Here is a 57,671-nt window from a genome sequence, read left to right as displayed (position 1 = left end):
ATCCAATAGCTTCTCCAACTCCGGGGTTGAATACAGCCGCACACAGCTGCTTGAGAAGAGCGGCTTCCCTGCTGACTTTAAATACAGCACAGACCCCACCAAGCAATATCTTCCTAAAGGCTCATTGCCCACAGAAATTGACGTAATCAGCAAGAACTTCAAGTTCCCGCAAGTATTCAAAGCTAATCTTGCTTTCGACGCCAATCTCCCCGGAGGCATCAAGGCTACATTGGAAGGGATGTTCTCCAAGAGCTTCAACAATGTTTACTACAAAAATCTGGTAAACAAATACAGTGGCAAACAACTCAATCTCTTCGGAGATGACAGACCCATGTATGAGTCACGTCCTAACACTGATGAGTACAACGCAGGTATTATCTACCTTGAAAATACCAACAAAGGATATTCTTACAACCTTACTGCTAAGTTGAACAAGGATTTCAACTTCGGTCTCAGCGCTATGATTGCTTATACCTACGGCGAGTCCATGGGCGTCAACGACGGTACCAGCAGCCAGGCACAGTCCAACTGGAAATACAATGAGGTATATGGTGGAGACCAGTTCCCCGACCTCTCTTTTACAGACTTTGATATACGTCACCGTATTGTAGGTTCGTTGAACTATCGAGTGGAGTATGCCAAGCATTTTGCCACCACTTTCAGCTTGCTCTACAATGGACAGAGTGGCTCACCCTACACTATGACCTACAAAGGTGATGTGAATGGTGACGGACAGTACAATGACCTCATGTATATCCCTACAAGAGACGAAATACAGAAAATGAATTTTGTACCCATCCTTGCCAAAGACAAAAAGACAGTGATAGCAACTCCCGACCAACAGCGTGAGGATCTCAATAAGTTTATCGATGGCGATGACTATCTCAAATTCAACAGAGGCACTTATTCACGTCGCAATGCTTTGAGAAGCATGTTCGAACACCACTTCGACCTGCACTTGGCTCAGGACTTCTACTTCAATGTAGGTGGTCAGAGACACACTCTCCAAATCACGGGTGATATCCTCAATGTGGGCAACCTACTCAATAGAGCTTGGGGCAAGTACTACACACCGGGCTATGGATTCAACAACATGGTCTACATGAAGGGTGACAAATTCCAATTCAATGCTCCGGAAGGTGACTTGGTAGGATATAGTGACTTCCTCTCTCGTTGGAGAGCACAGATCGGTGTAAAATACATCTTCTAACGCTCCTCCCGCCTAAGAATACAATAGCACGCCTTCAAGGCATTACCCCGGCACTTCTATATCGACTAGAATTGCCGGGGTATTTTTTGTAGAGAAATGATGTTATTTTCAACAGATGATGAGACTGTTTCAAAAGTCAACAGTCTCATGGATTTTGGAGGCAAAGTCGACAAAAGACACTTTGACCGGGCAGAGAGGGTAAAGTGCAAGGCGCTAAGAGTGAGTGCACAGGGAGTTTACTTCAGGTTAATGACCAAGCGCGAATCTCGCAAGCAACGAAGCAATTGGCCTGCTATGCAACGGTCTCATTCATGGTAAGATTTATGGTGTAACATATGAATTTACAAACTCACCTCACACACTTTTTACAACCTATCATGTCATCAACAAAAAACTATCATATACGGACAGTCGTTTTATCGTACACGGACAATCATTTTATCATAATAGGTCAGAGATCCTATCATAATAGAATTTCTGACTATACCCCAAGCCGCAGCAATACCTGTTTTTACAGAATGGTTACCTTTGTAAAAAACTAATTGTCTTTATAATAATAAATACCTTCTTGATGAGAGACTGTTTCACCAGATCCTTCAAGCGACCTACATGGTGGGGACTTACCCCTCTCGCTGTATTTCTGATTGTATATTTCATTACCGGGCTCTTGTTTCTCGATTTTTACAAGATGCCCATCACCGTAGCTTTTCTTATCTCATCGGCATACGCTGTCGCTATCACTCCGGATATGAAGCTAGAGCAACGCATCATGCGTTTTTCACAAGGAGCTTCAGACAAAAATATCTTGCTCATGATTTGGATATTCATATTAGCAGGGGCTTTTGCAGAAGGAGCCAAGAGTATGGGAGCCATCAATGCAGGAGTGCATGCGGCATTGAGCATATTACCCCCCGATATGGTACTACCGGGATTGTTTCTGGCTGCATGCTTCATTTCCGTATCGATAGGCACAAGTGTAGGGACTATTGTAGCCCTTATGCCGGTGGCATTAGGACTCGCACAACCGTTGGCTCTGGATGTTGCGTATATAGCGGGCATTGTAGCAGGCGGAGCTTTCTTCGGAGACAATCTTTCTTTTATATCCGACACCACGATTGCTACCACCCGTACCCAAGGCTGCGACATGAAAGATAAATTCAAGGTCAACTTACGCATCGTATTGCCAGCCGCTTTGGTGGTACTCGTAATATACATCGTACAAGGAAGCCACCTTTCATCACATATCCAACATGAAGACTTCTCTCTCATACTCATCATCCCATACCTTATTGTACTCGGATGTGCCATCTATGGCATGAATGTGGTAGCTGTATTGAGTCTTGGGATAGTATCATGCGGCATAGTAGGGACTATTACCGGTTCTGTTTCATTCTTCGATTGGATAGGCTCTCTGGGAAAAGGCATAGGCAATATGGGTGAACTCATTATAGTGACGATGCTTGCGGGAGGGATGCTGGAGTTAATTAAATACAATGGAGGTATAGACTTCGTAATCAAGAAGCTTACTCAGAATATAAAAAGCAAGAGAGGAGCAGAACTTGCAATAGCAGCATTAGTATCAATCGCCAATCTCTGCACAGCTAACAACACCATAGCTATACTTACTACGGGACCAATAGCCCGTGAAATTTCTGAGAAATACGCTTTGGATGCTCGCAAGTCCGCCAGTATCTTGGATACTTTTTCATGTTTCATTCAAGGGATCATTCCATACGGAGCCCAACTTCTAATAGCTTCAGGATTGGCAGCATTATCTCCGGTAAGTATCATAGGATATCTTTACTATCCGCTCATCATGGGCATCACAGCTTTGCTCTCGATCATATTAAGATACCCTCGTAAATATTCCTGACTTGGCTGATCTGAGATAGGAAAGAGAAAAATACAGCTATCATGCGGCATGACTTATCACGAGTCTTCATTAGGTTGGTAGCGTTTATATTTTGGCAAATCATAACTTTCTCTATCTTTGCACGAAATAAATAAAGAGATCTATCAGATGAAGCAGAAATATTTGACAAGAAAAATACTCCTTTCTCTCTCAATTCTCCTGTATGTATCATCCGCCATTGGGGCTCAGTCGATCAGAAAAATTACAGGCGTTGTAACAGACAATGCAGACCTGCCCTTAGAACACATTACAATAACCCTACGTGAAAATAACCAAAAGGCCGTAACAGACAAGCATGGAAAGTTCGAGTTGAATGTTTCTCACCATAGACAGTGCACGCTACAAGCTACGTCTCTTTACACTCTACCATATACCCTTACCATTCCGGCAGGAACAGAGCCCTATAATATACAAATCAGCCTCACTGAGAAAACTTTTGGGCTGCCCGAAGTAGATATCACCGCATACAAAAGTTCATCACCACTGGTAGATGTAGCGTACAGTGCCACCCGCATGGGTATACCTATGATAGAACTACCTGCTTCCATAGATGTAGTAACGAAGAAAAAACTCGAAGAGCAACAAGCTGTCAGTTTTACAGATGCTATCCGCAATATCAGCGGTATATCCACAGCATCGCCAGGTGAGGCCAATAATGTAAGCGAAGTATTTGTATCTCGAGGCTTCTCCATGACAAACTCCCGCAATTATTTCAAAGACGGAATGCGCTATCGTAAAGTGACAAACACTCCCATAGCAGCCATAGAGCGTATCGAGTTTTTGCGTGGACCGGCTTCTGTACTATATGGGTCAGTTGAGCCGGGAGGAATAGCCAATATAATTACCAAACCTACATTATATATACCTCGATACAGCACTACACTACGGGTAGGGAGTTATAATTTTAAGCAAGCATCTATAGATCTTACCGGACCTCTCAATAAGAATAAAAGTATCAGATACAGACTCAATGCGCTGTACGAAAATTCAGGCAGCTTCCGTAAACATGTCGATTATACCAAAATCAATATCAATCCTAAAGTGGATTTTGATTTAGGGCCTGCTACTACCCTTAGCCTTACGGCAGATATTTTTTCTGATGACAGGGTGGTAGATCCCGGTGTTGTACATAAAAAAGGGGAAGTTATACCCAATGGTTATAAAATATTCATCGGAGAACCATGGGCCAAAGCTAAGTTCAAAACACTGGATGCCGGATATGCCCTCAAGCATAGCTTCAATGACCGATGGAAACTCAACAGCCAGTTCAGATACACCATACTCTCAGAAGACAGGTTATACTTCCAAATCAAAGATATCCAAGCAAACAACACTATAAACAGACGCTTGGCACACTGGGACGCACATATCTCATATTATACTTTTCAAAATGATATTGTAGGGGACTTTAAAACGGGAAGTATATCCCATAAATTACTCATAGGCATGGAGTACGAGAAGTCACGTAATCGAAGAGAAGTTGACGGAGAGAATTTCTCGCCCATAGACTTAGCCAACCCTGTGTATACTTCCAAACCTGAAAATATCGCATCATTCAAAAAATCCACCGACTTGCTTATAAAGCAAGACAATCTCGCTTTTTACATCCAAGACTTCATATCTCTCAATAAGCAATTCAAGTTACTTCTGGGGTCACGTGCCGATTGGATATCGGATAAGAATGAGAATTATATAAAGAATACAGCTACTAACGAAAAGCCTTTTGCCCTATCGCCTCGCATAGCTTTTACTTATAACCCTTGGACATCTACAGGATTTTACATGAGCTATACTACATCTTACGTTCCTGTATCAGGACAAACCAAAGAAGGTAAAGCATTTGAGCCCATCAGATCAAAACAGTGGGAAATAGGTGCAAAGAACGTTTTCTGGGGAAATAGGATTATGGCTACACTCTCTTTATTCCACTTGAGAAGAACCAATGTACTAACCCCCGATTTAGAGGATCCCAAATTCAAAATACAGCTTGGAGAGCAATACAGCAAAGGCATTGAATTTGCCATGCATGGTCAGGTTACCGGTAACCTCAATATTGATCTCAACTATGCCTATACATTAGGAGAAGTGAGCAAATCAAATGACAAAAAGATACCCGTAGGCTCACAACTCTCCAATGTACCCAAACACAACATCAATATCTGGGGATCATATCACTTACATAGGGGAGCGCTTCAAGGCTTGTCTTTCGGAGGTGGTTATCTCTTCTCCGGAAAGCGTTATGGTAACGCTACTAACAGCATCGTATTGAATAAGTTTAGTACAGCAGATATGTTTGTGTCTTATTCGAGGAGAATCTATAAGTTATCATTGAATGTAAAAAACATCTTTGACAAACATTATTTCCTTGGGGCACAAGCAGACAATTTATTTACTCCGGCTCCCTTGCGCACGATTATGCTGTCGACAACCATTACGTTATAGACGAAGGTGGTATGAATCCAAAGTCTCTTCGCAAATCTCTATCGGTTTTTCACCTTGTCACGGGTATAACGGTAGGGTTTATTATATCACTTATATTTCTCTCCGGTTCTATCATTGTATACAAGCCTTACTTGGAAAAAGTGGCTATCTCTGATATTGCCAAAGTATCGCCCCCCTCTTCAAAGGACAAGATATTGCCTTTGCAAACTCTGCTCAATGAAACATACAAAAGATATCCGGAGTATAAAATCCAGAATTTGGTTCTTTATGGGAGTGACAATGAAGCCTATAGTTTTAGAGCCACACCTCCCCACTCTCATGAAAGAGTACAGATATACGTAGACCAATACAGAGGTACCGTCCTGGGAACTGACAATTACAAAAGCAAGTTTATGCAGTGGGTTTACGACTTCCACGTGCATCTGTTTCTGGGCAAGACAGGGCGTAAAGTAGTAGCCCTATTAGCTATAACGGTCGTATTATTGGCATTTACAGGGCTGGCGTTAGTACCGGCACGGCAATTGAAAAGATTGTGGATAAAGAGTAAGAACAGATTTGTCTTTGCCTTCAACTTACACAATGCTGTAGGTATGATATCTCTGCCATTTATTTTGATTATAGCATTCACCGGCGCTTATTGGGGATTCCCTGTCACTTACCGCACAATGTTCGAATTTATAGCACCGGGAAAAGCGATAGTATCATCTCCCTCTCTAGACAGTCCTTGCCTGACAAAAGATTATTGCTCGTTAGACACTATTCTGAATAATGCACAGAAGTTTTATCCTCACGGCAAACCCACACTCATCTTCTTTCCCAAGAGTAACACCTCCTGCTTTTCTGTGAGAATGAAAAGCAACAATGACTACGCCCGCAGAGGCGACAATCACATTTACCTGCACCCTGTAACCGGTCATGTCATATCAGCTAACTTATGGGATGAAAAACCATTGGCAGAGAAACTGACCCGATCCATGTATTTTATCCATTTTGGAGAGTTTGCCGGAGATGCTTCCCGTATTTTATGGATCATACTGGGATTATCCGTACCTATACTCTATTTTACAGGGTTCTATATGTGGTACAAAAAGAGAATCAAAAGAAAGAAGAAGTACTCCTGAATATTTTTTAGAGAAAAAAAGCAGGAAGTGTCGCCTATGCGACAGTTTGATAGAAGCGTTCGCCTTTTCTTTGTGATATAAAAATCAACATATATCACAATCAAAAGGTAAAATATTATGGACGCTCAAATGTTTTGTTATCAATGCCAAGAGGCAGCCGGCGGTAAAGGCTGTACTATCAAAGGGGTTTGCGGCAAAGACGCACCCACAGCCGGAGCTATGGACTTATTGATGGCAACGGTAAGAGGCATATCTATTATTACAGTTTCTCTACGCCAAGCCGGTATTGCTATACCGGATGATACCCATATAGCACACTTCATACACGATGCCCTGTTCTGCACTATCACCAATGCCAACTTTGATATCCAAAGTATCAATGCTCGCACGGAAAAAGCTGTAGAAATCCGTGAAGCTCTCAAAGAGATCGCCAAGGAGCACGGTATAGAACTTCCGCACACTACAGATCTCGACTGGAAAGGCACACGCGCTCAATACCCCACTCTCGCCAAATTCGTAGGCGTTACACGTGAGAGTAACGAGGATGTACGCTCACTCAAAGAACTCACCGTTTATGGTCTCAAAGGCTTGGCTGCCTATGCCGTGCATGCACAGCACTTGGGCTATGAGGATGTAGATATCAACAACTTTGTACAAGAAGCTCTGCACGACGTCGCCCTCAATGAAAAAGACGTTAATGGTCTGATTGCTCTTGTCCTCAAAACCGGAGAATACGGGGTGAAGGTGATGGCCCTGCTCGACAAAGCTAATACCGAAACCTACGGCAACCCCGAGATCACGGAGGTAAACATAGGAGTAAAGAACAATCCCGGCATTCTCATCAGCGGTCATGACCTCAAGGATATGGAAGAGCTTCTGGAGCAAACGGAAGGTACCGGTGTGGATGTATACACCCACAGCGAGATGCTACCTGCCAATTACTACCCCAAATTCAAGAAATACAAACACTTTGTGGGCAACTACGGCAATGCGTGGTGGAAGCAACGTGAAGAATTCGAGACCTTCAATGGCCCTATCCTCTTTACCACCAACTGTATTGTCCCCCCCAAGTCTGATGCGGGATACAAAGACAAGGTGTTCACTACCGGTGCAGCCGGGTTCCCGGGATTTAAATATGTACCTACCGATGCAAACGGCAAGAAAGACTTCTCCGAAATTATAGCACTTGCCAAGACCTGTCAGGCTCCCGTAGCCATAGAAGAAGGTACTATTCTGGGTGGATTTGCTCACAACCAGGTATTGGCTTTGGCTGACCAGGTCGTAGAAGCAGTAAAATCAGGAGCTATCAAGAAGTTTGTAGTCATGGGCGGTTGCGATGGCAGAGTCAAAGGACGTAGCTACTACACTGATTTTGCGGCTCAACTCCCGCAAGACACCGTTATCCTCACCGCTGGATGTGCCAAATATCGATACAACAAACTCAATCTTGGTAATATCAACGGTATACCCCGTGTACTCGATGCCGGACAATGCAACGATAGCTACTCTCTGGCTGTCATAGCACTTAAACTCAAAGAAGTATTTGAGCTGGACGATATTAATAAACTCCCCATCGTATTCAATATTGCATGGTACGAACAAAAAGCAGTTATAGTGCTGCTGGCTCTACTTAGCCTCGGGGTAAAGAATATTCACTTAGGCCCCACCCTGCCTGCCTTCCTCTCACCCAATGTAGTGAACGTACTCGTAGAAAACTTCGGTATCGGCGGTATCAATACAGTGGAAGAAGATATCAAGGCATGGATTGGATAAAGGCCTCTAAAAAATGAAGAAAATATGGAAAGATTAGGTTTTGATACAATTACCGTAGGAGAAGTCGTTGCACGCGACTTCTCCACGGCAAACATATTGGATGAGTTCGGTATAGACTTCTGCTGCGGAGGATCCAAGCCTCTGGGACAAGCTTGTGCTGAAGCAGGAGTAGAACTCAATGTAGTAGTCAAAAGGTTGGAAGAGCCACAAGTTGCACCCGATAGTACCCCCACCTTTTACAACTGGCCGTTAGATTTACTGGTAGACTATGTCATCAAGATATTCCACAGAGGATGGGACGTGAAGGCCGAGCGTATCAGGGAACTTGCTCACAAGGTAGCACGTGTACATGGCAACAAGCACCCTGAATTACTGGAAGTAAGAGATCAGTTCGATACAGCCATGACAACGCTTGCCGAGCATTTCAACAAAGAAGAGCAGGTACTGTTTCCCTATATTTATGATTTGGTGGCAGCCACTGATGCAGGCATGAAAGCCCCGGCTTTCCACTGTGGAGATGTGAGCTTTCCCATAGCAGTCATGGAAGATGAACATGAGATTGAGGGCGAAAGATTCCGCCATATGCGACGTATCACAGGCGAATTTTCAGTTCCCGCCGACGGGTGTAATAGCTACAGACTACTGATGCAACAGCTATCGGCTTTCGAGCATGAGCTTCATAGACACATTCACTTCGAAAACAATCTTATTTTTCCGAGAGCGATTGCATTGCAAGCCGCTAATCTTTAAACTTCAGAAACGTATTCTACTCGGAAACATTTCCGTAAAGACCCGTGAGGGCATATAAGCGGATATAGAGTCAAGAGAGCCTACCTGACTCTTTATATTTTATAAAACTGTTTATTGATGAAGACCTCAGATGTGTAAACATTCGAGGTCTTCATTTTCATAACATAAAGGGCTTTGACATGGAGAGACTGTTGCAAAAGTCAACAGTCTCATGGATTTTGGAGACAAAGCCGACAAAAGACACTTTGACCGGGCAGAAAGGGTAAAGTGCAAGGCGCTAAGAGTGAGTGCACACGGAGTTTACTTCTGGTAAATGACCAAGCGCGAATCTCGCAAGCAACGAAGCAATTGGCCTGCTATGCAACGGTCTCATGGAAGCATACGCTTCTTAACGACAGGGTCAATCAAACTCTTTGCGCTTTTCTAGAATGAGGATTTGCTCTCTTTACCTATTCTACAATTCCTTTACTAACAACTCTTTTCCCTATCCAATTCATGGCTAAAGATAAGGATCAGACCATAACCACACCTTAGGTAATGGCGAAGGATAAAATTTGACATTTTGTCAAATTCAGCTGGATATAGAAAGAAGAAGATGTATCACACAAGAATTTGTTTAAAAGTATAATAAACAAATTAAGTAAGCCTAATATCTTCAATAAAATTGAAGTATTGCAGTTAAACTAGTGGTATTATTCGGGAAGAAAACCTGTAATTTTTTCTCTTCAGGAGGTATTTTGATTCATAAAACAGGGGGGATAAATAAATCGATCGCCACAATCAAACCTGCATAATAAATATCCGAAGAATATGAGGCTTGCATCTAAAAAATAGTTTACAGTCACTACTCTGCCAAATGGAGTTTACAACAAAATGCCAATCCTTGTATTATAAGACCATCATTTCAATAGGATAAAATGATGGTCCGTGTACGATAAAATCATCGTCCTTATACGATAAGTCAACAGACTTAGTATGATAAGTCGATGATCCGTGTATGATAGGTCCGCAGACTCTATATGAAAAATTTGCAGACTTATTACGATAAATAAGAAGTCGGGATTAGGAGTGCGTAAAGTTTCAGGGTAATTGTGTGAGGTTATATCAGCCCCTATAACAAGCGAGAAACGGTACTGTTACGAATGGGTAATACAAGAGTTGATAGGCTGTTGTAAGCGAGACAACAAATTATTACTTACAAGGCACAACATGCTGCAGAGATATTCATCGCCCAATAAGCACGAGGCCGGACTGGGGTATAAAGTATTTTGTGTCATACTGCTCATTGTAATATATCTCTCGGTGTTAATTCATTTCATTGGGGATGTAATGCCCGTAATTCTGTAAAGAAGGGATTCGCCTTATCACAAAGATACAACATTTGAGACCGCTTGTCAAGCCCTAGCAATGTCCGTGTAAAAGGATATAAAGACACGAAAATCAGAATGTATAAAAAGGCCGAAAAATCTGACAAAATGATAATAAGGTTATTGTATTGTAACTAAAGCGTGACCCCGGGTGTCAATAGCCACCTACCCCATCTACGAGCCCTGCTCCTCCTCCGGGACATAAATGATCTCGCCATTATCAAGCTGGTAAGCGATGCCTACGCGCTTGCCTTTGGTACGAGAGTTGTCCTGATTGTCACTGGGCGTGTATTTATTGATTTTGTTGCCCTCTTTGGTAATGATCTCCATATTGTCCTTACCCGGATTTTTGACCACTGTAAAGTCTTTGTCCCCAAAAAAATCGGTCATGTTCATGTGCATCACCATAGCCACCATGAGAGCTACGGCAAATACCATGGCTACATCAAAGAGGTTGACCACGACACTGAGCGGATCACCATCATCGTGTCGGAATGCCTGTGTGGCTCTGCGTTTGTTTTTCATGATTACAACGGTTTGTTATTACCCCTAAATGTCGAACTCACATACTCCAGCAGGTTGAGCTCCGAGGCATACCAGCGTTGCTTGTATACCAGCGTAACAAGACCGATGGAGCTGATGAGCAGACCCACCACCGTAGTGGCAAACACGACTTGCATATTGTACGCCATGCCACTCACATCACCGGATGACAAACCCACCAAGGCAGGACTCATGGCTATGAGGGTACCTACCAGCCCCAGCACGGGACCTATCTTGGAGAGGATACGACAGGTAGAGAGGTCCTTATCTGCCTTGATTTCAAACTCGGATAAGAGATAGTCTTGCCTATTGCCCGACTGACTCTCGTCGAGCATGCGACGCAGATAGCGTGTAAACAGGGAATTATCGGTAGCCGGTACCACCGATGCCAGAGCTACCAGCTCGCCAGGAGTGTCGCATTGTTCTATACGGCTTTTGAGTAGCGCATCATTGGCACGCTTGGTCATAAACTGATTGAAAAAACTACCCAGTAAGATCAGTGATCGTACAAAGAGGATGAGCAGTAATATGATATCGGGGATGAGTAGGCTGTTGGCAACCCAGAAGAGCAGTTTGGTAATAGAATCCATGAATGATGATAAGTTTTTATTGATGATAGGTTTTCATTAAGATGTGCAACGGTGTCTACCCAGGCGCCACTTGTAACGGTTACACAAAAGCCCCACTAAGAGCAATAGTACAAAAACGCCGATACCTGCCACCCATGCCCACAGGTTACCACTGCCCGCTACAGGAGGGTAAATAATAGAGGTATCCACCGTGGTGATAAGCCCACAGAGGGTCATGAAAAGAGAAGAGATGAGCAAGATTTCCAGTCTGAAATCCGTTAGTGGCACCACCCTCTTCACTCCTATACTCACTACCCATAATACGATAGGTAAGGCAGCGAAGGTGTAGGTAATGGCATCGAACGATACTCCCGGCAGAGCAAATATGGTATATATAAGGAGATAAAACAGCGCCGGAACCACGAGCAAACCGGGGTATACCGCCAGCATTCCCCTACCATAGATGACCCTCGGCCTACGACTCGGGGACATAAGCATCATAGTCACGTAGGCGATGAGCAATATAGCATCTATACTCACAAGAGCTGCCATATCTTGCATCACATGTCTATCGTGGATCCACGCATTGAGCTGTACCTTAGACTGCTCAGTAGCTATAGGGCCTACATATAGCAAGAAGGCACTGAGTAATACATACCACACGAGCGACAACCACCAGGGATTGAGGCTCTGCTTGACAACAGAGACCACGCAGGCAAAAAAGACGAGTAAGAAGATTATACTTTCCATAGCTTCAGAAGTAGCGACCTCATTTTCGTTTCTTGTTTTTGGCTCGTAGCCACAGCAGGAGTAGGACAAAGAGGAGTAGCACGATGGCTACCGGCCATACCCAGGCTATATCAGATGCGCCTGTGGGCCTAGTGCGTAGTTCGTCTTTTTTCATTACCACGCCTTCAGCGTCCGACGCTTTGGCTCCTCCCTTAGCAGACATATTATGTAAGTACTCGGAGGCTTTATCCTCGGTCAGCTGACGCGCTATGAACTGGCGCAGCGATTTGTTGGAGGCGGTAAACTCCGAATGGGCAGTGCCGTAGTCGGCTACCAAGGACGCATTCATTGCTGCTATATCCTTGAGTTGCCCTGGAGTGGCTTTCCAGAGGCCTTTGCGTGCGGTTTCCATCATCACGGCAGTGATCTCCTCCAGAGCTGCGGGATTGGTTTCACGGAAGTAGTGCTCAACATCGAGGTGATGAGTGTCTCGGACATAGACCTCATAAATCTGATCCCAAAACTCATGGTCGATAGCTTGAGGCTTCATCACATTCCAGCCGTAGGCATTGCGTATAGTCTTGGCAAATGTATTGGCAGTGGTGGCACCTCCGTGCATCTTTTCCTTAATATAGTTGGGATTGAACAGCGTGGCTCTTGACTCCACACCGATAGCTTCTTTAAGGTCTTGCATACGCACGCGCGACCGATTGCGATAATCAGCCAGATAGGTCTCGGGATCTTTGCCGTTGACGTTGCGGGACGAGAGGTTGATACCCCCCATAAACTCGTACATATGATCGAGACTTAGGGCTCCCCACGTATTATTCTGGCGGGGTTGTACAATGGCATCGGTGTGCATAAGAGCTACTTTGAAAAGACTTTTATGATAAGCGCCCCACGCCTCTTCGTCGCCGTAGATGGCTCCCATATTTCGTAGATATTCGTCGGCGACTTCCTGCTCGGAAGTCCAGGCATCACCACGCTCCACCAGATGGGTGATACCTGTGCCATAGCGACCATTGACCCCGCCAAAAACACGCATAGTGCTGAGCTCACGGGCTTCGCGGGGCGACACACCATCCTCGACCAAAAGCTTCTCTGCCTCTACGGCATCACCGGCAACATAGTTGTCAAACTTGTCGTCCTTAGCATCGGCAGCCATCTTCACAGCCTTGGTGATCATGAAAAGGCGTGATGCGGCAAGGTCCCTGAGCTGACCCGACACCTGCACCACTACATCGATGCGAGGTCTGCCCAATACGTCGGACGGAATGAGCTTGATATCGACAACTTTGCCCATACGGTCACGTACAGGCTCTACGCCCAGCATGTACAGTGTTTGGGCTACGGTAGCTCCTCCGCTCTGTATGAATTCGCCTGCCCAGTAAGTAAAGCTGACCTTGCGAGGGTATTTGCCATGCTTATCTTTGTAGCTCTTGAGCGTTTGGCGAGCTAATGCCACTCCCGTGCTCCAGGCAGACTCGGTGGGTGTAGCCTCTGTATTGATGGAGTACATATTGCGCCCCGTAGGCAGTGCATTAGGGGCACTGACGGCATCACCGCCCGGCGACGGAGCGATATAGCCGGCATTGAGGGCATTGACCAGTGACTCGAGTTCCCGACGAGGGGAAGTCTCGAGCAACTCCTTATAAGTGAGAGCTGCGGATAGCTCATTGTCCAGCGCTACCAATACTCCACTCATCTCATCTGTATTTTTAGGCATACCCACCATGCCCATAGGATGCCGCATGGTCGTGGATGGCTTAGTCGTATCAGCAGCCGTAGACCTACGCTTCGTCCCCTCTTTGGGCATACCACCTATAGGCGTTGCAGGCTTCATATTGCTATCTGTGGGCTTGGTCTTCATGCCCATTCCACCCATAGGGGCTGGTGCTTTGAGGGAATTAGTTGTAGCCTCGGACGCCCTATTGGGCTTGTCGCGGCCCTTCATTTTCATGCGCATTCCCTTGCGAGCAGAGAGGTCAGCAGTGGCATGGGCATGATCGAACATATCAGGAGTCACCCACGGTACGAGGCGTGAACGCAAGGTAGCCAGTCGGGCATCAGGCGAGGACAGCACAGACTGCAATACGCTCTGCACAGGAACGAGGTAACGCCTATTGAAAGCCATGCCCGGCTCAAGATCTTTGGGCGTAGCCTTGCCCTGCAATTGATCCAGTTTGGCTATATTCATAGCTATGGCATCGGCAGAGATGGCGACTGCCGTACTCACAATCTGATCGGGGCGATAAGGTTGCCCCATGCGATACAAGGCTCCCGTCACCTTCTCATGCGCTACTTCGTCGAGAAAATCCTCGACATGTATGATCTCCTCGGCTGTGAGGGGAGTGTTTTTGTCCTCGGACAACTGTAAATCACGATGTACTCCCAGTGCCACTACCGCTTGCTTGATCTGCAGAGCCAGCGACTTCTGCTGTGCTGGGTCTTGTGCGCCATGATAGCGATCGATAAGAGCGAAGACGCCTTTATACTCGGCACGCAGATTACTCTCACTGAAAGGGGGCGTGAGGTAAGATACGAGGGCTGCATGTGTGCGACGTTTGGCTATGATACCCTCGCCTACATTGGATATACTATAGTAATAGAAATGCGGTAAGGCACCGATGAGGCAATCAGGCCAATCCTCATGCGACAGCGCGGTAGCCTTGCCGGGAGTAAACTCCAGATTGCCATGCGTACCGAAGTGAATGATCGCATCGGCACGGAAACCTCGACGTATCCACATGTAAGCAGCAATATAGCTGTGGGGCGGAGCCACCTTGGCTCCGTGCACGACCTGGAAATCTTCACCATCGAGCGCAGGACGGGGTTGGGGCAAAAGCACTACATTGCCCAGCTGTAACCGTGCCACCGCTATGGAAGGTTTGCCATCGTGCTGCATGGTCATGAAGCTTCCGGGGGCAGCGCCATATTGCCTTACTACATCCGCATATCGGTCGGGCGCGATCTCTTCTTTTGCCCATGATTCATAAGTATCCTTATCAAGCCATAGCGGATGGGCATTTGCCAGAAAATCACGCATCGCATCACGAGACGAAGAGGAGAATATCTTACCTTCGCGAGCCAGCATCTGCCCCAGTTGCTCTGCCGAGGAGGGGAGATTATCGACAGTGTAGCCCTGTTGTTTGAGATAGTGGAGTAGATTGTAGAGTGAGGGTACAACCTCCAGCCCCGTGGCTACAAGCGCATTGCTTCCCGGGCCACGGTAGTATACTATGGCTACCTTTTTGTCTTTGTTTGGAGTATGTTTGAGCTTGAGGTGCCTATCCACCATATCGACAAAGTGGGGCAATCGCTCAGGCTCAGGGTAATAGAGATAGATATCATCCTGCTGCTTGCTCTGTGTCGATACCACCATGGGGCATATACCGCCGTCTATCTCTCCCAGCACTACACGTGCCGTGAGGAATCCGCCGGTAGGGCCTTTGGGATCTTTGAGCCACTCGTCATGACTTTGGGTAAGCGGTAGCGGACAAAACAGCGGAATATTCTGCTCTTTCAGGTACTGTACGGCCTCATCTCCCTGCAAACGTCCCATAGGGAAGTAGATAACAGCATCGGGCGATACCTCACGGATAAGATCGAGTCTACGCTCGGATGCCGAGACGGGATATACATTGTAGCCTTTGTGGCTTAATGAAGTGATGAGGCTATCTATGTAAGACCTGTTACCTTCCAGTGGAGATATACTACCCGATAGCAAGACTATGCGACCTTTGCCCTCGTGATAATACCCCTTGGCACGGAGGTAGGAAGTCATGGCATCAGCCGTCTCGAAAAACACACCTTCATCGAGATAATAATAGATATCATTGGGAATGACTCTTGCGGGTTCGGGTTTGTTACCGCCCCATTTGTGCGGATCAAACTGGCGACGAATGTAGAGCAACATATTACGATAGTTCTGCTTCGAGCGATTGGTGTAATAGTTGTCCAGCCGTTTCTTTTGATCGACAGAGACGTATTTGTTGCGGTATTTCAAGGCTGAAAAGGCAAAGGAATATACCGGAACCTTCTTCTTGTCTGCCCTATCGAGCCATTTGGTATCTAATGAAGTACCTTTGAATGCAGGCCCAAAAATAAGGATCATCTTGTAATCTGCCACATCGAAGCCTTCGGCAGGGTCTACTACATCCAGTTTGATGTGAGATGAGTGGTTGGCAAGCTTGAAATTGGAGGCTTGATAATTAGGGAAGTAGACTAAGGCAATGCGTGTAGGAGATAAGAAGTGTTTGTAACCCCATAGTGCTCCCAAGGCAATTAGCAGCAGTAGCCCCACTACCCATATCCCACGGCGAAGTCCGGGGTTTATCTTGTTAATCATGATTTATCACGTGAGATCAATACTACAATCTATTTATTGCGGGAAATATCCTCCTCCATCCTCCTGAAATAATAAGCAGAGTCAACGACTGAAGGCCACCAATCAGCTCTTATTGTAGCGTTACAATCATCTATCGGAGCAGTATCCCTAACACTACAAAAATATAAAAATAAAGTATATAAACAGATCGCAGGCAACATGCGGCTCCACTATACAGCGTATGAGAAGAAGCTCATGTTGCCTGCGTCGGCAGATATATCACTCCAAAGAAAACTATAAATTATCGCCAATAAGCATCGTCGATATGCCCTTTGACTCCTTCCGAAAGGAACGGGAAGAAGGTGAATCCCGTCTCAGACTCCAGTTCTTTCACTGTAATCCTGTAGTTATTGATATTACCCGAACGCGGGATATCCAGATTGTTTGGCATCTTGAAAGCAATAGCATGATAAACACCCTGATTATCCATCATAGCCAAAGCTTTGTAATGGTAATGTGGCACAGGCATGCGCGCACCTGCACCATCGGCTACATAGTCGAGTGGCAGTTGCTTATTGATACCAGCCCCGGTAACTACATACAATGTATCCTTACCGGCACCATTGGCTTCCAGTTTTTTCTGCCATGCCCTCACTTTTCGCTCCAGCTTTTGCCACATCCCTTGATTCAGACTTGCTGCTTGAGGGCTCATGTTTGAAAAGTAAAAAGTAGTTTGGTTGATATCTCTAGAGCTTGTCCTGTCCGCACTGGGAAGTTGATGTCCTCTATCGTAACCCATAGTGTAGCTACGGAAGAGATTGGGCTGCAAAGCCTTATCAATCATAGGATCATAAGCCCAGGAATCTGTACGTCTCGCATTACCCATATACATTTTGTGCAAAGGATAAGCTACCCAATAGGCAAATCTCAGTTTAGTATCGTAGAGTATTGTGTAATTTCTCACCCCTTGTTGCCCCGGTACGTTGTGTTGTACCTTCAAAGTATTGGGGATAGATGTTATGAGAGGCAGTTCTTTGTATCCACTGACTTCGGGCTCATTAATCACCGTTCCCGTTGAGTTTTTAAACTGGATGTCGTAGCTGTACAGATTACCCATTACAAACGGTTTATTACTCCGCCTTACCTTCCACGAATATTCACGACCTTGGGGCAACCGTAGCACAGCACGCATACCCTTTTCCCTTTTGCACGGCATGATATAAGCTTCTGCTATAGCCATGGTATTGCTTACAGTGACTAATGCCGGGATATTTTCTTTTTCTTGAGACAACTTCCACTTACGGGTTAGCACATTAAAGGTGCCCTTTGATGGAAAATCTTCCAAAGTCACAGTAAGCCCTTTCAATGACGAACCATCCATAGAAGTAATGATAAACCTGATCTTAGCCATAGCATTGCGGAATATCATATTGTTTTCAGGACTGCCCCAAGTAACACCATTGAGATTGTCCGAATACAACAGCCCGGCTTGAGCATAACGTGACTGGTTGGTAATATCGACCTCTATACTGTTGTCCTTCAGAGTATCCGCATAAGGATAGTAAGCAAGAATGTCAACCTTAGAGCCGTTGCGAAGAGTAGGTGTTTTGTCACTCGTGCCGGAGACAAAGCGCACTTGGTCAGAGGGTCCTTGCTTCTCAAACTCCATATTCGAGGCGGCAATGTTCTTACCGGGTACCCACTGTTCCATATCAGAGGTTTTAAAAAACAGCCCGATCTTACCACGAGTGTCCCACACGGTAGAGGCATCGCACATCTCATAGTTTTCCAATGAAGCTGTAAAAGCCATATCCCGAGATGAAGAGCGGTTGTCTATTCCTTCATCCGCATCACGCTGACAGGACGTCGCAAATATCAATACGATGGAAGAAATGATAAAAGATAGTAAATAGTTATTTTTCATATATAAAATAGGTTTTGTGTGATAGCATGGCGTAAACAAATCATAATCTATCACAGATTCTAATATAAATGAGATGTTTATATACATAGGGCAATACATTCATTGCCATAGAATATATAAGTCAAAGTTTAGATAGTCAAATATAATAAAATACTCACAAAACGACTATCGACAAAGAGATAATAATTGCTTTACTAACCTATTTTTGCTCTTAATGTTATCCCCCCGTCATCATGATCAACAAATTTGATATAAGACTTACTCCCCCAACAAGCACATCATAGCAGGTAAACATGTATTGAGACTGTTGCATAGCAGGCAAATTGCTTTGTTGCTTGCGAGATTCGCGCTTGGTCATTTACCTGAAGTAAACTCCCTTTGCACTCACTCTTAGCGCCTTGCACTTTACCCTCTCTGCCCGGTCAAAGTGTCTTTTGTCGGCTTTGCCTCCAAAATCCACAAGGCTGTTGACTTTTGCAACAGTCTCGTATTAGCTGATCGAGCCTCTTTTCACACTCTCCATCACGGGCATTGGGCGCTCTATAAGCTATTTATTGCTACAATATCAATACTATCACCGTGATCCGGAAAGCATTTTGATTCGATTTTGCTATATTTGTGAGTAAACATAAAGAGTTTGATGGAACAGCAATATATAGTATCGGCACGCAAATATCGCCCGGACACATTCGAGTCGATGGTAGGGCAGGAAGCGCTTACCAAAACCTTAAAATCGGCTATACTTAGCAATAAGATGGCTCATGCCTATCTCTTTTGCGGTCCGCGAGGTGTAGGCAAAACGACTGCAGCACGTGTACTGGCCAAAACAATCAACTGCCTCAACCGTACTCCCCAAGCTGAAGCATGCAACGAATGTGAGAGTTGCAAAGCTTTCAACGAGCAGAGATCCATGAATATATACGAATTGGATGCGGCATCGAACAACTCAGTAGACGACATCAGACAACTCATTGAACAGGTGAGCATCCCTCCCGTATTAGGCAAATACAAGGTATATATTATCGATGAAGTACATATGCTTTCCCAAGCTGCTTTCAATGCTTTTCTCAAGACATTGGAAGAACCCCCGGAGTATGTCATATTCATCCTCGCTACTACCGAGAAGCACAAGATATTACCTACTATCCTCTCACGTTGCCAGATATATGATTTCAAAAGGATAGGTCTCAATGATATCATCCATCACCTGGAGTACGTATCATCAAGTGAGGGATTAGAAGCAGAGAAAGAAGCTTTGGGTGTAATAGCAGAAAAAGCCGACGGAGGCATGCGAGATGCCTTGTCGCTTTTCGATCGTATAGCCAGCTATAGTCAAGGTCGCATCACGTATCGCCAAACGGTGGAAAGCCTGAATATATTGGACTACGAGTACTACTTCAAGTTTATCGAATATTTCTTGCAAGGAGATTATCGCTCAATACTCCTTACCCTAAACGAGCTACTGAGCAAAGGATTCGACGGACAAATCATCATAAACGGACTCGCTAGCTTCATGCGTGACCTCATGGTAGCTCAGCATCCTGAGACCATAGCTCTGCTGGAAAAACCTGAGCATGTAAAGCAACGCTATCTCTCTGTTTCAGCAAAATGTCCGGCAGCATTTTTATATCAAGCCATACGTGCGCTCAACCAATGTGACCAGCAATATAGAGCCAGCTCTAACAAGCGATTACTGGTGGAACTATGTCTTATGAGTATATCATCGCTGTACAGCAAGGCTTTGTCGGGACAAGTACAGCAGTCAACCTCACCGGCACAAGAGCAGCAACAAGGAGGGGCACAGACTCCCACATCAGCACGGGCAATGCAGACTCCCCAAGCAACTCCTGCCACACCGAGCCAGCCGACAGCTAACACGCCTCCCCCACAATCCCAACCCGCAACCGGTCAAGGAACAGGTACACAACAAACTACCGATACAGCCCCAATAAATGACCTCTCTCACTCCCGCCAATCAGCAGAAACACCTACACGCCCTATATTCAACCGAGGAGGTACTCCGCCTACGGATTACAAACCGGAGGCATCAGGGCGATTATCGCTCAGAGGACTAAGGAATAGGCAGGCTGAAACAGAGAAAACCTCTGAATCGGAAGAAATACCGGAGCAGAGTGAAGCCTTCTCGGAAGAAGATATGCAGATTGCCTGGATGAAGTATGTAAAAACAGAGATGAGTCCCGAAAAGCTCATCATGCGCAAGATGATGGAGCAAAACATACCTTCACTCACGGCTCCCTCACAGGCCTTGGTCACAGTACCCAACAATGCCGTAATGGAGAATCTTCAGGAGATGTTGCCACAAGTGCTCAACTACATTCGTAAAGAGATCAAAAACACTCATCTAACCATGGCTGTGGAGATAGATCAGACGGCGCATGAGAAGGTTGTTTATACTTCGGAAGAAAGGATCGAATTATTCAAAAAGAAGTCTCCGTCTTTCGCCAAACTCTATGATCGGCTCAAAATGCGACCCCTATAAGCTCATATTTATTCTTTTATTATTATATTTGCAGGGTAACCTATTGTAAGCCACATTCAACAATATAAATATCATCTTAAAAATTCGTATGAAAAGATTTCTACTCACGGCGGTAGTTGCTTTGGCTCCGCTTAGCCTTATTGCGCAAACGCCCGCACAGAATGATACGGTCAAGAATGCTGAGAATCAGTTTAAGACCCTCAAGGCAGTTGGTATCACCTCCATAAAAAATCAAGCTAACTCCGGTACTTGCTGGTCATACTCCGGTGTGGGTTTTCTGGAAAGTGAACTTATGAGAATGGGTAAAGGCGAATATGATCTATCTGATATGTTCGTTGTAAACCACAGCTACAAAGACAAAGCCGAAAAATACGTGCGCATGCACGGTAAGCTCAACTTTGGTCAAGGCGGCTCATTCTATGATGTGATCTACGTATTGAAACACTATGGTATTGTCCCCGAAGAGGTAATGACAGGCCTATGCTATGGCACAGACAAAAACCAGCATAGCGAAATGGAATCTCTGGCCAAAGCTTGCATAGATGCGATCATCAAAAACCCTAACGGTAAGCTGAGTCCTGCATGGAAGACTGCCTATAATGCTGTGATAGATTCTTATCTGGGCACTACTCCCGATAAATTTACATACAAAAGCAAAAGCTATACACCCAGCTCTTTTGCGCAGACTTTGGGCCTTAATGCTGATGACTATGTATCGCTAACATCATTTTCACACCATCCCTTCTATTCGCAGTTCCAACTGGAAATAGAAGACAACTGGCGCTGGGCAAACTCATACAACTTACCTATAGATGAGTTTATGAAAGTGATGGAAAATGCCGTAAACACAGGGTACTCTATCGCTTGGGGTGCTGACGTGAGCGAACTGGGTTTCACACGTGACGGTATTGCCGTACTTACCGACCTCAAAACAATAGAAACTAAAGGGTCTGACCAAGCTCGCTGGTTGGGACTTAGTGCCAATGACAAGAAAGCCGAAGGGATGAAAATGATTAGAAGAGCTAACTGCCCCGAGATCACTCCTACGCAGGCATACCGTCAGGAATGTTTTGACAACTACACCCTCACCGACGACCACGGCATGCTTATCTACGGCCTTGCTGAAAATCAATTGGGCAAGAAGTTCTTTATGGTAAAGAATTCATGGGGCGATGCCGGTAGCTACAAAGGTATCTGGTACGCATCATGGAACTATGTTGCAGGTCGCACCATGAACATAGTGATCCACAAGAATGCTATCCCCAAAGATATTGCTAAGAAGCTTGGCATAAAATAAATAAACAAGCCTCTTATTTTCAATAAAGTTTGCTATCTTGGGCACATGAAAGCAGACTTTAACTTTGAAGATATTCTCAGCCGACTCACCAACACCGCTCTCTTTAAGGGGATCGGTGAAGATGAGTCGGTTGCTTTTTTGGAGAAATATCCTTACAAAATAAAATATTATGACAAAGGCGACCTCTTTGCCATGGCAGGCGATCGCTGTAATAAAATGATGATAGTGCTGGAGGGGGAGCTACTAGCCCGCATGGACAACGGAGCCGGCAAATATGTAGTGATAGACCGCATAGGCATCAACAGAATAATAGCCCCTGCGATACTCTTTGCTCAAGACAACCGATTTCCGGTAACGGTGCAAGTGGAAAAGCCTACCGCTCTATTTGTAATGGAACGGGAGATATTTCTCAAAAGCATGCAAGAGCATGAGCGTATACTTTTCAATTTTATCCAATCGGTTTCGGACATCAATAGATTTCTGAGTGAAAAAATACGCTTCCTCTCTCTCAAATCCATAAAAGGCAAACTGGGACAATATCTTTTCGAACTCAAACCCACCAATACGGAGCCATACACTGTGATGCTACCTGTGACACGTCAAGACCTGGCAGACAAGTTTGGTGTGAGTAGGCAGTCACTGGTACGAACTTTGAGTGAACTCGAAGAGGAAAATATCATCAGTATCAATCATAAGATGATCACCATAATTGATTTGAAAAAACTGAGAACCCTCGAGTAATAGCGACTCAAACCACAAAATTAAATCCCCCCAATGGTTACAAGGGGGGGGAGAGCGAAAGTAACTGATCAGCACTTATATTTAAAAGCACACTATCGTGTAATCCTCCAAGGGGATAAATCCATGTCACCAATTCATACCCAGAGCCGCATCTGCATCGTTCCCAATCGATACAAATGCGGTCTCTGCTTTTATATGAATTTATTCACCATAAGAGACTGTTGCAAAAGTCAACAGTCTCATGGATTTTGGAGGCAAAGCCGACAAAAGACACTTTGACCGGGCTGAGAGGGTAAAGTGCAAGGCGCTAAGAGTGAGTGCACAGGGTGTTTACTTCAGGTAAATGACCAAGCGCGAATCTCGCAAGCAACGAAGCAATTGGCCTGCTATGCAACGGTCTCAATAAAGTGCTGGTACGATAAGACGCGCTAAGCACAACATGAATATTGAATATTACTTTTCGATATATTTGATAGAACTATTACTACATCGAAACTATTGCTTTTTGAAAGAGACAAGGCCATTTTACGCATCACAAGTTCAAAAAGAAAGCCATTTGCCCTACAATATAATAAGATGATCAATGTACAAGCCATCTTTATCGCGATTATAAGGCCGAATTATTATAACAAAACATCGATTATTTCATCTTCAAAGACCGACCTTGTCATTCTCAAAGATTGACCGAGTCAATCTCAAAGGTTGACATCATCATTCTCAAACATTGATTGAGACTGTTGCAAAAGTCAACAGTCTTGTGGATTTTGGAGGCAAAGCCGACAAAAGACACTTTGACCGGGCAGAGAGGGTAAAGTGCAAGGTGCTAAGAGTGAGTGCACAGGGAGTTTACTTCAGGTAAATGACCAAGCGCGAATCTCGCAAGCAACGAAGCAATTGGCCTACTATGCAACGGTCTCTGATTTGGGCTCTTTCAGGAGTTAATCGTATAAAGAAAATCAGCAAGCTGGATATATAAGTCTAATTTGCAGATATTTTGTTGGTATATCTTGGTGATTATTTGCGATATCAATTGCCTCAATCAAGGCACAAGAAAAGAATAGCACTTGAATACGTTTTTTCACAAAAAACGATGAAAAGAATTAAAACAAAGACAAAATATCAGTTAATTTTATATCTTTGCATATGTTTTTAATAACATTTAACAATAAAACTCTGACTATCACAATTAATATCAATAAGAACATGAAGAAGTATTTAGCTGAGTTATTAGGAACCCTTGTATTGGTTCTGATGGGTTGCGGAAGCGCCGTGATTAGTGGAGGAGCTCCGGATGCTGTGGGCACGGGAGTGGGCACTCTGGGAGTAGCCTTTGCTTTCGGTCTTTCAGTTTTGGCTATGGTTTACACCATAGGGAGTATATCAGGTTGTCACATCAACCCTGCCATCACATTGGGTATGTGGTTGAGCGGAAAGATCAACGGTAAAGATGCCGGTATGTATATTCTGTTCCAATTCATTGGAGCCATTATAGGATCATCTATTCTTTATGTAATCACTATGTCCATGGGGCTTACAGGTACGGGAGCCAATAGTTTTAGAGAAGGAGAGCTAATGCCTGCTTTCTTGTCAGAAACTATTTTCACAGCGATATTCGTTTTAGTCGTATTTGGCGCCACCAGCAAAAAAGCTCCTGCAGGTTTTGCGGGTATAGCCATAGGCCTTGCTCTTACACTCATCCACATCGTTTGTATTCCCATCACAGGTACATCAGTCAATCCTGCTCGCAGCTTAGGGCCGGCATTGTACGCAGGAGGAGAAGCCCTGAGCCAGTTATGGTTATTTATAGTAGCACCTTTCTGCGGTGGAGCCATAGCTTCATTATTGTGGAAAGCAATCAACACTGATAGCGAAAGGTAACAACCTTGTTTGAATCAGTGTCAAAAGGGTGCAGCTCATCGCATTCTTGAAAAGACGACTCCCGAGTAGAACAATCTCTCGGGAGTCGTTGCATAAATAGGAGTGTAAGTAAGGTGTTGAAATCAAGCCTTTAGCAAATCAATGTTTATAATTGATGCTCTCACAAGACAGCTTCACCTCGGATTTACTTCCCAAAGTAATGGAAGAATATAGGAGTACCTTGAGTACGCACAATAGGGCCAACCACTTTGCCATCTTTGGGGGTGTAACTATAGAGCCCCTCATCCTTCTTATTGGAAGAGCCGAAGATAACCTGATCTTTATACAACCCAATAGCCATGGTGAACGGATTGGAAGGAGCCAACTCTTTAATACGAGAAATCTTACCCGTGCGAATATCAATGATGGCTGCTGCTTGTATAAATGCGGTATAGGGATTACCGCCCGGTTCTAGAGCATTGACATTGAGATAAGCAGCCAACAAGCCATTGCCGATGTAGCAACACGAAGCAATGAACTGAGCCTTGCCCGAAACCTCAAGACCTTCAATATCCGTCTTGCTGAGATCCAATACATAATTAGGATCAAAATCCGTTTGACCTTTTTTGATCCTCAAAAGACCTCCTTCAAAACCGGGTTTGAGCCCGAAGCCTCCTAAACAATTGATGTATATATCGCCTGCCTCATCCATAAAAATAGATTTGGGCTCTATGGGACGTGTAGCAAATGATAGCTGATGCTTCTTGTCGATGATCTTTTTCACCACCTTATCCGTTTTGGTATCTATGATAGCTACTTCAGCTTGCTTCTCATTAGGCATCCAGCTATTATTCATCTGGTTAAGTCCTACATACAAGTAGTTGTCACGTATTAGCATCGCACCAGGTGACACGTTAGCTCCCTCTGCTTTCAGGCTGTTGAGGTCTATCTCACCTATCTTCTGCATGGTAGATGGGTCAAATACATAAACATAGCCTATGCTCTGCAATGCAAGATAAGCTTTGCTTCCATTCAACTCCACCACATTGGATGCCGCGGAGTTGCCCGGCAAGGTCATCCCTTTCTTATTCATCAGGGTACCGTTATCCCCTACTGTATATTGGACAAGCTCGGACTTAGTACTCCCCAAGTAGTTGGGAAAATCATAGACATGATTACCCACAACATTGCAACTCACATGAAACCCTGCCGGGATGGCATGGGTATTATCATAAGTCTTGGGCAATAAATTGGGTATCATCTGTATGTAAGAACTGCCCGTCTCACCTCCGGGATTGAATACTGATGTTTCTATCAATATCTTTTCTCTTACTTCTGGGTTAGGGTTGGGATTAGGGTCAGGCTTCGGATTATCATTACTTTTGGAGCATCCGGCTAAACCTATCGACAAAGCTAACACAATAGGGATAATTGTCTTTTTCATCTTAAAATTATTTTAAATAAAACCATAATTGTATTCATGCTTAAGTATTCAAAGGGCTACTTGAATAGATAGCGCACCTTGAGCCCGAAATTGCGACCCGGCATGGGAAAATTAAATTCGGAAAACATCTCACGGTTGGTTACGTTCTTGATCTTGAAAGTTACCGTCCAGCGTTTGTTCATGAAGCTATGCTCCAAAGCAAAGTCAAGTAACAGTGAAGAAGGGATCTTGCGCTCCTGCAATTTACTGACCTCAAAGTCATAGAAGTACTCGTGGGTATAAGACCCGTCGAGCATTATACGTGTATTCTGTTCTGTGCCTCCAAATAAGTTTTGCTTGTGTATCTCCACCCCGGCATTGCCCATGAGGTAAGGGATATTAGGCATGCGCTTACCATGAGTGGGGTTAGGAACCTCCGATCCGGCTTTAAGTTTACGTATATCGCGGAGATCTTGATATGTGGCATTGACATACCCATACAACCACGGTGTAATATCGGACTTCACTTCTGCCTCAGCACCATAAGTACGCATCTTCCCAAAGTTCTCATAGATAGCCATGGGGCCGGTGCTTTTTGAGAAGCGGATCATATCGGTTAGAGTAGAATAAAATCCGTTTATCTCCACTTCGATAGTATTGCCCCCGGTAAACCTCTTGTGATAGATCATCCCCAGATTATAACTATGATTACGCTCCGGGCTCAGATTTGGAGCGGCAGCCACAGAAAAGCCATCGCCCAAGAGCTCTTCCGAACTAGGAATGCGAATATCGTAGGCAAAAGAAGCTTTTACAAGTAAGTTGGGATTGATCTTATAACGCATCGCTTCATTGAACCCGAAATAATTCTTGTTGAGATCAATCACTTTATTCTCTTTAATGCCGAAAGCAATAGGCACAATAGAGTGAGAGCTATAGTGGTAATATTTTGTTGTAAGGGAGTTGAGCAACTTCTTTTCGAAAGCATTTATTTCATAAGCCAGTCCCAAAGTCAGGGTATTCATATGGCTATCATAATTGTTTTTAAAGCCTAAGGACTTCTCCATCAATTCATCCTTGGGATATAAATTAGTTTTGGAGAAATAGGAGTTGAAGTTAAGAGCCTGATGCTTGTCCAAGGTATAGTTCACATTGATCTTATTGGCAAAGTCTAAGGACTTGTTCTTACCGTCGGCGGGTGTACTCCCCAGTTCTCCGCCATAAGACGACACGGGAGGATACTGCTTACCCGTCCAGTCATATCGGTGCATGGCTTTGTCCTTGAGCCCGTAGTAATTATATACGATTCCCGTTTGGAAATCAAGGTCAAGCCCTGACACCAGAAAGTCATCCTTCTTCAACTTGGTATTTACGCCACAACCTATGGATTGGTTGTAAGCTTCGCGAATATCTGTCTCTATACCTTGCATCTGTCTGTAACTTTTAGAGAAAAATGGCTCCACTTCCACTTCATCGAACCACCATTTGGTAGCTTTGATACTACCACCGGCGAGTATCTTGGTATACTTATCATGTTTTCTCTTCACCCTTATATTATCAAAGTGAGGAAGCTTCATCTCATAGTCATTGTCCGAGTATGTAACCCCTCCGCCTATACCAAATTGCAATCCTTGGTTGGGGAGTGACCGCTTCATCACACTATTGAAGCGATGGGTATTGAAAGATCCTATTTCATAAGAAGCGTCGAGATAAACAGGCGGATATTCTTTGAGCACAATATTCACCGCTCCTCCCATGGAATTACCGCCAAACTTATTGGGCACAACCCCTTTGTATACCTCTATACGCTCTATCATATCTATGGGAATGTCATTGAGTGTGACAAAATTCTGCATCTGACCTATAGGATGCTCGTCAATGAATACCCCGATTCTCTTGCCTTCAAGTCCCCTGACAGAGATACGTGAGGCACTACCTACCCCACCCGTATTACGTATGGTAATCCCTGCGGTGCGTGCCAGTACGTCATTTACACTACTTACGCTACCTTGCAACTGTGATGCCGATATGACGGAAACGGGCAAGGCACTCTCATGTATCACACGGGCTTCATTTTTGGCGGTTACCACTACTTCGCCCAAGCTACGGTCTGAGGGAGCGAGCGATATATTATGCACAAGCTCGGAAGCCCCTGCAAAATCTACCGAAATAGTTCTGGACTTATAGCCCATGTATCGAAAAGTAACACGAGACTTTACGGCCTGCATCTTGAGACTATAGCTGCCATTATCCCTCGTAATGCACCCATTTTTGTCATTCTCCACTTTTACACTGGCTCCCACAAGTGCATCACCCGTTTGGGCATCACGCACTACACCTCTCAGAAAAAGCTGTTGAGCCTGCAACAAAACCGATGAGCATAGGAGCAAACTCATCATGGCCACACCTTTGTACAAGTTGTATCTAATCTTATTCATAAATATTAATGTATTTGCCACCCTGAACGTTTCAAATTATTGTTCAACAAAAAAGCCCGACGGTAATGTCGGGCTTTTTATAGGGTTTTTATTATTATTTTTCAATATATCACAGACATCACTCAGATGATAGATGCCTAAAAATACTTTTTCGAATGATCTATTCATAACTTCACAATTGTAGCATAAAAATATAGAACTCTCCCGCAACAGCCAATCACGACTAATAGGTATTTAATCCACCCCAGAATACCCACTATTCAGTACCAAGAGCTGTAATCTGATATCATTATTATTATCGGCACATGGCTCTATACCATGCTTTATGCTACAATAAAAAAGGGAGGTTCCCATGATAGGAATCTCCCTGAATATCATATGGCCTATACGACACTATGAACGTTATACCCTTAACTCCTACTCCTTAAGACCTTCGAGCAAGGATAATATTCTGTCAGATATTTGCTCCATCTGCCACTTGGGTGTAGAGGTAGCTCCACATATCCCTATAGTGTGGGGCAAAGGCATGAGCATATCCAATGTCAACTGTTCAGGCGACGATACGAATATACTATTGGGGTTACTCTTGCGGCACTCACCGAAGAGGACTTTACCGTTGGAGCTTTTAGTCCCGGCTACAAAGATGACCAGCTCATGACTTTGGGCAAACTCTTGTATATGCGGGATGCGATTGGCCACTTGGCGACATATGGTATCGTTGTACTCAAAAGACACGCCCGGTTCTATGCGGCGTTCAATCTCATTGATAAGTTCGTGAAAACCATCCAGGGGTTTAGTCGTTTGAGAAAACAAAATGACAGGGCGCGAGAAGTCCACTTTGTTCAGGTCATCTATATCCTGTACCACAATGGCATCACCACCAGTCTGTCCCACCAACCCGTTTACCTCGGCATGCCCCTGTTTGCCGTATATTACGATCTGGGCATTCTGTTCGCGCGACGATTGGTAATGATTGCGAATACTCTGTTGCAGGCGCACCACTACAGGGCATGTAGCATCTACAAGGTTGATATTATGATCTTGCGCCATTTTGTATATCTCGGGGGGCTCTCCGTGCGCGCGAAAAAGCACTCGCGCATTCTTCAGGGTCTTCAGTGTATCGTAGTTGATGGTCTGCATCCCTTTCTTTTCGAGCCTGTCTACCTCTTGGTTATTGTGCACAATATCCCCCAAGCAGTAGAGCTTATCGGACGAATCCTCCAATTCCTTTTCGGCATGTTTGATCGCATTGATCACACCGAAACAAAAGCCGGATTTTTCGTCAATTTCTATTATAGGCAGTTGCATAAATGATATATTGAGAAATGAATTAAATAATTGGCGCAAGCTCCGGACATTACTGTTTTATCCGGCCTTCGCCAAATGCTTTAGTCATTCTCTGTCTTTTCCCTGAACCGATCGAGCAACCATTGATCTTGCTCTGCTATTGTCATATTGGAATTGTCCAAAACCAGTGCATCTTCAGCTTTTTTGAGGGGCGACACATCACGATGCGAGTCGATATAGTCACGCTCCTTCAGATTGTTGAGTACATCCTCCAGTCTTATCATACTATCGCCTTTGGACCGCAACTCATCCAAGCGTCGTTGAGCCCTTATCTCAGGTGATGCAGTGACGAATACTTTGAGCTCTGCATGGGGAAAAACGGTGGTACCGATATCCCGCCCATCCATCACAATACCCTTATGAAGTCCCATGGCTTGCTGCTGCTTTACCATAGCTTCGCGCACAAAGGATAAGGTGCTGATAGGACTTACATGGCCTGATACTTTCATCGTCCTGATCTCACGCTCTACATTCTTTCCATTGAGATAAGTCTCGGGTAGACCGGTCTCGGTATTGAGACGGAAGTCTATCCTGATGTCATGAATATGGCGTTCGAGAGCTTCGGCATCGGGTATGGATCCCTGCCACAACTGATGATTCAGACTATATAATGTTACGGCGCGATACATGGCGCCGGTATCAACATACACGTAACCTACCTTGCGGGCTAAATCTTTAGCCATTGTGCTTTTACCGCAAGAACTGTGACCGTCAATGGCAACAATGATTTTCTTAGACATTTTCAATATTTATTTGACTCCACGGCTTACTCCGATTCAACGGATACATACCGTATTCATAAACTTTCTGCTGATCGTCCTAATTGATTTGAGACAGAGTTTTCGCTGACAAATATAATACTTGATATAACAAAAACAATTATAGCCCCGGTAAGTTCATCCCCGTTATACTACGGTACAAATCTAAGGCGTATATATCTGTCATGCCGGATATATAATCCAGTGAGCACTGTATCTTGCCGTAAGTTGTGGGCTGATCAGTATCGTACTGCGAACTCACACGGTTGAGCAGCGTACGGCTGTACTGATAGTGCGGATGAGTGAGCGCCTCCATCATCTGCTCTATGAGGAAGCGAAATATACGATGCCCCGCCAGCTCTACATCCACAACCTCTTTGGCTCTGTAGATCTTGTCATAAGCGACTGCAGTGCATGCACGGAAGGCCGCATGCAATTTGGGCGAAATACTATTGATAAGCGTGTTTGTAAAAGTTCCGCTCAGAATATCCGTTTCATGGTCGAGAAATACCGATGCGGTCTCCTCCACCAGTATATTGATTACTTTGGAGCGCAGATAGGCAATTTGCTCATTCTTGTCATTGATATAGGTAAGCACGCGATTGATCTCCCGCAATTCGCCCTCGTCAAAAAAAGCATACAGCAGCTCTTGCACCTCCTCACCACTCAGGATATGTAGTTTGTAAGCATCCTCCAAGTCCATAATCTGATAGCAGATATCATCAGCGGCCTCCACGAGATACACCAGCGGGTAACGAGCATATTTCAGCGGAGAGTCGCTCATCTTTATCAACCCTAATTCATCGGCAATTTCCCTCATGGTTTCCTCCTCCGAGGCAAAGAATCCGAACTTATTGCGCCCCTCTGCCAGCTCACTGCTGTAAGGGTATTTGATTATACTGGCCATAGTACTGTACGTCAAAGCAAAACCTCCGGGGCGACGGCCTTTGAACTGATGGGTAAGCAACCTGAAGGCATTGGCATTACCTTCGAAGTTGGTAAAGTCCTGCCAGCGATCGCCCTCAAGCTTTACCATATCCACCCACTTGCGCCCCTCACCTTCGAGGAAATATGCACTGATGGCACGCTCTCCGCTATGCCCGAATGGCGGATTACCCATATCATGAGCCAGACATGCGGCAGACACAATGGAGCTGATAGCACCACGAGAGTGTATGGCATCACTGCCGTGTCGCTGCTCGAGACAGGAAGATATCATATTGCCCAATGAGCGACCCACACAGCTGACTTCCAAACTATGAGTAAGCCTGTTGTGCACAAAGATGATACCGGGCAGGGGGAATACCTGAGTCTTATTTTGGAGCCGGCGAAAAGGGGTGGAAAAGACCATGCGATCATAGTCCCGTTCAAAATCGCTCCTATTCAAAGATTTATTGCTTACGGGCGCTTGGGCATATGCTCCTAGTCGACGATCCGAAAGCAGTTGACTCCAATTCATCATAACTCTTGGTTTATTATTATGTACCACCATGATTAGGCTGCTTAAAGATAAGGATTTTTTAAGAGCTATTCTTTCTAACCGAAGCAGCCCCGGCACGGCTCGGTAAGCAGTTATCAACATGAGGTAATTTAGTAGGGTATACTCCATGGCATGTAAGGATAAGTGCACGATTTATTCCCGCAACATGGAGTTATCCACACCTCCTGTGATCGAAGTAAAAAATAATTACCACAAGTGTAGAAAATCGGATGTTAATAACTCAATAGTCTATTTATAAAGATATTAATCAGACCACAACAAAATAAACCAACAAGTTATCAACATATTTATATTGCCTATTACAGCATAATACCAACACATTATCCACATACTATCAACAAGAATATATGTAACAAGGCATGCCCACCTGATACTATTCACCATCTTCTTTGTACACACTGAACATGGAGTTATTACCTAGTTATGAACATGAATACGGTGTAAAAACAAAAGTTTTGAACATAAATCCTAACAACTCCGCCAAAATGTTGATAACTCCAATACACTTCTCCATCGATCTATATACACAAAATAAATAATTCTCTTATTAACCGTAAGTTATATACAAGACTAAAGGAAATGTTGAAAACTATAAAACTAATATCAATGAAATAGGAAGTCTAAAACATCTCCCTTAAAGCGAACTATACCGTGGGAGATAAAATTCTGACAAAATGATAGATTGATGATTGCCCGCCCACAAACAGCAAAAAGAATTAAAGCATTGGCATCAATACAACTAAATAATTTAAACATAAGTGAAATTGCCCCTAAAATTTATGTTTCTTAGTTAAGAAAACAGGCTTATTTGTACAAAGTCTAAATAAGGGACGGCTTTTTCATGGTTTAAAATAGAGGAAAAATGAGGCTAAATAAATAGAGGTCTGCCTTTCGAATGCAATAATGAGCAATTGTAAAATCTATCAGCATATTATTCCATTCCTTAATATTATAGAAGTGTATATGGTAGGTGGTTGACAGGAGAAATTTCTATTATGATAAGATCGTTGTCTGTGTATGATAAGTTAATCAACCGTATAGGATAGGTTGTTCGTCCGTGTACGATAGGTCAACTGACCGTATAGGATAAATGGGGCAACTCTATAGCATGAATTGGCCGACAAATAATGATATGTGCAGAGGATGATATACAGAGAAAAAGATCTCCTAAGGAAAAACAGAGAGGGAAATATGATACTTAGTAGCAAGACTACCATGAAGATAGGGCATCGGCTACAACTCTTGGCGAAGAGATAGCGACGCGAAATGAGCGATAAAGGGACAGCCTATGATGGAGCATAATATCCCCTTGCGTATTGAGGTATGAATACATGAGGGGTTGTACTTATCAGTGAATTATGCTGTGCTGTATGGCTCATAAAGTTGTGTATCGTTTATAAAATCGTGTAGAAATAATATATTATTATGGGATGGAAATAGAATGTGCTTACTGCAATCACAAAGATACAACATAGCCCCCCCTTTGTCAATACCCGCGGAATAGCAGTAGCATGCTACAAGCGACTCCAATGGAGAATCACGGCAAAACTGACAGAATGATAGTAATTTGTCCGGGGTACATACAATTTAAATATGTAAAAAAAGAAAATCAACCCTGATTATCAATAAAGCGTTGTTAATAAACATATAATATTTAGCTGATTTTCTTTTGTTCATGGATTTAAGCTTATATTTGTAGATTAAGAAATACATTCGACGCATATACATACTTAGAATGGGATAAATAAAAAACGGCATCTATGATCATTCAAAAAAAATCAAACACTCCAATTTGGTCGGAGATATATACGTACTCAAAGCTCCCCGAAAATTTAGAGAAGTTAGATATACTAGCTCACAATTTATGGTGGGTTTGGAACTATAAAGCGCAAGACCTATTCAAAAAAATATCACCCAGTCTTTGGGAAGAGACAGAGGGCAACCCTGTAATGATGACAAGAGCTCTCACCACATCCGTCATCAATGAAATCACAGAAAACACAGAGCTAATGGCTGAGATAGACGCTGTGTATCAGGATTTCCACAATTACATGAAGCAACCGATCAATAGCCAAAGGCCTTCGATAGCATATTTCAGCATGGAATACGGACTCACCAATGTGCTGAAGATCTACTCGGGAGGTTTGGGTGTATTGGCAGGAGACTATCTCAAAGAAGCCAGTGACAGCCGTGTGGATATGGCAGCAGTGGGTTTCTTGTACAAATACGGCTACTTCAATCAAGGACTGAGTGCCGATGGCCAACAGATCGCCAACTATGAAGCGCAAGACTTCACACAACTCCCCATCAAGCAAGTGATGAACTCTGACGGTACTCCCATGATCTTGGAAGTACCATTCTCTACACACTCCGTCTTCTGCTATATCTGGAAGGTAGATGTGGGTCATGTGAGCCTATACCTCATGGATAGCGATATAGACATGAACAGCAACTGGGACAGAGAGATTACTCACAAACTCTACGGAGGAGACTGGGAAAACCGCATGAGACAGGAGTACCTGTTGGGTGTTGGGGGTATCATGCTGCTCAATAAGCTGGGCATAAAGAAGGATGTATATCACATGAACGAAGGGCATGCGGCTCTCATGACAGCACAGAGGCTTGTAGACTATGTGCAAAATGAGCAGTTGTCTTTTGACGTGGCACTGGAGCTTGTGAGGGCATCATCGCTATACACTGTACATACGCCTGTACCGGCAGGGCATGACTATTTTACCGAAGACCTCTTTGGCAAATACCTCGGGCATTTCCCACACAAGTTGAATATCTCATGGCAAGAGTTTATTGACATGGGGCGCGAAAATCCCGGAAGCAATGAGCGCTTCTCTATGAGTGTATTCGCCCTCAACACTTGTCAGGAGGCAAACGGTGTGAGCCTCCTCCATGGTAAGGTGTCTCAAAAAATGTTTTCTCCTGTGTGGAAAGGTTTTTTCGCTGAAGAGCTCCATGTAGGATATGTCACAAATGGTGTGCACTTACCTTCGTGGGCTTCGCCTGAGTGGCACGAGTTTTATGTAAATCTATTCGGAAAAGATTATCTCGAGAAACAAGACCAGGAAGAGCTGTGGTCGGCGATACAAAGCGTCCCCAACAAAGAGGTCTGGGAAGTGAGGAAAGCTCTAAAAAATCATCTGGTCGATTTTATCCGTAAAAATTATGGAGAGAAATGGATCAGAGACAATGGCAATCCCGAACAGTCGATTCAACTACTCGAAGGTATAAACCCCGATGCTCTTCTCATTGGCTTTGGCAGACGATTTGCCACTTACAAGCGTGCTCACCTCCTCTTTACGGATCTCGACAGGCTCAGCAGAATCGTCAATGACGCTGAGCATCCCGTACAGTTTATCTTCACTGGCAAAGCGCACCCGGCCGATGGAGGGGGACAAGCTCTCATCAAGCATATTATGCAGATAAGTCGCAGACCTGAGTTTATAGGGAAAATCATCTTCCTTGAAAACTATGACATCAGACTAGCCAAGGTACTTATAGCGGGAGTAGATATCTGGATGAATACCCCCACACGACCACTGGAAGCTTCGGGTACATCGGGCGAGAAGGCGGAGATGAACGGCGTGCTCAACTTGTCGGTGCTCGACGGATGGTGGTACGAAGGTTATCGTAAAAATGCGGGCTGGGCACTCACAGACAAAAGAACTTTCAAAGATCAGCAGTTTCAGGATAAGCTCGATGCAGCTACCATATACGACTTACTGGAGCATGAGATAATCCCCTTGTATTTCAGTAAAGAGGAGAAAGACTTCTCTGACGACTGGGTACAGTACATCAAGAACTCGATGAACTTTATTGCTCCACACTACACGATGAAACGCATGCTGGACGACTACTACTCCAAGTTTTATCAGAAGCTGGCGCAACGATCGGCCAAACTGCATGAGAACTACAACGAGAAAGCCAAGGACATCATAAACTGGAAGCGACAAGTGGCGGATAATTGGGATTCGATGCGTGTAATGTCTCTGGAGATATCAGGCGTAGATGACAGCCAGACAAGCATGAGACATCAGGACAAAGAGAGCTCCTATAAAATCACGATAGATAAAGGAACACTGAAATGTGATCTTGCTGTGGAACTTGTAGTGGCAAGGGAAGAAGAGGATATTGACAAAGGAGCAGTGTTGAAGCTTGATAAGGTATATACCTTTACACTCAAAAACAGAATAGAAGATAGAAATGTGGAAGAGTACTCTCTGGAAAATATAATGCCCGAAAGGGGACACCATAAGATCGGTATCCGCATCCTGCCGTCTAACACGGATTTGCCCCACCGCATGGACTTTGCTTACGTGAAATGGGTTCCTACCAACCACTGATAGAGAGGTAATGGCTCAAAAGGCCAAACGACAGCATACATGCGAAATAGGAGAAAGAAAGGGATAACTAGACTTTTTGAAATCCAATCAGGTGATTTTCTTGTTTATATCAAAAATATTATGCTTTTTTGAAGTATGGATTATTATACAGTTGATAAATATTCATACTTTAGTCTATAGATTTCTCACAAACACATTGTAAATATGATTATTAAAAAGACTTTATTGGCAGCCATGGTCGTATTGACGGCTTTTACTGCATGTAAGAAAACATCCAATGAGTATACAATTTCAGGGACAATACCTGTGGAAGCGAATGCCAATGGAAAGATGGTCTACCTCATGGCAGACCGAAACACTACCCTAGACAGTGTAAAAGTAGAGAACAATACTTTCACATTCAAAGGTGTAGTGAGTGACACACTCAACTTCGGCTCCGTTTATATGCCCCAAGACTACATGACTTCGCTGATATTTGAGCCGGGTGCTATCAAAGTAGATTTAACCAAGCGCGTTGCATCGGGCACAGCTTTGAATGACGAATACTCAGCATTCAGCACACAAGCCGACAGCATGATGGAGGTACTCCAAAAAAATATCGCAGATCTACAAGCTGATTCTATAACTCCAAAAGAAGAAATCTCAAAGAAAGGGGAAGCTCTCTACAAAGAGTTCAATAACAAGTATACCCAGATGAACAAAGCTCTTTACGAAAAACACCACAATGATGCATTAGGGGCAAAAGCTTTTGTGGAATTACTACAGACAGATCTTACACAAGAAGAGCTAGAGGGCTTCAAGAAGTCAGCAGGAGATAAGGTATTGAATGACCGAGTTGTCAAACGCCAACTTGAGTTTAAAGCGAATGTCTTCAAGACACAAGCGGGAGCCATGTTTATCGACTTTAGTGGCGTTGATGATGCAGGCAAAGCTGTAAAATTGAGTGATTATGTGGGCAAAGGCAAATACACTCTTGTAGATTTTTGGGCATCATGGTGCGGACCTTGCAGAAGAGAGATACCCAATATTGCCAAAATATATGAAGAGTATAAATCCAAAGGACTTGAAGTAGTGGGTATAGCTGTTTGGGACAAGATGGAAGATCACCTGTCTGCCATGAAAGAACTACCAATCACATGGCCTCAAATTGTAAACAAAGACGAAGCCACACAGCTCTATGGTGTAAATGGAATCCCACAAATCATGCTTATAGGACCTGACGGAAAGATTATCAAACGAAATCTTTTTGGTGAAGAGATCAAAGCTGCCGTAGAAGAAGCTATGAAGGATGCCAAACCAATGAATTAATCTCTGATTTGGCCTTAAGAAATAAATCAAAACTGCCGGGTTCTCATTGAAAGAGCCCGGCAGTTATTATTTTTGCAAACAAGTTTTATAAGAAAAATCCGATAAAGAAGAGATACTACATCCTGATCCTATCGTCAAAGGCTGTAAGTGCTGCTTTGGCACCCTCACCCATAGCGATTACAATCTGTTTGTAAGGTACCGTAGTACAATCACCGGCGGCATATATACCGGGAACAGAGGTACGACAACGCTCGTCTACCACTATTTCGCCCATACGATTGGTCTCTACAAGCTCTGAAAAAGCCTTGGTATTCGGCGCTAAGCCTATCTGAACGAATATACCGCTCAGATCTATGTTTAGTTCCTCTCCGGACTCACGGTGCTTTAGCTTAATAGCTTTGACCTTATTATTCTCACCAACGACTTCCTGTGTGGCTACATTCTTGAGTACTTCCACATTAGGTAAGCTCTTGAGCTTCTCCTGAAGCACACTGTCGGCTTTGAGCTCAGGCATGAACTCAAGCACGGTGACACGGCTAGAAATACCTGCAAGGTCTATGGCTGCTTCTATACCTGAATTACCCCCGCCTACTACGGCAATGTCCTTACCCTTGAAGAACGGACCATCACAATGCGGGCAGAAAGCTACACCGCGACCGATATGCTCCTCTTCGCCCGGGACACCCAGCTTACGCCATGAAGCACCTGTAGCTATAATCACTTGATCAGCTATAAACTGTTCGCCCAGATTGGTGGCTACAAGTTTCTTTTCTCCCTGTAGACTTATCCCCGTTACTTCACGTTGCTCCAAAAGATCTATGTGATATACCTCGGCATGACGGCGCAGATCCGCAGCCAATTGGGTACCGGTAGTCTCTACTACCGAGGGAATATTCTCGATACCGGTAGTTTCATTGACCTGACCGCCTATACGCCCCGCCACTATAGCCACACGTAGCCCTTTGCGAGCCGAATAGATAGCTGCAGCAGCACCTGCAGGACCTCCGCCCACAACAAGGAGATCATAGCTCTTGGGAGTGTTGTCTACAGATTTGCCTTCCGACTCAGATACTCCCACGGCTTTTTCAAGTTTCAGCAATAGCTCTCCCAACGACGATTGTCCCATGTGAAGCTCCTTGCCATTGGCATAAACGGCGGGCACAGCACTGATTCCCAGACTCTCTACCTCTTCCTTATATATAGCACCATCTACCATCTCATGACTGATACCTTGGTTGTACAATGCCATGATATTCAGGCTCTGCACAACATCCGGACAATTGGTACAGCTTAGAGAAACATAGGTGGTAAGCTGTATAGGTGTATTGAGTCGTTCGATACGGCTTCGCAGAGATTCATCGGGCAGATTCTTTCCCTGTCCGTCAGCGTTGAGGATAGAGATCAGGAAGCTCGTAAACTCGTGCCCTGAAGGAATGCCGCGAAAGACAACACCGGTGGTCTCACCATTGCGTAGCAAAGACAGAGACAGTCTATCACCTTGTATTATCTGTGCCGTAATACGAGGGGAGGTAGACGCTACTTCTTGGCACATGGCAGAGAGGTCACTGCCGTTTTTATCGGCAGTACTATTAACAACAAGGGTATAGTCGTTTTGCAGAGAGGCAAAAATACCCTTGAGATTATTAATGATATCTTGATCGAGAAACATAGAGTGTAGTAGTTGTTTGAAGAAAGGACATACCCTGATTGTGGTTCAGGTACACCTCCCGTATAAGGTTTATGTTATATATTATGGAGTAAGGTAGAGAGGTTATATACAAAAGGGGAAACGACCTTGAAATGGTAATTTATGGTCACAACATTTCAATATTTAGTAGGAACAATGGCGAAGGCTTGGAGATGCCTTCATAGTCGTTTCCCCTTATAGTGCTTTAAATAGATGCTTGTATCAATTAGATCTTGCCTACAAGGTCAATGCTTGGCTTGAGGACTTCATCCCCTTCTTGCCATTTTGCAGGACATACAGCGTCAGGATGGCTCGCTACAAACTGTGCAGCCTTTACTTTGCGAAGCAACTCTGAAGCATCACGGCCGATACCGTTGTCATGAATTTCAGCCACTTTCACAAAACCTTCAGGGTTGAAGAGGAATGTACCTCGGTAAGCAAGGCCTTCTTCTTCGATCATCACGCCCATATCACGGCATAGTTTGCCGGTAGGATCGGCCAGCATGGTGTACTGTAGCTTAGCAATCTTCTCAGAAGTATCGGCCCATGCTTTGTGCACGAAGTGAGTATCCGTACTTACAGACAGTATCTCTACGCCCAGTTTAGAAAACTCTTCGTATTTGTCTGCCATATCCGCAAGTTCGGTAGGACATACAAAGCTGAAGTCAGCGGGATAAAAGAACAATACTGCCCACTTGCCTTTGAGGTCTTCGTTGCTTACAGTGATAAATCCTTCGCCTTTGCGATAAGCCTGAAGTTTAAACTCAGGCATTTGAGTGTTGATAATTGGTGTCATAATGTTTAATTTTAATTAATATCGTCTATTGTTTTATAATGATTGTATCACAAAGGTAGATGGTCGTTTCATTATCTCCAATCGACAGCATTTATACACTCATTCATGATTTATATACTGCATATGAGTACTTTGCGAACGCTCGCTTATCTTTTCGGTGAGTAATGAGAAAAACTATAACTGTATTGAGTGATTAACCCGTATAAAGCAATATACTTATCTATCGATCGATTTACAGACTGTTATTAAATATTGGTATATTTGTGTCTAAAGGACAAAGACAATGAATAAAATCAGCAATATATCGGACAAATTTAAAGCAAGCAAAAACATCAAAGCTTTGGTGTCGCTTTTATTGGTTGCTGTGATAGTAACAGCGCTATCGCCCGGCAAGAAAGGATTCAAATATCAGTTCAACAAAGGCAAACCCTGGCAATACGAGCTCATTACGGCTCCGTACGACTTCCCTATTTATAAGACAGAAGCAGTGATACAAGCCGAGCGCGACAGTATCAAAGAGAACATCAAACCGGTCTACAACTATGACAGCAAAGTAGGGGAAGCCATGATATCCGCATGGAAAGTGCAATGCAAGGAAGATGGCGTACCCAAGAAATTGTCATACCAGTACCTCAGCTACATCGAGACCACACTCCGTAAACTATACAGCAGAGGACTGATCACCAACGAAGAGCAGGACAAGCTGAGATCAGAGAATCACCTCGAAGTAAGCCTCATCGGAGAGGACAATACTTTGCAGGATCAACCTATTACCCGATTCTATACGCTCAAGGAAGCCTATGACATGATGTTTGAGGGACTACCCGCACATCTTGATAAAGAAGAGCTCACAAGAATGGATTTGAGTCGCTTCCTTAAAACCAATATTAATTACAATAAAGAACTTACAGACAACCTCATTCAGGACGAACTCAGCAACTTATCACTCTCTACCGGTATCGTACAGTCAGGGGAGCGCATCATAGGCCGTGGCGAGATTGTCGATAGCTACACCTACAACATACTACGCTCACTCAAGCAAGTATATGAGGAGAAGTCAGGCGGTGACACACAGCGCCATGTCGTATATATAGGCATCTTCTTACTTTCCGTATTTATTCTCTTCACCCTGTGGGTGCACCTTGTATTCTTTAGCCCTCAGTTTATAGGAGTAGTCAAGAACGGGCTGTTCCTTGCAGCAGCCATACTTACATTCACGGTGCTCACGGAGCTGGTGGTCTCGTACGGATGGTTCGACCTCTACATCATCCCCTATGCGGTGATGCCTGTAATCATGCGCACATTCTTCGACTCGCGCACAGCCTTTGTATCTCACGTCAGTTGCATCCTGTTATCATCCATCTTCGTGTCCGATCCGCTCCAGTTTATCATCTTACAAGTCATAGCAGGTATGGTAGCTTTATCGGGATTACAGCGCCTGAGTTCGAGATGGTATCTGATCCGCACCACATTCCTGGTGTTTGTCTCCTACATTATCATCTTCCTTTGCCTTATACTCATGCGCAACGGGGCATTGGACAAAGAGATATGGCCCATGGTACTCAACTTCGCCATCAACCTGATCTTCCTGATGTTCTCCTATGTCCTTGTGTATATTATTGAAAAGGTATTCGGCTATGTGTCCAACATCAGCCTCGTAGAACTCAGCGATATCAACACACCTTTGCTACGTCAGCTATCGGAAGAAGCGCCCGGTACCTTCCAACACTCGCTACAAGTATCCATTCTCGCCACAGAAGCAGCCTCCAAAGTAGGAGCCGATGTACAGTTGATCAGAACCGGAGCCCTATATCATGATATCGGGAAGATGAAGAACCCCATGTACTTTACAGAGAATCAAGGAGTAATCAATCCCCACGCCACACTACCGTACGACGAGAGCGCACGCATCATCATTCGCCATGTGACAGACGGTATAGCACTGGCGCAGAAATATAATCTCCCTGATGCTGTCATAGACTTTATACGCACACACCATGGGCGAGGACAAGCAAAGTACTTCTACACCTCTTATTACAACGAACACCCCGACGAAAAGATCGATGTAGAAAACTTTACGTATCCGGGTCCCAACCCTTTCAGCAAAGAGACAGGTATACTGATGCTCGCGGATGCCGTGGAAGCATCGAGCCGAAGTCTCAAAGAACATACCGAAGAGGGCATCAAGACACTTATCGACAAGATTGTAGACAATATCATCTCTGAAGGACTCCTCAACGACACCCCTCTTACCTTCCATGATATCCAGATCATCAAGAATGTGTTTTACCAAAAGCTCAAAACAATGTATCATTCCCGCATCACTTATCCCGAAAAGAATGTGCAGCCTGCAAAAGCATGAAACCGATATTTATCATAGGTTATATGGGCTCGGGCAAGAGCACGCTGGGCAAGAAATTGGCAGAGAGCATGTCTCTGCCGTTTATTGACACAGATATCTTCATGGAAAATCGTTTCAGACAGCGCATTTCAGATATGTTTGCGTCTATAGGGGAGACTAAATTCAGGAAGCGTGAAGCTGTGATCATCCAAGAATTGTCGGGCATGCAAGATTGCATTATCGCTACCGGGGGGGGACTGCCTTGTCACTCCGGCAATATGGAGCTGATGAACGAAAGCGGCGTTACCATCTATCTCGATGTAGACAATGAGACACTGGCAAAACGCCTGGAGCTTTGCAAACGCACCCGCCCTACCATCAAAGACAAATCAGGAGACGAACTAATGGATCATGTGGTGAAAGCTATGCAAACGCGCCTCCCCATATATAAACAAGCCCGCCTGAGCCTCCCTTGCAACAAGATGGAGACGCCAGAAGATGAAGACATCTTGGTCAAAGAAATCGAGAAGATGTTGAGCGTCTATAATAGTACAGAAGAGCCAAAGCTATAGTACCTACCCAATACAACAGCATCTGCCACAGCCTTGCATCCCACATTACGGGAGCTATACTTACCCGGGCAAACCCCTCTACCATTCCATACATCAAGTGCGTAAGTCGCATCACTGCTTCCTGTAATATAGGAGCAATTCCTACAATATTCCATGAGCTTATTATCAATACCACTAACGTCAGGGGAATAAGTAACGATGCCATGATCACGGCAGGTACGCCGGCTATAATGCCCATAAAGGTAACAGAGCCAAAGTGGTAGCATATCAGTGGTAAGGTAAGGATCTGTGCCGAGCAGGAGAGGCATACCAGCGACCACAAGTACTTCAGCAGAGGCTGCCGTACCTCGCCAGCAAGGTTGTACAGAGGTCTATAAAATAGCAGGATAGAAAGCACGGCGGTAAAGCTGAGGCGAAAGCTCACATCATACCAGATATACGGATTACCCACGAGTAGTATCGTGGCAGCCAGTGCCAACGTATTTACCTTGTCCGCCTTCCTCTTGATGATAAACCCTAAGCCGTACAGTGTAAAAACCAGCGCAGCCCTCACCGTGGGTACCGAATTCCCCGTAAAGAAACAAAAGGTCCATGCCGCAGCAATGAGTAGCAACCAATTGAGCACTCTGCCACAGCCCAATATGGAGGTAAGAAAAGAGACAAAAAAGACCATTACACCCACATGAAATCCGCTTACAGCCAACAGGTGTGATATCCCCACGGCATTGAACGCCTGCTGCACATCCCGGTATTCATACGACCCGCCACGTCTGCCCAGCACCAGAGCCTCCAACATCTCCCTCTCCTTTGCAGGTATCCGCCATGCGAGGAGCTGTTGTACAAAGATTTCCTTGAGATGAAGCATGCGATAATGAATATCTGCCGCGCCCCTTTGCTTCAGAGGATACACACGGCATTGGGTACTGCGTAAAGTCCCTACTGATCTGCGGGCTTTTACCCATGTACCATATGGGGCAGGCAGATACCTCACAGGAGTGAAATAGGCGTGTGAGAGCGATATGGTGTCATATTTGTGTGGCAATGTCCCTGCCGGCCTGTGCTTGACATACAAAACAGCAGACTGTGAACCTACACTCAGGTTATCATTTTCCGAGCATATCACCCGTGCCGTACATCTGAATCCCTCGCCATATGCCGTAGCATCAGAGATCATCTGTAACTGCACCTCGCGCATGCGACCCCCATCGAGATCAGGGAGCACTCGCCAAGTATAGACATAATGAAGGGATGCCCCCAAAGCCATAAGCAAAGGGAGCACACTTGTAAATATCATGCGGTCGGCAAAGCTGTAACTAAGCTCCTCATGCTTGCGATGGCGGTAATACAGCCCGGTGCACAAGATTATCATGCCACAACCTGCGAAGAAGGCAGGTATGCGTATAGAGTGAAATGCCTGACTGCACAACACCCCACAGAATATACATGCAAAAACGATAACACATGGGCGTTTCAATACTTCCTCCGCCGCAAATGCCGAAGGTGTCTTTATATCCATGTAAGAGATTTGAGCGGTTAGCCGAAATTATAAACAGTCTTTATAATCTTTTCAACGTGTTTATAGCTTCAAGAGGGTCATCACTCCCGAATACATAGCTACCGGCTACCAGCGCATCAGCGCCGGCATCGACCAATAGTTTGCCCGTGGCAGCATTTACGCCGCCATCCACTTCGATCAGTGTTTTGAGTCCTCTGTCATCTATCATCCGCCTCAACCTCGTCACTTTGTCCACCGTATGCGTGATAAACTTTTGTCCGCCATAACCGGGATTTACACTCATCAGCAATACCATATCAAGATCTTGTATAATATCTGTGAGTAATTCTACGGGAGTATGGGGATTCAGGGTTACCGCTGCTTGCATGCCGGCATCGTGTATGGCGCCCACTACCCTATGCAGGTGGTTGCACACCTCATAGTGCACATTCATTGTATGCACCTCCAAAGTTGCCAGTTCTTTGACAAACTTGGCCGGCTCTACGATCATGAGATGCACATCCAGCGGTTTTCTCACCACCGGCTTGATAGCTTCAAGGATAGGGAAACCAAAAGAAAGGTTGGGTACAAACACACCGTCCATCACATCAATATGTAACCAATCCGCATTGCTGCGGTTGATCATATCAATGTCTCGGTCCAGATGTAAGAAGTCGGCGGATAGTAAAGAAGGAGATATAATAGGTGATTTCATGTCGTCACACTCCTTCTTTTCAGATGATAGCCGCCAGGATACGGAGCTTAGCCAATGTCTCCTGATGTCTTGGTTTTCTGCGTTCGTACTCAGCTCTCAGGATAATGTTTTGGCGCTCGCGCTCAGATAATGTGTAGAAGTTTGTCATAAGCAATACATTTGTTTGTTTTCACATAACAAACGTACAACCTATATCTCTTATTGCAAAGAAAAACGTCGCAAATTAATCAGAGCATAGCGCATTCTACCCAAAGCCGTATTAATACTTACTCCTGTGGCATCGGCAATTTCTTTGAAACTCATATCTTCCCAATATCTCAACATCACCACTTCACGCTGCTCCATGGGCAACTTAGTGATATTGCGGTACAGCTCATTGAGCAAATCCTCCTTGGTCATCTCTTCCTCCCTATTGGGCTGGTCAGAAGCTATACGGGCAAACGGAGAGTCATACTCCTCACTGTGCGGTTGTTCATAGCGTGCCTCACTCCCTGTCTTACGGAAATAGTCCATAACCAAGTTGTGCGCTATCCTCAACAGCCATGCTTTGAACTTGCCCTCAGCATTGTAGCGACCTCTTTTGATGGTAGTAAGAACTTTGATAAATGTATCTTGGAAAATATCTTCCGCCGCATCAGTATCCTGGATTGAAAACCTGATGTAAGTATGCACTGTGGCATCGTAGCGGTTCAAGAGAACATCAAAAGCTTCATTACATCCCTTTGCATAAGACTGTACGAGTTGATCGTCAGTCAAATCATTAAATCTATTCATAGATTCAATAAGTTTTTAAATTAATTACAAAGTAGAGATGTTTCCTATAAGCTTTCTATTTTTTATTGGTTTGGGTACAAATTAAAGAAATAAAAATGAAAGATACAATACCAATTCATTACATTTTTTAATACTCCCACACCAAGAAACCAAGACACAGAGCCACATAAAAAATAAAATAAGACTCTAAACGAAAGATAATCAAGTAGTCACAATCGCAATCATAGAATATAAATTCGCCTGCAAAAAACTCCACTTACTATCATTTTGTCAGTTTTTTTGATGATTTTCGGACATAACAACCTGCAACATCACCTCACTTATCCGGGGTATTGACAAGGGGGTATCCCATGTTGTATATTTGTGGAGTACAAATCGACCATACTTATAATGGCACTAATTGTATATTAATTTAGCACGAATCCACACCTGATACAGAAATAAATGAACATGACACCTCATCATCATCCACAGATAGATACACTCCATCGCTTATCCCATAACGGGCATCGGGAGGACACTCCACTCCTCACCGTAAGCAGTGACTGCTCTCCCCTTTTCTCACAACCCTGTACACGGCAGTAGCACCAATCCTGAGCTCTGCACACTTTGACTCCGCCACTCTAAAGTTATTGTCACCTTTGTGCCTAATTTTGAGCCCCATTCCTCTTGCATTTCATTCCCCCAACCTATCATAATAAGTCGGCTGATTTATCCTATAAAGTCAGCTGACTTATCGTACACGGACGATCGACTTATCGTATCAGATCAGTTGACTTATCGTAATAGGTCTGTAGACCTATCCTATATGCATGACAGTCTCTTCATAATAAAATTTACATCTTACCCCTTACTCCTACAAACCGAGACGCAACATAAAGAAAAAGAGTATTGTAGCTGCACATTTTACTATTATTCATTTGTGGGTCGGTAATGCAACGGTATATTTATTAAACCCTACTTTGAGACAGATTTTAGAGCCCTCAAAAACCATTTCTTATTTAGACTTTGTACAAATAAGCTCATTCTCTTAACTAAGAAACCGAAAAATAACAGTAATGTGAGCCATCATCAAAATATTTAGTTTACAAGTTCACAACCCATTAATAATATCCAAGAAGGTCGATTTTCGAGAATGAGTTTTGACATTTTGTCAAAAGACTGACCTGTAATCTGAAATGTAAATACATGTAAATCCTATCCCGCATGATTGCCAATGAGCAAAAATCAGTAATCTAAAAGCACAACCCGTTTATAAAGGGAAACAGGTAAAAACACAGGTCTCCGACTACTCGAATAAAAGCGAAAAAAGGTATTGCGGGAGCCAATCTTCTCAGGGTTCTTATTATGGAAACATCTTCACACACCCCAACTTTGGATCATCTATAAACCATATCCTTGCATACGACACTAAGTGGCATAATAAGTACTCTAAGGCAAATGCTTGGAGGGGCATGAGACAATCTACACATCCGATGTTTTTAAAAGAAAATCAATTACTGAACACATATCTTTAAATAATATATTATACAATATCACAAAGGCCGATATTAATAAATTATATTTAGACGTATAGTTTATTTAATGTTATAAAATAGTTAAAATAACACAATGTATTCTTAAATAGATTATTTAATGCACATATAACTACCTTTGTAACTAAACATATGAGCGCACAATCATACAGATAATAAAGATTGCTGATGGAAAATAATCTTTCGATTACAGATAAAAACACTATTTACTAATTCATTATGAAACAAAAGTACTTTGGTTTATTGACACTTGTACTTTCTATGCCGTTATGTGGAGCAGGTAACTTGCTGGCTTCCACTACTGCGGAGCAGAACGTAAGTGTAAATGTCCCGGGCATCAACATGCAGCAGGGAAAGAAAGTAACTGTAAAGGGTAATGTTACAGACAACAAGGGTGAGGCTCTCATTGGTGTGAGTGTCGCTATAAAGGGCACTGCATTAGGTGCGACTACAGACCTTGACGGTAACTTTACATTGCAGGTTGCTGTGGGGGCGACTCTGGAAATTAGCTATGTAGGCTACAAACCCCAGACTCTCAAAATAACTAACCAATCCAATCTTAACATTGTGATGCAGGAAGATGCCACAGCACTTGATGCTGTTGTGGTGACGGCTCTCGGTATCAAGCGCTCTCAAAAAGCATTGAGCTACAATGTGCAAAAAGTAAAGAATGATGCTCTTACCACTGTAAAGGATGCAAACTTTATGAACAGCCTCAACGGTAAAGTGGCAGGGGTCAACATTCAGCAAAGTTCTACCGGAGTAGGTGGTGCCACACGTGTAGTAATGCGTGGTGCAAAATCTATCATTGGAGATAATAATGTTTTATATGTAATCGATGGTGTACCTTTAGGTAATGACTCCAGAGCTGCAGGGGGAAGATATGGCAGACCCGGAGGTGGTGAAGGTATATCAGACTTTAACCCGGAAGATATTGAAAGTATATCAGTACTTACCGGACCTTCCGCTGCTGCGTTGTATGGTGCATCAGCTGCAAATGGTGTTATTCTGATCAATACCAAGAGGGGAGCAGAGGGACAAATGAAGGTGAATGTTTCCTCAAGTGTTGACTTCTTCAAGCCTTTTGTGATGCAGAAATTTCAGAATACATACGGAAGCCAACCCGGAACATTCCGTAGCTGGGGAAATAAATTGGAGCAGCCCTCGACTTACAATCCGAGAGACTTCTTCAATACCGGCATGAATTTCATGAACTCTCTCACTCTTTCCACTGGCAATAAGGATAATCAGACTTTCGTATCTGTAGCGACCACTAATGCAAATGGTATTATTCCTTCAAATGGATATTATCGATATAATTTTGGAGCGAGAAATTCGGCAAACTTCCTTGATAATAAACTGCATCTTGATTTGAGCGCCAATTATATCTTGCAAGGTGATCAAAACATGTTCTCGGAAGGCGGATATTTCAATCCTCTTACCTCTCTTTATCTTTTCCCGAGAGATGAGGACTTCAATTCCGTAAAAGCATATGAGGTTTTCAATCCTTCTCGTGGTATTGCCGAGCAAAACTGGAACTACTTGGTGCAACGTGAAGGATTCTTTACAGAAAATCCTTACTGGATAGTAAACCGTGAGATGTTTACATCTAAGAAAAGACGTTACATGTTTTATGCCAACCTGAAATACGATATCAATAGCTGGATGAACGTTGCCGGTCGTGTGAGAATAGACAATACAAGTTCTGTAATAGAGCAGAAGTTGCATGCTTCTACAACTAAATTATTGGCAGGATCCAACAAAGGATATTACACAAACAATAACGAAAACTTCAACCAGACTTATGCTGATGTCATCCTGAATATCAATAAGAGCATCAACGATGATTTTAGTCTGACAGGAAACTTCGGATCAAGCTACGAGGATAGATTAAAGTTCGGTAATACTATGGGTGGTCAGTTATTCCATATCCCTAACCTTTTCTCTTCTCACAACTATGACCCCACCAACTCATCTCCCGGACAATTGCATGGTCACACCAGAAATATTGCATTATTCGGAAGCATGGAATTCGGTTATAAGGGTATGCTTTACCTCTCTCTTACCGGACGTAATGACTGGGCTTCTCAACTTGTAAACTCAAAAGAACCGTCAATCTTCTATCCGTCTATAGGTCTTTCAGGCATTATTTCAGATATGGTTAAGCTTCCCAAGTTCATCAATTATCTTAAATTGAGAACTTCTTACACAGAGGTGGGTTCTCCTATTACTCAGACGGGTATTACTCCTAATACCATTACTTACCCATTATCTCCTGCAAAGGGTGTAGTACCTTTGTCTACATATCCTTTCCCTGAATTTAAAGCTGAAAGAACAAAATCTTATGAGTTCGGACTTAACTCTAAATTCATGGACAGTAAGTTTAACTTCGACCTTACACTTTATCGCTCTAATACGTATAACCAAACATTCTTAAGTGACCTTGCGCCGTCTTCCGGTTATTCAGGGTTCTATGTTCAGGCCGGTAATGTTCAGAATACGGGTATTGAGATGTCGCTTGGCTATGATGATAAGTTCGGTGATTTCGGGTTAAGTACCAACTTGACTTATACTCGCAATGTGAATAAAATCAAGGAACTTGTGAAGGATTATACAAACCCTGTGACAGGCGAACAGTTTAGCCTCACAGAGATAAAACTTAAAGAAAGAGGCGGTGTATATCTTCGTGAAGGAGGCCAAATCGGCGATGTATATGTGGAAGGCTTACTTGCTAAAGACGAGAATAACAAGCTTATCGAAGGCAAATCCGGTTTGTATGAAATAGATAGATCTCAATTGATCAAGGTGGGTACGGTAAATCCGGACTTTACACTCGGTCTTAATAATACATTCACGTTCAAAGGCTTCTCTCTGAATATGCTTATCACAGGCCGTTTCGGAGGTATTGTAAACTCAGGTACTCAAGCGGTTCTTGATGCTTATGGTGTATCGAAAGAGTCTGCTGTAGCAAGAGATAATGGCGGTGTAATGATAGGCGGAGATAAATATGATGCACAGAAATTCTATAGCACTATCGGTGGTGAAGGACTTATGGCTTACTATACCTATGATGCTACCAACGTTCGCTTGCAAGAGCTATCACTTGGATACAGCCTTCCGAAAAACCTTCTATTCTGGGGTGTGAAGAACCTGAGATTTTCTCTTACGGGACGAAACTTGCTGATGATCTACAATCATGCACCTTTTGATCCGCAGTTAACGTCATCGACCGGCACATATACCGGCACCGAATTCTTCATGACTCCAAGTTTGAGAAGCTTTGGTTTTAATGTAAAAGTTGAATTCTAATACTTACAATAACAACAATGAATAGATTTAAGTATATATACTATAGCATCGTTAAGGGAGCATTGGCTTGTTCGCTATTGGCTTTCGTAGGATGTACGAAAGACTTCGAATCAATCAATAAGAACCCTCTTGATCCGGATGCCCAGCAAAAAGAATACGATGGTGTGGGGCTTGGCGGATACTTCACTGATTTTCAGAAAAGAGTGATCCCTACGAGAAGCCCGGGAGAAAGTACTGATAGACCCAACGAGTATCAAGTAATGCTGAACTTGGCATCTGATAACTGGATCGGCTATTTCTCTCCTATGGTAAATAAGTTCAATAACGGGAACAACTTTACCACTTATTATATGATCGAAGGATGGGTAAATTACGCTTACTCCACTTCTTTCAATAATATTATCAATACATGGATGCAGATCAAGGATCAGACGCATATCAAAGAGAAGACTGCTGATGGTAAAGTGATATACAAAAATAAAGATTTGCTCAATCAGAGTGTATTCTCTTTAGCTCAGATCATCAAAATCCAAGCTTTGCACCGCACTACCGATATGTTTGGTCCCATGCCTTACTCTAAGATCGGACTCGGACAGCTGAAAGTTCCTTATGATTCTCAAGAGTCAATCTATCGTTCATTCTTGGCTGAATTGGAAGAGGCTGTTCAGACATTGACAAACTACTCGGCAAGTAGCAAAGAGATTATTGCTGATTTTGACGGTGTTTACCATGGTGATGTTAAGAAATGGATCAAATTGGGTAACTCTCTTATGCTTCGTTTGGCTATGCGTGTACGCTATGCCGATCCTGAATTGGCTAAGAAGTATGCAATAACTGCCACTACACACCCCGGAGGTACCATTGATGATGTAGCTGAAATAGCTTGCCTCAAAAATAGTACAAGATTCAATTACTTGAACTCTTTGAAATTGATTTGGGACTCTTATAGCGATACTCGCATGGGCGCTACAATCTATTCTTATTTGAAAGGTTTTGGCGACTCACGTATAGACTCATACTTTAGAAGAGGGAAGGCCGCTGACCGTGAAGATTTCTTTGCTATAAGAACAGGTATCCCCCAGCAAAGCAAAGCTGATTTTTATAAAAACTATTCGGTACCCAATGTAGAAGATGATACCCCTGTTTATTGGTTCAAAGCTTCAGAAGTATTGTTCCTCAAGGCTGAAGCTGCTCTCTATGGACTTATTCAAGGTAACTCTAAAGATTTCTATGAAAAAGGTGTAGCCAAATCTTTTGAAGAAAATAACGTTCGATTAGGTTCATACTTATCAACTAAAGCTTCTTCAGGCAACTATGATGATGTCTTGAATCCTACTTACAGTGCCACAGCCCCATCGAAGTTGAGCAAAGTGTGGGATCAAGCTCAGACCGACGAAGAGCATTTAGAGCAAATCATCACTCAAAAATACATCGCTATATTCCCTGACGGACAAGAAGCATGGTCAGAATGGAGAAGAACCGGATATCCCAAACAGATTACAGCCTTCGAAAACCGTACCAATGCAGGTGTTGTAAGTAGTGATGGCTATAAATACGGTGTAAGAAGATTTCCTTTCCCTCTTTCTGAAAAACAGCAGAATAAGGATAATGTAAATGCTGCATTACCATTGTTGCAAGGTCCTGATAATAGTGCTACTCGCCTATGGTGGGATAAGAATCCGTTGTTAAACTAATAATTAAGACATTCATAAAATGAAAAACGTCAATATATTATTTATGTCCATGCTTGCAGGGGTATTTGCTTTTTCAAGTTGTAGTAAGTGGACAGATGTCGAAAAAATAGATATCGAGACTGATAAAATCACAAATCAGCTTCGCGAAAGAGATCTTAAGAAATGGGCTGAAGAGAAAAAACTTCAGAATGACGAGAACAAAGCAACGGAACAGTGGAACAAGGATGTTGCTGTGATGTATGATAGATACTGGGAATCTGTAAGGAAATACAAAGAGTCTGATCATGAGATCGTGTATGGTTGGTATGCAGGCTGGAGTGCCACCGAAGGAATGCCACGTAGTTTCTTGTCAAATTTACCCGACTCTGTAGAGATGGTATCTCTCTGGGGTGGCACTGCTCCCTATGAAGAGAATAGTGATAAGTGGAAAGACCTGAAGTATGCTCAAAAGACAAAAGGGCTTAAGGTATTGCTTTGCTGGCAAAACTCAAGCGTTGGTTTGGGATTACCGGGCGGACGTGATGCGATTTATAAGAAGGTTGAGAATATGAAAGAAGAAGAGTCTCTAAAATTATATGGTAGACCTAACTTGAGCAGAGAGCAGCGTGCCATCGTAGAATATGCTCAAGAGCTTACTCGTTTTATTGAAAAGCACGGCTTGGATGGATATGACATTGACTACGAGCCATATGTCGGTGATCATGGGGGTGGTTTTCATGAGTTTACTCCAAGCAGTAATCCTAATTGGGTAAATAATATGAAATTATTCATTGAAGAGATGGGAAAGATGTATGGGCCTAAGTCTGGTCGTAAAGGTAAGATCTTGATTATTGATGGAGAACTTAATACAATGAATAAACATTTCCCAGACATGGGTGAGTACATGGACTACTTCATTTCTCAAGCGTATTATAATTCGAATCCATCTTCTCTCCAGAGTCGCTATAGTGAGTGTCTAGGAATCAAGGGATTTACATCTGAGAAGTTTATCGTTGCAGATGAGTTTGAAAAGAATGGAGGATGGACTACCGGTGGAGGCAGTAGTGCTGATGCAGTGAAGAACGGGACTACTCATGCGGAAAGAAAAGCTGCTTGGAAGCCTACAGGTTCTAAACGTAAGGGCGGTTGGGCTGCTTACCATATTGAGCTCGAATATCCTGCAAACTATAAGTATGTGCGCAAAGTAATTCAAATTCAGAATCCGACTAAATACAGACCCTAATAACAATGAATACATACAGTAAAATATTATCAGCAGCTTTGCTTTGCGTTACGTTGGCAAGCTGTGAATCAAGCCTTCCTTCGACTAAGGATCCCAAGGTAAATATTGCTTATTTGGAAGAAGCTGTTGCCAGCTCTACCTTACGCTTTACGGTAAGTGACGATGGCGGATCCACTGTTATCACTCCGCGCATAGCCAATCGTATAGAACAAGAGGTGTCTTTGGCTGTGGAAGTAGATAAAGACATTTTGGATAAGTATAATAAAGACAATAAGAGCAATTACAAGCTATTGCCACAAGCATGCTATGATCTTGTTTGCGGCGATCAGAAGGGGAAGGCTCTTGATCTCAAATTGGCTCCCATGGAGTATGGCAAAGCAGTGGCTGTCAAAGTCAATACAATGCGTAATGCTGATGGTACCCTAGTTCCCTTAACTGAAAACTATGCTATCCCCGTTAGATTGAAAAGTGTAAGCGGAGGTTCTGTTCAGTTAAAATCAAGTGATAATGTCGCAATTATATTTTTGGATAGAAAATTCAAAACTTCTGTTTTGAAAATCCATGGTAGAATGTTGTGTGAAGTTGCCGATCCTAAGAATGACAAAGAATATACCGAGTGGACAGCTCAGTATAGTTTCTGTCCTTTTGAGGTTAATAGTAATGTGGGTTTGATGTACCCCAATACAAGAGAAAGTAATGACTCTCCTCTTTACATGTCTTTAAGTGGTGGTGGATTCCTCCTTCATGCCAATACCGGTGGTGGTGGAAAGATCAACTTCAATCAACCTAAATTTGATAATTTCAAATTTGAAACCGGCAAATGGTATCATATGGCTATTGTGTACAAGGAAGAAAACAGCAAACCTATGTTGCGCATCTATGTTAATGGCGAGTTGGCTTTGGAAAATGTATGGCCGGGTAAAGTGTCTAAATGGCCTAAGATATATATTGGTAATGCTAACTTTAATTCTTTAGTTCGTGAACTTCGTTTTTGGGAGCGTGCGCTTACACTATCAGAAGTAAATAGTACTTTATACTTTGCCGATCCTAAGGCTAAGGGGTTGGAGTTGTACATGCCTTTTGATAAAGAAAACAAGACCAAAAATATTACCGAAGGTAAAGCTGACTGGTATAAGGTTTCTTTCAACTCAGGAGCAACAGATAAGAATATAAACTTCGATGAAGAGGTGATTTTCCCTAACTAATAATTTTGATAATAAAATGAGATATTTAAAATATGTATTAGTATTGGGTATTGGATTCCTTTTCACCCAATGCGCAAAGTTTGAGCCCGAAGTGGTTCAGTTCAATGAGAAGTACAACCCTAAACAGCCTACTAAAGGAAAAAGGGATACTGCTCCCGAAGTAGACCTCCTTCATCTATATGCTTCTTTTGATGCTAATCAAGCCACTTCTGTAGCAAGTATCATAAAGAAGGGTGCGGAGATTACTGTTAAAGAACCCAAGAGCCCGGAACTCAATGTGCAAGCAAGCTTCCCTGTTTCTGAAAATGTTGAATTCAAGATCACCTATGACAAGGCTGCATCTGTGAATTCAGGTAAATTGTTATTGCCGGAAGCCGCTTTTACCTTGCCTGCATCTTTAACGATAAGCAAAGGGGCACAAGAGGTCTCTACCGGTATTAAATTTAAAACAGAAGAGCTGAAAAAACTTAAAGCCGGAGAATATAATTTCTATGTCAAGTTGTCTTCAGATAATAAAGATGTAAAGTTCAAAGATGGACGAAACCTGGCTTTGGTTACACTTATCGTAAAAGAAGGCGGATTTCCAGAAGGTAACAATATAGAAGAAGGAAATCCAGAGTTAGGCAATAATCTTTTTAATGACAGTGTAATTTTTACATGTGAACAGCAACCCAGAAATATAGATAAATTATTTGATAATGATCTTTATCGTCAAAACTGGTGGACAAATGGAGAAGAGACTACTCTTATCGGATCCTTTAGTCGTAAAGAAAAAGTATCTGGTATAGTTATTGCAAATTCACAGGATACAGAGAAAGCTCTAAAAAAAGTAAGAATATCTGTAGCTGATGAAAGCGGAGAGTTTGTGGTTCAAGGTGTATATATAACAACAAAAATAAAATTCTCACAAATAAAATTTAAGCAACCTGTAGAGATCATGAAGATCAGATTCGACCAATTTGAGTCTCAAACAGGGAATAAGAAGTATATTGATATTTTTGAAATAAGATTTGCGAGATAATTCTCCCCTTTAACCTTATATTGAGGGCATTGCCATATGGCAGTGCCCTCATGCTTTTATGTAATTTGCGTTACAGAATGAGGTAGGAATCTAAAGTATTTCCCCTCCCACAATTCAGCATCAGATGCTCATCTCCCCCCTCCAAACAATAGTGAAGTGTACAAGTTATCACCGTAACTCACCATGTAATAATCTGATTTAATGAGACCTTTGAAAAATGTAAAGGGTAAAAAAGGATGGGTAGACTGGGGTGAAAACTGATCGAAATCCCGGAAATATTTATCGGAACATGCCCCCCTTCCCCCTTCGGAGCTCCAAAGAGGGGCTCCGAAGAGGGCTTTCTCACACTATCCGACACAATGGGACACAATTATCCCCGGAGTCCGATAAAGGTTAAAGGCGATGCTTTCGATAACGTTCTGAGTGTGTGCTTTTGCTAACCCTCGGTAACGACATCGCCCTCCATGGAACCACCTACAGATGCTTCCAAAGGTACGCTCGATAGTGCTTCGTATAGGGCTTATAGATTTATTAAAGGCTTTCTGCATATCCGTTAACGGTCTATTTCGATGAGACTTGTGCATTATCCCATCTCGTAATCCATGACTTTGTAAGTATGCTCTATTCTCCCGCGAGGCGTAGCCTTTGTCCGCAAGAACAGGTGTCTCTTTGGGAATTTCCTCTCCTTCCAATAGTGGGATGAACTCCTTCGTATCACTACGATTGGCAGGAGTGGTAATCACCTTTTGAACTATCCCTTGAACATTCGTCATCACATGTTTCTTGTATCCATACCGGTATCCATGCTTGTACACCCATCTGCCTTCTTCATCGGTTCCTTTGCGCTGACGAACCACGGTTTTCTGATAATCCGCCTCCGCCTTCTTAGCTTCCTCGCTACGTGTATCTTCACGATCCTCGGCCACCTCAATCGTGATACAGCCATTAGGCTTGTGGGGGGTATCTACAATACTTGCATCCACTAATACGCCTTCTCTTACTGAAATATGATGCTTGGATAATTGCTTGTTAAACATCTTTAAGAGTGGATCCATTAGATTAAGCTCTGTCAAGGAGGTACGAAACCGACTCACCGTGCTGTGATCCGGTGAAACC

The 57,671-nt window shown here is 43.6% G+C and carries 38 protein-coding genes (2 of these 38 cut by a window edge); 20 read left to right on the top strand and 18 right to left on the bottom strand.

From position 1 onward, the window contains the following. The 7 genes from VYJ22_RS02875 to ric form a co-directional block, all read left to right on the top strand. Nucleotides 1-1,210, top strand: partial view of a TonB-dependent receptor gene (locus tag VYJ22_RS02875; RefSeq protein WP_329904946.1) — the 3' end only. 1,988 nt of this gene lie to the left of the window's left edge; 1,210 of the gene's 3,198 nt are visible here — the last part of the coding sequence; the start codon falls outside the window, past its left edge; the stop codon is at nt 1,208-1,210. A gap of 147 nt (nt 1,211-1,357) precedes the next feature. Further along, complete coding sequence (locus VYJ22_RS02870; RefSeq protein WP_329904945.1) at nt 1,358-1,528, top strand: hypothetical protein; 171 nt, start codon at nt 1,358-1,360, stop codon at nt 1,526-1,528. 253 nt (nt 1,529-1,781) lie between these two features. Then, on the top strand, nt 1,782-3,083 hold the full coding sequence (locus VYJ22_RS02865) for a Na+/H+ antiporter NhaC family protein (protein WP_329904944.1): 1,302 nt from the start codon (nt 1,782-1,784) through the stop codon (nt 3,081-3,083). Nucleotides 3,084-3,230: 147 nt separating this feature from the next. Further along, the gene (locus VYJ22_RS02860) at nt 3,231-5,564 is read left to right on the top strand and encodes a TonB-dependent siderophore receptor (RefSeq protein WP_329904943.1); all 2,334 of its coding nucleotides are present in this window, start codon (nt 3,231-3,233) and stop codon (nt 5,562-5,564) included. Nucleotides 5,565-5,575: 11 nt separating this feature from the next. Continuing rightward, a complete protein-coding gene (locus VYJ22_RS02855) occupies nt 5,576-6,685 on the top strand; it encodes a PepSY-associated TM helix domain-containing protein (RefSeq protein ID WP_329904942.1) in 1,110 nt (369 codons plus the stop codon). 117 nt (nt 6,686-6,802) lie between these two features. Next, the gene (hcp, locus tag VYJ22_RS02850; RefSeq protein ID WP_329904941.1) at nt 6,803-8,458 is read left to right on the top strand and encodes a hydroxylamine reductase; all 1,656 of its coding nucleotides are present in this window, start codon (nt 6,803-6,805) and stop codon (nt 8,456-8,458) included. 24 nt (nt 8,459-8,482) lie between these two features. Beyond that, nucleotides 8,483-9,208 (top strand): iron-sulfur cluster repair di-iron protein, encoded by a 726-nt coding sequence (gene ric / locus VYJ22_RS02845; RefSeq protein ID WP_329904940.1) that lies wholly within the window; start codon nt 8,483-8,485, stop codon nt 9,206-9,208. A gap of 1,541 nt (nt 9,209-10,749) precedes the next feature. On the opposite strand, the gene VYJ22_RS02840 is transcribed toward ric, so the two are convergent. The 6 genes from VYJ22_RS02840 to VYJ22_RS02815 form a co-directional block, all read right to left on the bottom strand. Then, nucleotides 10,750-11,100, bottom strand: coding sequence for a DUF2149 domain-containing protein (locus VYJ22_RS02840; protein WP_329904939.1), 351 nt, complete (start codon nt 11,098-11,100; stop codon nt 10,750-10,752). A 2-nt stretch (nt 11,101-11,102) separates the two neighbouring features. Continuing rightward, the gene (locus VYJ22_RS02835; protein ID WP_329904938.1) at nt 11,103-11,708 is read right to left on the bottom strand and encodes a MotA/TolQ/ExbB proton channel family protein; all 606 of its coding nucleotides are present in this window, start codon (nt 11,706-11,708) and stop codon (nt 11,103-11,105) included. A 36-nt stretch (nt 11,709-11,744) separates the two neighbouring features. Further along, complete coding sequence (locus VYJ22_RS02830) at nt 11,745-12,437, bottom strand: hypothetical protein (RefSeq protein ID WP_329904937.1); 693 nt, start codon at nt 12,435-12,437, stop codon at nt 11,745-11,747. Nucleotides 12,438-12,456: 19 nt separating this feature from the next. Continuing rightward, nucleotides 12,457-16,764 carry a cobaltochelatase subunit CobN gene (locus VYJ22_RS02825; RefSeq protein ID WP_329904936.1) on the bottom strand — a complete coding sequence of 1,436 codons (4,308 nt, stop codon included), beginning with the start codon at nt 16,762-16,764 and terminating at the stop codon, nt 12,457-12,459. A gap of 280 nt (nt 16,765-17,044) precedes the next feature. Continuing rightward, nucleotides 17,045-18,667: a DNA/RNA non-specific endonuclease gene (locus VYJ22_RS02820; RefSeq protein WP_329904935.1), complete on the bottom strand. Its 1,623-nt coding sequence runs from the start codon at nt 18,665-18,667 to the stop codon at nt 17,045-17,047. Nucleotides 18,668-18,884: 217 nt separating this feature from the next. After that, on the bottom strand, nt 18,885-19,025 hold the full coding sequence (locus tag VYJ22_RS02815; RefSeq protein ID WP_329904933.1) for a hypothetical protein: 141 nt from the start codon (nt 19,023-19,025) through the stop codon (nt 18,885-18,887). A gap of 282 nt (nt 19,026-19,307) precedes the next feature. Between VYJ22_RS02815 and VYJ22_RS02810 the strand changes: the two genes are divergently transcribed. The 4 genes from VYJ22_RS02810 to VYJ22_RS02795 all read left to right on the top strand — a co-directional run bounded on the left by VYJ22_RS02810 (nt 19,308) and on the right by VYJ22_RS02795 (nt 25,083). Continuing rightward, nucleotides 19,308-21,167 (top strand): DNA polymerase III subunit gamma/tau, encoded by a 1,860-nt coding sequence (locus tag VYJ22_RS02810; protein WP_329904931.1) that lies wholly within the window; start codon nt 19,308-19,310, stop codon nt 21,165-21,167. 88 nt (nt 21,168-21,255) lie between these two features. Continuing rightward, complete coding sequence (locus VYJ22_RS02805; RefSeq protein ID WP_329904929.1) at nt 21,256-22,464, top strand: C1 family peptidase; 1,209 nt, start codon at nt 21,256-21,258, stop codon at nt 22,462-22,464. A 45-nt stretch (nt 22,465-22,509) separates the two neighbouring features. Then, nucleotides 22,510-23,205, top strand: a complete 696-nt coding sequence (locus tag VYJ22_RS02800) for a Crp/Fnr family transcriptional regulator (protein ID WP_329904928.1) — start codon at nt 22,510-22,512, stop codon at nt 23,203-23,205. A 1,203-nt stretch (nt 23,206-24,408) separates the two neighbouring features. Further along, on the top strand, nt 24,409-25,083 hold the full coding sequence (locus VYJ22_RS02795) for an MIP family channel protein (protein ID WP_329904927.1): 675 nt from the start codon (nt 24,409-24,411) through the stop codon (nt 25,081-25,083). Between the two features lie 184 nt (nt 25,084-25,267). Here VYJ22_RS02795 and VYJ22_RS02790 read toward each other — a convergent pair whose 3' ends face one another. The 5 genes from VYJ22_RS02790 to dgt form a co-directional block, all read right to left on the bottom strand. After that, on the bottom strand, nt 25,268-26,506 hold the full coding sequence (locus VYJ22_RS02790; protein ID WP_329904926.1) for a hypothetical protein: 1,239 nt from the start codon (nt 26,504-26,506) through the stop codon (nt 25,268-25,270). Nucleotides 26,507-26,562: 56 nt separating this feature from the next. Continuing rightward, a complete protein-coding gene (locus VYJ22_RS02785) occupies nt 26,563-28,920 on the bottom strand; it encodes a TonB-dependent receptor (RefSeq protein ID WP_329904924.1) in 2,358 nt (785 codons plus the stop codon). A gap of 417 nt (nt 28,921-29,337) precedes the next feature. Continuing rightward, nucleotides 29,338-30,228, bottom strand: a complete 891-nt coding sequence (locus VYJ22_RS02780) for a 4-hydroxy-3-methylbut-2-enyl diphosphate reductase (RefSeq protein ID WP_329904923.1) — start codon at nt 30,226-30,228, stop codon at nt 29,338-29,340. Between the two features lie 80 nt (nt 30,229-30,308). Then, the gene (gene cmk, locus VYJ22_RS02775; protein ID WP_329904921.1) at nt 30,309-31,007 is read right to left on the bottom strand and encodes a (d)CMP kinase; all 699 of its coding nucleotides are present in this window, start codon (nt 31,005-31,007) and stop codon (nt 30,309-30,311) included. A 139-nt stretch (nt 31,008-31,146) separates the two neighbouring features. Further along, nucleotides 31,147-32,484: a dGTP triphosphohydrolase gene (dgt, locus tag VYJ22_RS02770; RefSeq protein ID WP_329905558.1), complete on the bottom strand. Its 1,338-nt coding sequence runs from the start codon at nt 32,482-32,484 to the stop codon at nt 31,147-31,149. Between the two features lie 1,802 nt (nt 32,485-34,286). Between dgt and glgP the strand changes: the two genes are divergently transcribed. Then, nucleotides 34,287-36,881, top strand: a complete 2,595-nt coding sequence (gene glgP / locus VYJ22_RS02765) for an alpha-glucan family phosphorylase (protein ID WP_329904920.1) — start codon at nt 34,287-34,289, stop codon at nt 36,879-36,881. 204 nt (nt 36,882-37,085) lie between these two features. After that, the gene (locus VYJ22_RS02760; protein WP_329904918.1) at nt 37,086-38,189 is read left to right on the top strand and encodes a TlpA disulfide reductase family protein; all 1,104 of its coding nucleotides are present in this window, start codon (nt 37,086-37,088) and stop codon (nt 38,187-38,189) included. Between the two features lie 115 nt (nt 38,190-38,304). Here VYJ22_RS02760 and ahpF read toward each other — a convergent pair whose 3' ends face one another. Then, nucleotides 38,305-39,858 carry an alkyl hydroperoxide reductase subunit F gene (gene ahpF, locus VYJ22_RS02755; protein ID WP_329904917.1) on the bottom strand — a complete coding sequence of 518 codons (1,554 nt, stop codon included), beginning with the start codon at nt 39,856-39,858 and terminating at the stop codon, nt 38,305-38,307. Nucleotides 39,859-40,102: 244 nt separating this feature from the next. Beyond that, nucleotides 40,103-40,672, bottom strand: coding sequence for an alkyl hydroperoxide reductase subunit C (ahpC, locus tag VYJ22_RS02750; RefSeq protein ID WP_329904915.1), 570 nt, complete (start codon nt 40,670-40,672; stop codon nt 40,103-40,105). A gap of 283 nt (nt 40,673-40,955) precedes the next feature. Here ahpC and VYJ22_RS02745 point away from each other — a divergent pair, with 283 nt between their 5' ends. Both VYJ22_RS02745 and VYJ22_RS02740 read left to right on the top strand, forming a co-directional pair. After that, entirely contained in the window at nt 40,956-43,034 is a 2,079-nt protein-coding gene (locus tag VYJ22_RS02745; RefSeq protein WP_329904914.1) for an HD family phosphohydrolase, read from the top strand. After that, a complete protein-coding gene (locus VYJ22_RS02740) occupies nt 43,031-43,585 on the top strand; it encodes a shikimate kinase (RefSeq protein WP_329904913.1) in 555 nt (184 codons plus the stop codon). The genes VYJ22_RS02745 and VYJ22_RS02740 overlap by 4 nt, the downstream gene beginning before the upstream one ends. On the opposite strand, the gene VYJ22_RS02735 is transcribed toward VYJ22_RS02740, so the two are convergent. Genes VYJ22_RS02735 through VYJ22_RS02720 form a run of 4 tightly spaced genes read right to left on the bottom strand, consistent with a single transcriptional unit; the run spans nt 43,527 to nt 46,569 of the window. Continuing rightward, nucleotides 43,527-45,101, bottom strand: a complete 1,575-nt coding sequence (locus tag VYJ22_RS02735; protein WP_329904911.1) for a ComEC/Rec2 family competence protein — start codon at nt 45,099-45,101, stop codon at nt 43,527-43,529. The genes VYJ22_RS02740 and VYJ22_RS02735 overlap by 59 nt on opposite strands. 40 nt (nt 45,102-45,141) lie before the next feature. Then, on the bottom strand, nt 45,142-45,795 hold the full coding sequence (gene rpe / locus VYJ22_RS02730) for a ribulose-phosphate 3-epimerase (RefSeq protein WP_329904910.1): 654 nt from the start codon (nt 45,793-45,795) through the stop codon (nt 45,142-45,144). Nucleotides 45,796-45,814: 19 nt separating this feature from the next. Then, a complete protein-coding gene (locus VYJ22_RS02725; protein ID WP_329904908.1) occupies nt 45,815-45,943 on the bottom strand; it encodes a hypothetical protein in 129 nt (42 codons plus the stop codon). Between the two features lie 50 nt (nt 45,944-45,993). Next, nucleotides 45,994-46,569 carry an RNA polymerase sigma factor gene (locus VYJ22_RS02720; RefSeq protein WP_329904907.1) on the bottom strand — a complete coding sequence of 192 codons (576 nt, stop codon included), beginning with the start codon at nt 46,567-46,569 and terminating at the stop codon, nt 45,994-45,996. 1,877 nt (nt 46,570-48,446) lie between these two features. Between VYJ22_RS02720 and VYJ22_RS02715 the strand changes: the two genes are divergently transcribed. Genes VYJ22_RS02715 through VYJ22_RS02695 form a run of 5 tightly spaced genes read left to right on the top strand, consistent with a single transcriptional unit; the run spans nt 48,447 to nt 56,555 of the window. Further along, nucleotides 48,447-51,413 (top strand): SusC/RagA family TonB-linked outer membrane protein, encoded by a 2,967-nt coding sequence (locus VYJ22_RS02715; protein ID WP_407989443.1) that lies wholly within the window; start codon nt 48,447-48,449, stop codon nt 51,411-51,413. Nucleotides 51,414-51,430: 17 nt separating this feature from the next. Next, nucleotides 51,431-53,107, top strand: a complete 1,677-nt coding sequence (locus tag VYJ22_RS02710) for a RagB/SusD family nutrient uptake outer membrane protein (protein ID WP_329904905.1) — start codon at nt 51,431-51,433, stop codon at nt 53,105-53,107. A 19-nt stretch (nt 53,108-53,126) separates the two neighbouring features. Then, a complete protein-coding gene (locus VYJ22_RS02705; RefSeq protein ID WP_329904903.1) occupies nt 53,127-54,329 on the top strand; it encodes a glycoside hydrolase family 18 in 1,203 nt (400 codons plus the stop codon). A gap of 5 nt (nt 54,330-54,334) precedes the next feature. Further along, complete coding sequence (locus VYJ22_RS02700; RefSeq protein WP_329904901.1) at nt 54,335-55,534, top strand: DUF1735 and LamG domain-containing protein; 1,200 nt, start codon at nt 54,335-54,337, stop codon at nt 55,532-55,534. Nucleotides 55,535-55,550: 16 nt separating this feature from the next. Continuing rightward, nucleotides 55,551-56,555 (top strand): DUF1735 domain-containing protein, encoded by a 1,005-nt coding sequence (locus VYJ22_RS02695; protein ID WP_329904899.1) that lies wholly within the window; start codon nt 55,551-55,553, stop codon nt 56,553-56,555. Between the two features lie 347 nt (nt 56,556-56,902). On the opposite strand, the gene VYJ22_RS02690 is transcribed toward VYJ22_RS02695, so the two are convergent. Next, on the bottom strand, nt 56,903-57,671 hold the 3' portion of the coding sequence (locus VYJ22_RS02690) for an IS5 family transposase (protein ID WP_329903044.1). The gene runs 317 nt beyond the window's last position; 769 of the gene's 1,086 nt are visible here — the last part of the coding sequence; the start codon falls outside the window, past its right edge — the gene reads right to left on this strand; it ends in the stop codon at nt 56,903-56,905.

The sequence above is a fragment of the Porphyromonas pogonae genome, from assembly GCF_036320655.1.
Classification (GTDB): Bacteria; Bacteroidota; Bacteroidia; order Bacteroidales; family Porphyromonadaceae; genus Porphyromonas; species Porphyromonas pogonae.
The sequence above is the reverse complement of the archived record's forward strand: the minus strand, read 5'-3'. Positions and strand labels throughout refer to the sequence as shown.

Coding starts and splice junctions, on each gene's coding strand:
- VYJ22_RS02745 (WP_329904914.1), top strand. CDS start 40,956: ATGAATAAAATCAGCAATATATCGGACAAATTTAAAGCAAGCAAAAAC.
- cmk (WP_329904921.1), bottom strand. CDS start 31,007: ATGTCTAAGAAAATCATTGTTGCCATTGACGGTCACAGTTCTTGCGGT.
- glgP (WP_329904920.1), top strand. CDS start 34,287: ATGATCATTCAAAAAAAATCAAACACTCCAATTTGGTCGGAGATATAT.
- VYJ22_RS02760 (WP_329904918.1), top strand. CDS start 37,086: ATGATTATTAAAAAGACTTTATTGGCAGCCATGGTCGTATTGACGGCT.
- VYJ22_RS02740 (WP_329904913.1), top strand. CDS start 43,031: ATGAAACCGATATTTATCATAGGTTATATGGGCTCGGGCAAGAGCACG.
- VYJ22_RS02695 (WP_329904899.1), top strand. CDS start 55,551: ATGAGATATTTAAAATATGTATTAGTATTGGGTATTGGATTCCTTTTC.
- VYJ22_RS02785 (WP_329904924.1), bottom strand. CDS start 28,920: ATGAATAAGATTAGATACAACTTGTACAAAGGTGTGGCCATGATGAGT.
- VYJ22_RS02860 (WP_329904943.1), top strand. CDS start 3,231: ATGAAGCAGAAATATTTGACAAGAAAAATACTCCTTTCTCTCTCAATT.
- ahpF (WP_329904917.1), bottom strand. CDS start 39,858: ATGTTTCTCGATCAAGATATCATTAATAATCTCAAGGGTATTTTTGCC.
- VYJ22_RS02835 (WP_329904938.1), bottom strand. CDS start 11,708: ATGGATTCTATTACCAAACTGCTCTTCTGGGTTGCCAACAGCCTACTC.
- VYJ22_RS02790 (WP_329904926.1), bottom strand. CDS start 26,506: ATGAAAAAGACAATTATCCCTATTGTGTTAGCTTTGTCGATAGGTTTA.
- VYJ22_RS02830 (WP_329904937.1), bottom strand. CDS start 12,437: ATGGAAAGTATAATCTTCTTACTCGTCTTTTTTGCCTGCGTGGTCTCT.
- VYJ22_RS02720 (WP_329904907.1), bottom strand. CDS start 46,569: ATGAATAGATTTAATGATTTGACTGACGATCAACTCGTACAGTCTTAT.
- VYJ22_RS02735 (WP_329904911.1), bottom strand. CDS start 45,101: ATGGATATAAAGACACCTTCGGCATTTGCGGCGGAGGAAGTATTGAAA.
- rpe (WP_329904910.1), bottom strand. CDS start 45,795: ATGAAATCACCTATTATATCTCCTTCTTTACTATCCGCCGACTTCTTA.
- VYJ22_RS02855 (WP_329904942.1), top strand. CDS start 5,576: ATGAATCCAAAGTCTCTTCGCAAATCTCTATCGGTTTTTCACCTTGTC.
- ric (WP_329904940.1), top strand. CDS start 8,483: ATGGAAAGATTAGGTTTTGATACAATTACCGTAGGAGAAGTCGTTGCA.
- VYJ22_RS02870 (WP_329904945.1), top strand. CDS start 1,358: ATGGATTTTGGAGGCAAAGTCGACAAAAGACACTTTGACCGGGCAGAG.
- VYJ22_RS02780 (WP_329904923.1), bottom strand. CDS start 30,228: ATGCAACTGCCTATAATAGAAATTGACGAAAAATCCGGCTTTTGTTTC.
- VYJ22_RS02825 (WP_329904936.1), bottom strand. CDS start 16,764: ATGATTAACAAGATAAACCCCGGACTTCGCCGTGGGATATGGGTAGTG.
- dgt (WP_329905558.1), bottom strand. CDS start 32,484: ATGAATTGGAGTCAACTGCTTTCGGATCGTCGACTAGGAGCATATGCC.
- VYJ22_RS02810 (WP_329904931.1), top strand. CDS start 19,308: ATGGAACAGCAATATATAGTATCGGCACGCAAATATCGCCCGGACACA.
- VYJ22_RS02805 (WP_329904929.1), top strand. CDS start 21,256: ATGAAAAGATTTCTACTCACGGCGGTAGTTGCTTTGGCTCCGCTTAGC.
- VYJ22_RS02795 (WP_329904927.1), top strand. CDS start 24,409: ATGAAGAAGTATTTAGCTGAGTTATTAGGAACCCTTGTATTGGTTCTG.
- VYJ22_RS02815 (WP_329904933.1), bottom strand. CDS start 19,025: ATGACCAAGCGCGAATCTCGCAAGCAACAAAGCAATTTGCCTGCTATG.
- hcp (WP_329904941.1), top strand. CDS start 6,803: ATGGACGCTCAAATGTTTTGTTATCAATGCCAAGAGGCAGCCGGCGGT.
- VYJ22_RS02800 (WP_329904928.1), top strand. CDS start 22,510: ATGAAAGCAGACTTTAACTTTGAAGATATTCTCAGCCGACTCACCAAC.
- VYJ22_RS02725 (WP_329904908.1), bottom strand. CDS start 45,943: ATGACAAACTTCTACACATTATCTGAGCGCGAGCGCCAAAACATTATC.
- VYJ22_RS02700 (WP_329904901.1), top strand. CDS start 54,335: ATGAATACATACAGTAAAATATTATCAGCAGCTTTGCTTTGCGTTACG.
- VYJ22_RS02705 (WP_329904903.1), top strand. CDS start 53,127: ATGAAAAACGTCAATATATTATTTATGTCCATGCTTGCAGGGGTATTT.
- VYJ22_RS02715 (WP_407989443.1), top strand. CDS start 48,447: ATGCAGCAGGGAAAGAAAGTAACTGTAAAGGGTAATGTTACAGACAAC.
- ahpC (WP_329904915.1), bottom strand. CDS start 40,672: ATGACACCAATTATCAACACTCAAATGCCTGAGTTTAAACTTCAGGCT.
- VYJ22_RS02820 (WP_329904935.1), bottom strand. CDS start 18,667: ATGAAAAATAACTATTTACTATCTTTTATCATTTCTTCCATCGTATTG.
- VYJ22_RS02865 (WP_329904944.1), top strand. CDS start 1,782: ATGAGAGACTGTTTCACCAGATCCTTCAAGCGACCTACATGGTGGGGA.
- VYJ22_RS02840 (WP_329904939.1), bottom strand. CDS start 11,100: ATGAAAAACAAACGCAGAGCCACACAGGCATTCCGACACGATGATGGT.
- VYJ22_RS02710 (WP_329904905.1), top strand. CDS start 51,431: ATGAATAGATTTAAGTATATATACTATAGCATCGTTAAGGGAGCATTG.